This window comes from Sandarakinorhabdus sp., from assembly GCF_051860625.1.
In the GTDB taxonomy this organism is placed as follows: domain Bacteria; phylum Pseudomonadota; class Alphaproteobacteria; order Sphingomonadales; family Sphingomonadaceae; genus Sandarakinorhabdus.
Map to the genome: position 1 here is coordinate 55,026 of NZ_JBHYDQ010000014.1, position 46,571 is coordinate 101,596.

The following is a 46,571-nucleotide window of genomic DNA, read 5'->3' on the forward strand; positions in this document are numbered from 1 at the left end:
ATGGCGCCCCTGGTCGTACCGATCGCCATTACCATCCTGATCGCGCTGTTCCTGTTCCAGCGCCGCGGCACCGCCCGCGTCGGCGCCATTTTCGGGCCGATCGTGCTGGTCTATTTCACCACGCTGGCCGTGCTCGGATTGGTCAATATCGTCGATTATCCCGGCATCGTCGCGGCGCTCAGCCCGCTCTATGCCGCCAGCTTCATCGCCGATTCGCCGCTTGCCGCATTCCTTGCCTTGGGCAGCGTCGTGCTGGTCGTGACCGGCGCCGAGGCGCTTTATGCCGACATGGGGCATTTCGGCCGCAAGCCGATCCGCCTCGCCTGGTATGGACTGGTGCTGCCGTCGCTGATGCTCAACTATCTCGGCCAGGGCGCGCTGCTGATGGTCACACCCGAAGCCGTGGCCAATCCCTTCTTCCTGATGGCGCCGGAATGGGCACGGCTGCCGCTGGTGGTGCTGGCCACCTTTGCCACCATCATCGCCAGCCAGGCGGTGATTTCCGGGGCCTTTTCGGTCACGCAGCAGGCGATCCAGCTCGGTTTCCTGCCACGCATGAAGATCGTGCACACTTCGGCTTCGGCCTTCGGGCAGATCTATATTCCGGCGGTGAACTGGACACTGCTGGTGCTGGTGGTGTTCCTGGTGCTCGGCTTCCAGTCCTCGTCCAACCTGGCGGCGGCCTATGGTATTGCCGTTACCGGCACGATGTTCATCGACACGATGCTGCTGGCTGTGCTGGTGCTGACCATCTGGCGCTGGCCGATATGGTGGGCGGCGCCGCTGCTGGCGATCTTTGCGCTGGTCGATTTCGCTTATTTTGCCTCCAACCTCACCAAGGTGCCGGATGGCGGCTGGTTCCCGCTGGTGATCGGCCTCATCGGTTTCACCGGGCTGACCACCTGGTCGCGCGGCCGGGCGCTGATGCAGGATCGGATGCGCGATTCGGCGATGCCGATCGAGGTGTTCATCAAATCCGCCGCTGCCGCTGCCACCCGCGTGCCGGGCACGGCCGTGTTCATGACGACATCGCCGGTCGGTGTGCCGCAGGCGCTGCTGCACAACCTCAAACACAACAAGATCCTGCATGATCGCATCATGATCCTGACCGTGGTGATCGATGAAGTGCCGTATGTGTCCGATGAAGATCGCATCGGCGTGCGCGAGCTTGGCGGCGGCTTTTATCGCATCCTGATCCGCTATGGCTTCATGCAGGAAATCGACATTCCCGCCGTGCTGCGCACCGTCGAAAATTGCGGCCCGCGGCTGAAGATGATGGAAACCAGCTTCTTCCTGTCCCGCCAGACCCTGCTGGCCAGCGACAAGCCCGGCATGGCGATCTGGCGTGAGCATCTGTTCAGCTGGATGATGCGCAACGCCGAAAGCGCGATGGACTTCTTCAAGCTGCCGACGAACCGCGTGGTGGAATTGGGCAGCCAGGTGGAAATTTGAGAGGGCACGCTTGGCCCGTTTGCGCCTAAGCTGGGGTGTAAAGCAGGAGAACCAAGCCATGCCTCGTGAAATCCGCCTCGCCGCCCGTCCGGTCGGCGTGCCCGCCGCCACCGATTTCGAACTGGCTGACAGCAATCTCGCCGCCCCCGGCGACGGCGACGTGCTGGTCCACAACAAGTTCATGTCCGTCGATCCCTACATGCGCGGCCGCCTGTATGATCGGCCAAGCTATGTGCCGCCCTTCGCCATCGGCGAGGCGTTGCAGGGCGGCGCCGTCGGTGTGGTGATGGAGAGCAAGTCCGACAAATTGAAAGCCGGCGACATCGTGCTGTCGATGTTCGGCTGGCGCGAGGCGTTCGTGGCGCCGGCTGCCGCGCTGGAAAAGCTCGACGTGCCCGGCGGCATCCCGATGGAGGCATTTTTGGGCGTGCTCGGCATGCCGGGCCTCACCGCCTGGGCCGGGCTCACCCAGATCGGCAAGCCCAAGCCGGGCGATGTGGTGTTCGTGTCCGGCGCGGCCGGCGCGGTGGGCAGCATCGTGGCGCAGGTGGCCAAGCTGAAGGGGTGCACTGTCATCGCCAGTGCCGGCAGCGATGAAAAATGCGACTGGCTGAAAGGCCTCGGCATCGATCATGTCATCAACTATCGCACCTGCGGCAATCTGCTGGCCGCCGTGCAGGCCGCCGCGCCCAAGGGCATCGACATTTATTTCGACAATGTCGGCGGCGAACATCTGGAAGTCGCCATCGAGGTCGCCCGGCCCTTCGCGCGCCTGATCGAATGCGGCATGATCTCCGCCTATAACGACACCGATCCCACCCCCGGCCCCCGCAACATGATCCAGATCGTCGGCAAATCGCTGATGATCCGCGGCTTCATCGTGATGGAATTCGCCGGGCTGCGCGGTGATTTCCTCGCCGAGGTTGGTCCGTGGATCCGCCAGGGCAAGCTGAAGTGGCAGGAAACCGTGCTGGACGGCATTGCCGAAGCGCCGAACGCGTTCATCGGCCTGTTCGAAGGCAAGAATACCGGCAAGATGCTGGTGAAACTATAGTCCCACCCCCAAGCCCCTCCCGCAAGCGGGAGGGGAGCCGATGGTGACAAGCGCGAAACGCTCCCCTCCCGCTTGCGGGAGGGGCTTGGGGTGGGCTTAGCCCCTACCCTACCGGCCGCCGCGCATTCATCGCCAGCGCCAACGTGCCTTCATCCAGATAATCCAGTTCCCCGCCCATCGGCAGGCCCTGTGCGAGCTGAGACACCTTCACCCCCGTCCCGGCCAGTGCCTCGGCGACATAATGCATTGTCGCCTGCCCCTCCATGGTGGCAGACAGCGCCAGCACCACTTCCCGCACCTCCCCATCGCCAGCCCGCGCAATCAGCGACGCGATGGCCAGATCGTCTGGCCCCACCCCATCCAGTGCCGACAGGCGCCCGCCCAGCACATGATAACGCCCCGAAAACAGATGCCGCCCATCCAGCGCCCATAGATCCGCCACATCGGCGACCACGCACAGCAGCGCCGGATCGCGGCGCGGATCGCGGCATATGCTGCATGGATCGCGGGTTTCGACATTGCCGCACACCCCGCACACCACCAGATTGGCCGCCACGCTGCGCAACGCATCAAGCAGCGGCACCAGCGCCACTTCCCGCCGCTTGATGAGATGCAGCACCGCACGCCGCGCCGATCGCGGCCCCAGGCCGGGCAGCCGGGCCAGGGCATTGGTCAGCGCATCAATCTCGGGAGAGGCCATGGCCCCTTATCGGTGTGATTTTTCACCCGCGCAACCTGTGCGGGCTTTGACACGAATGTTGGGCAGCGCATGTGTTCATGGGCTTTGCGCGGTGCAGCAACTCCGCTAGACCGATGCGGCATATTGTCAAAAAATCACCCATAGGAGAAGGCGCCATGACCGCCATCGGGCTCGACAGCCTCCACACCCGCCGCACGCTGAACGTCGCTGGCCAGGATTACGCCTATTACAGTCTGGAGGCCGCCGCCGCGCAGCTCGGTGACGTGTCCCGCCTGCCCTATTCGATGAAGGTGCTGCTCGAAAATCTGCTGCGCTTCGAAGACGGCAGCACCGTGAAGGTGGCGGACGTGCAGGCCATCGTCGATTGGCAGGGACCACGCACGTCCAACCATGAAATCAACTATCGCCCGGCCAGGGTGCTGATGCAGGATTTCACCGGCGTGCCCTGCGTGGTCGATCTGGCCGCGATGCGCGATGCCATCACCAAGCTTGGCGGCGATCCGGTGAAGATCAACCCGCTGGTGCCCGTCGATCTGGTCATCGATCACAGCGTGATGGTCGATGAGTTCGGCAATCCGCAGGCCTTCGAAGACAATATGGCGCTGGAATATGCCCGTAACCTCGAACGTTATGAATTCCTGCGCTGGGGCAGCAGTGCCCTCAAGAATTTCCGCGTCGTGCCGCCGGGTACCGGCATCTGCCACCAGGTGAACCTGGAATATCTGGCGCAGACCGTTTGGTCGTCCGAAGACCCGTCCGGCGTCAAGATCGCCTATCCTGACACGTGCGTGGGCACGGACAGCCACACGACGATGATCAACGGCCTCGGCGTGCTCGGTTGGGGTGTCGGCGGGATCGAGGCTGAGGCCGCGATGCTCGGCCAGCCAGTGTCGATGCTGATCCCCGAAGTGGTGGGCTTCAAGCTGGTCGGCAATCTGGCCGAAGGCGTCACTGCCACCGATCTGGTGCTCACCGCGACGCAGATGCTGCGCAAGAAGGGCGTGGTCGGGCGGTTCGTGGAATATTATGGCCCCGGCCTCGATGCGCTCACCCTGGCGGACCGGGCGACGCTAGCCAATATGGCGCCGGAATATGGTGCCACCTGCGGCTTCTTCCCGGTCGATACCAAGACGATCGATTATCTGGTGCTGTCGGGCCGCACCCCGGAAAATGTCGCGCTGGTCGAAGCCTACTCCAAGGCGCAGGGCCTGTGGCGCGATGCCGACACCCCCGATCCGGTGTTTACCGACAGCCTGGAGCTGGATCTCTCCAGCGTGATGCCCAGCCTCGCCGGCCCGCGCCGCCCGCAGGACAAGGTGCTGCTGTCGGATGCGCACCCCGCCTTCGAACGCGAACTGGCCGGCAGCTATGGCAAGGCCGACAAGATGGCGCAGCGTGTGCCGGTGGCCGGCGCCAATTATGATATCGGCCACGGCGATGTCGTGCTGGCCGCCATCACCAGCTGCACCAACACCTCCAACCCCAGCGTGCTCGTGGCCGCCGGCCTTGTCGCCCGCAAGGCGCGCGCGCTCGGCCTGAAGAACCAGCCCTGGGTGAAGACCAGCTTCGCCCCCGGTTCCAAGGTGGTCACCGATTATTTCGACAAGTCCGGCCTCAGCGCCGACATGGATGCGCTCGGCTTCAACCTGGTCGGCTATGGCTGCACCACCTGCATCGGCAATTCCGGCCCGCTGCCAGAACCGATTTCGGAAGCCATCAATGCCAATGATCTGGTTGCCTGCTCGGTATTGTCGGGCAATCGCAACTTCGAAGGCCGTGTGTCGCCGGATGTGAAGGCCAATTATCTCGCCTCCCCGCCCTTGGTTGTCGCCTATGCGCTGGCTGGCACCATGCGCCGCGACCTGACCGTCGAACCGATCGGCGAAGGCACCGATGGCCCGGTGTACCTCAAGGATATCTGGCCGACCAACGCCGAAGTCGCCGGCATGGTAATGGCCAATGTGACGCCGGAAATGTTTGCCGCGCGCTATGCCAATGTGTTCGATGGCGATGAACGCTGGCAGGCCGTCCAGGTCGAAGGCGGCGCCACCTATCGCTGGAACCCGTCGTCCACCTATGTGCAGAACCCGCCCTATTTCGACGGCATGACGATGACGCCGGCCCCGGTGGCCGACATCATCGGCGCGCGTGCATTGGCGATGTTCGGCGATTCGATCACCACCGATCACATCAGCCCGGCCGGCAGCATCAAGCAGGCCAGCCCGGCGGGCCGCTATCTGAACGAGCGTCAGGTTGCGACCGCCGAGTTCAACTCCTATGGCGCGCGCCGCGGCAACCATGAAGTGATGATGCGCGGCACCTTCGCCAACATCCGCATCCGCAACGAAATGGTGCCCGGCGTCGAAGGCGGCGTCACCCGCCATGTGCCGACCAATGCCCAACTCGACATCTATGATGCTGCCATGGCCTACAAGGCCGACGGCACGCCGCTGGTGGTGATCGCTGGCAAGGAATATGGCACCGGCTCCAGCCGCGACTGGGCGGCCAAGGGCACCACCCTGCTGGGCGTGCGTGCGGTCATCGCCGAAAGCTTCGAGCGCATCCACCGCTCCAACCTCGTGGGCATGGGCGTGCTGGCACTTGAATTCGCGGCCGGCACGGATCGCAAATCGGTTGGCCTGACCGGCGAGGAGACGTTCGAGCTCACCGGCCTGTCCGATCTGAAACCGCGCCAGATGCTCAACGTGAACTTCACCCGCCCCGATGGCACTGGCGGAGATTTCCAGGTGCTGTGCCGCATCGATACCGAGCAGGAGCTGGAATATTATTATGCCGGCGGCATCCTGCCCTATGTGCTGCGAAAGCTTGCTGCCTGATCGATCTGCAGACGTTCAGCATTGAAACGGCGGGCTGGATCGGGGCGGTCCTGGTGCTGGCGGCCTATGCGCTGACCAGCAGCGGCCGCCTCGATGGCCGCTCGCCACTGTTCCAGTGGCTGAACCTGATCGGCGCCGCCGGTTTCGTGATCAACACCGCCTGGCATGGCGCCATCCCGTCGATGGTGCTCAACATCATCTGGTGCGGCATTGCCGCCTTCACCTTGTGGCGCGGCCGGCGGGTCTGAGCCGCACCGAAAGTCGCGATTGAGCCGCATATTCTAGGCATATTTCCCTCGTTGCAAACTACCGTAGTATTGCTAGATCAATCTTCCGTTAGTCATAATGCGGTAACATTCGGTTGAAGCATGGGGCAGCAACCAACTTTGAGGGGTGAATGTGATGCAGAAGGGTTTTGTACTCGCCGCTGTCGCGGCTGTGGTCGGTGCGGCACCGGCAACCGCCATCGAAGTCTTTGAAGTTGCCGGCCAGCAAGCGAGTTCGTTCAACGCGCCCAGCGCGCCGTCACTCGTCCGCACCCAGAGCGGCAGCAGGGGCGGCCTGAGCTGGATGGCCACCAGCAAGATCATCGGCCAGACGCCGACATCCGATGTGCTGGCGCCCAGCAACACCATCGGCGGCGGTGATCCGATCTACAAGCCGACCAGCAACAAGAGCGGCGTCGTCGCGCTGATCATGGAAACCAACGCTGGCAATTTCATCTGCTCCGGCAGCCTGTTGGCCGGCGGCCGCCACATTGCCACGGCCGCGCACTGCGTTGCAGGCACCGATGGCCTGCTGAATTCAAACCGCACCACCGTTCACTTCTTCAATGGCAATCCCGATCAGCGGACCGTGGCACCGGGTGCCAGCCACACGATGGTTGTGCAGGAACATTTCATCAATTCGGGCTACACCGGCGAGGTCATCGATCAGAACGACATCGCCATTTTGCGCTTGCATGCATCAGCGCCGATGGAATTCGAACGTTATGATCTGCACCTGCCGTCCAGCCTGACCGGTGCCGTGTTCAACGTCGCCGGCTATGGCGCGCGTTCCACGGTCGGTGGCGCCTCCGGCACTACGGCGCCTGCTGGGGCCCGTACCGGCTATCTGCGCGAAGGCGACAATCGGTTCGATTATGCTTTCGGCAACAGCCTGTTCCAAGGCTTCTTCACCGATTTCATTTATGAGGGCGGAACCGAGCATTTCTTCGGAACTGCCGACATCACCCACAGCTATGTCAGCGACTTCGACAATGGCTTGGCCGCTCAGGACAAATCGCGTCGCGTTGCCAACGCGCTTGGCCTCGGCCCGATCGGTACTAACAATTTTGCAGACACCGGGCTTGGTGCCCGCGAAGTCGGCATTGCTGGTGGCGACTCGGGCGGCCCGGGCTTCGTCAATGGTGCTCTGGCGTCGATCAACAGCTATGGCCTGACCTTCGGTACCAACTTTGGTGATGTCGACAATTTTTTGAATACCAGCTGGGGCGAATATTCGGGCTATGTGCCGGTGTATATCCACCAGGATTTCATCGCCGAATCGACCGCCGTGCCGGAACCGGCAAGCTGGGCCATGCTGATCGCTGGCTTCGGTTTGATCGGCGCCACGCTGCGCCGCCGCCGCGCTGTCGCCGCCTGAACGAACATCCTTGCATGAAACGGGGGGAGGAACGCAGGTTCCTCCCCTTTTTCATGCCCGCTCCAGCAAGCTGCCGCGAATCCGCCCCCACACGGCCACCGGCCAGCCACGCGCCACCGCGATCGCTGCCAGCTTGCCGGACGGATTGGCGCACAGCACCCTGCCGCCGCTGGCCAGCGCCAGTTCGAAACACGGCAGATCGCTATGGTGGTCGCTGGTGAAATGCACCACTGCGCCTGCCAATCCTTCGCGCGCCAGCCATGCTGCCAGCCCGTCACGCTTGGCCGGGCCATAATTGTTGTCGCCGTCCAGCCGGGCCAGTACCCATTCGCCATCCCGCGCCGCTCCGGTGGCGATCACGTCCATCACCCCCAAGCGGGCCGCAATGGCGCGGACATAGAAACCATAGCTGGCCGATGCGATCACCACCCGCCGCCCGGCCAGCGCATCTTCGGCAATGGCCATACGCGCCGGTGCCATCGCGTGCACCGCCACGAACTGTTCGGCAAAATCATCCGCCACTGCCGCCAATCGCGCCGCCGACACCCGCGGACCGATCAACCAGCGGTGCGACCAGGCCTTCATCGCGCCGCGTGACAGCCAGCCAGCGGCATAGGTCAGCCCGCCCAGCCCCACCATCGGCAGCAGCAACACACGCCACGGCGCATAGCGGCGCAGCCAGAACCACAGGAACGGCACCCAACTGCCGGTATCGGTCAAGGTCCGATCCAGATCATAGACAGCAACTTCAGTACAAGGACTGTTTGCATGGGGGGGTATCGCGACACTTGGCATTTGCCCCCGCATAGCCCAGTTTGCGCGCGATGGTCATGGATAAGCTTTGGGATGTCATCTGGTCCCCCCCCGACGCGGCAGACGCGCGCGTTGCGCTGTCGGGCCGGCTGACGCTGGATGCCATCGTCGAACTGGATGATGCGCTCACCGCGCGCAAACCCGCCGGCACTGGCCTCGCCGTTGATCTGAACGGCGTGACCGGTATCGATACGGCCGGCGCCTGGGCCATCAACGGCCTGGTCCAGCGCTGGACCGAAGCCGGCGTGCCGGCCCGGCTGGAGGGCGCAGCGCCCGATGTGGCACAATTGGTCGGCGCACTCACCGTGCGGCCACTGCGCGTGCTGCGCCGCGATCACACCAGCCCGTTCATCGCCTGGCTGGACCGGATCGGTCGCGCTGTGGCCGGGCAAGGCGCCAACATCACTTCGTTTGTCGGTTTTCTGGGCCAGGTGCTGGTGGTGCTGGGCCTGACGCTGATCGGCCGGCGCCGGCTGCGGGTGCACGCCGTGATCCACCAGGCCGAAGCCGTCGGGGTGAGCGCGCTGGGCATTGTCGGCCTGTTGCTGTTTCTGGTCGGGCTGGTGGTGGCGCAGCAGGGCGCCGTGCAGTTGCGGCAGTTCGGGGCCGAAATCTTCACGGTGAACCTGATCGGGCGGTCGACCACCCGCGAACTCGGCATCCTGCTCACCGCGATCATGGTGGCCGGGCGTTCGGGATCGGCGTTTGCCGCACAGATCGGATCGATGAAGCTGAACCAGGAAATCGACGCGCTGCGCACCATCGGCCTTGATCCCATCGAAGTGCTGGTAATCCCGCGGGTGATCGCCTGTTCGCTGATGCTGCTTGGTCTTGCCTTTTATGGCGTCATCTGTGCGCTGATTGCCGGCGGGCTGTTCGCCTGGGCAGAACTTGATCTGCCGCCCGGCGCCTATGTGCAGCGCCTGCAAGAGGTGACTTTGATGTCCGATTTCGTCATCGGCATGGTCAAGGCGCCAGTGTTCGGCTTCATCATTGCGCTGATGGGTTGTTTCCACGGTTTCAACGTCACCGGCAATGCCGAGTCCGTGGGCAGCAGCACCACGCAGGCGGTCGTTGAATCGATCTTCGTGGTCATCGTGTTCGATGCGCTGTTCGCATTTTTCTTCAGCTTCCTGGGCTATAATTGATGGCCGATTTGTCCCCCACCTTGCCCGACGATGCCGATGTCGCGCTGCGCATCCGTGGGCTGGTCACGGGTTTTGGTGACAAATTGATCCACGACGGCCTGGATCTGGATGTGGCGCGCGGCGAGATCATGGGCGTGGTCGGCGGTTCGGGCAGCGGCAAATCGGTGCTGATGCGCGCCATCATCGGCCTGCAGCCGTCGCGGGCTGGCACCATTGCGGTGTTCGGGCAGGATGCCCTCGATCCCGATCCCGCCGCCCAACGTGCGCTGCGCCGCAAATGGGGCGTGTTGTTCCAGGAAGGTGCACTGTTTTCCGGGCTGACCGTGGCGGAAAATATCGAAATGCCGATGCGCGAATATCTCGATCTGCCCGATCCGGTGCTGGCCGGACTGGCGGCGGCGCGGCTCCGGCTGGTCGGATTGCTGGCGGACGCCGGGCCGAAATTCCCGTCCGAACTGTCGGGCGGCATGAAGAAGCGGGCCGGCCTCGCCCGCGCGCTGGCGCTTGATCCGCCGTTGCTGTTCCTGGACGAGCCAACGGCCGGGCTTGATCCGATTTCGGCGGCAGGCTTCGATGATCTGATCAAGGTGCTGAAGGAAACACTGGGGCTGACTTTGTTTCTGATCACCCATGATCTCGACACATTGATGGCCATCTGCGATCGGGTGGCAGTGCTCGGCGACGGCCGGGTGCTGGCGTGCGGCACCGTCGAACAATTGCGTGCCTATGATCATCCCTGGGTGCAGGATTATTTCGCCGGCGCTCGCGGCCGTGCTGCCGGTACCGCGCCAATCAAAGCGAGTGCAGCCTGATGGAAAAGCGCAGCAATTATGTGATCGTCGGGGGCATCGCGCTGGCCATGGTGATCGGCATCTTCGTGATGGTGGTGTGGCTGTCGCGCTACACTGGCGGCGACGTGCAGAAATTCGACATTTTCTTCAAGCAGGCGGTCAACGGGCTCGCGGTCGGGTCGCCGGTGGCCTTCAACGGCGTACCGGTCGGCAAGATAACCGAAATCCGCATCCCGCTGGAATCGCCGCAACTGGTGCGGGTGCGCATTGAGGTGGACAAGGAATTGCCGGTGCTGAAGGGCACCACGGCTGCCGTCGAAGGCGTCGGCTTCACCGGTGTGTCGCAAATTCAGTTGCGCGGCGTGATGCAGGGTGGGGAGCGGATCACCGAGATTGGCCGCTATGGAGCCCCGGTGATCCCGGCACGCGGCGGCGGCCTGGGCGAATTGTTGAACACCGCGCCCGAAATCGTCGCCAATGTCGCCAAGTTGACCGACAGCCTGAACGACGTGCTGCGCGATGAAAATCGCGCTGCGCTGAACGGTGTGCTGAAAAATCTGGATGTGACCACGGCAGCGCTGGCGAAGAGCGCGCCTGATCTGGCCGCCGCCCTCACCGAAGCGCGCACCACCATGGCCGCCGCCACCGCCACACTGCAACGCGTCGAAGCGCTGGCAGCATCGGGCCAGAGCCTGGTCGATACCGACATTCGCCCACTCGCCGCCGATCTGCGCAGCGCTGCGGCCAGCACCAAGGCGACGCTGGCGCGCGTCGATGCCATCGCCACCAGTGCGCAACCGGCGATGGACACGCTGTCCAGCCAGACCTTGCCAGAGGTGACACAGCTGATCCGCGAACTGCGCGAAACCAGCAGTCGGCTGGGCGCGGTCGCCGCCAAGCTGGATGAAGACCCGGCCGGCGCCCTGGTGGGCGGCCGCGCCTTGCCCGAATATCAGCCGCCCAAAGGTGACCCGCAATGATCAGACGCCCGAAACCGCCGCTGATTGTACTGCTGGCACTTGGTGTGGCGGCGTGCGGCCCGCTGGTGCAGGTTGGCGGCAACGCACCGGCACCAGCGGCACTGCTGGTGTTGCGCAGCGATGTGCCACCGCCGGAATGGCAGGGCCCCACCGCGCTGGCCGACACGCTGGCGGTTGCTGTCCCCGACGTGCCGGCCGAACTGCAGACGCTGCGCCTGCCGGTACAAATCGACGGCGCCAGCGTGCAATATCTGGCCGGTGCAAGCTGGTCCGAACAGCCGAACCGGCAGTTTCAGCGGCTGCTCAGCGATCGCCTGGCGGCAGCCGGCATCCCTGTGCTTGATTCGCGCGGCGGCAGTGTCGCCCCGGCGCGCGCACTCACCGGGCGCCTGCGCGAATTCGGCCTGGATGTGCGCGGTACCCCGATGGTGCGCGTGCGCTATGATGCGCAGCTCGCCGGCCCGCGCAGCGCCGGCACGGTGGCGCTGAAAAGCTTCGTCGCCGAAGAACCGGTAGCCAGCCAGCAGCCGGCCGCCGTGGCAGCAGCGCTGTCGCGGGCCAGCAACCGACTGGCCGCAGACGTGGCGGCCTGGGTGAAAGGATAGGCGCGAAAGGCCAAGCCCACACAAAATCACCGGTTGCCGGCCGCCCCCACCGCCCTACAACAGGGCATAATCATGAGGGGAGCCCATAACATGCCGTTCGTCCGTCCCGATGTGCAGATGCTGCTCGACATGCTGGCCGCGCAGCCCGGCCCGCAGCTCAGCCAGATTTCGCCGGCCGAAGGCCGCATGATGATGCTGGGCATGACCCAGATGCTGGAACGCCCGCGCGGCGAACTGGCGGTGATCGAACATCTCACCATTCCCGGCGAAGATCCGATCCCGGCGCGGCTGTACCGCCCGGCCACCGGCAACAGCGCCGGGCCGGTGCTGGTCTATTTTCATGGCGGTGGCTGGGTGATCGGCGATCTCGACACCCATGATCCCTTGTGCGCCGAAATCGCCCGGCAGTTGGATATGACCGTGGTGTCGGTCGACTACCGGCTGGCGCCAGAAGCCACCTTCCCGTCCGCCACCGAAGATTGCATCGCCACCGCGCACTGGCTGGACGATTCCCCGCCCGAGATCGGCCATGCCATCACCGGGCTGATCCTGGCCGGTGACAGCGCGGGCGGCAATCTGGCGGCGGCCGTCAGCCGCGAACTGGCCGGCACGCTCGATGTGCCGATCCTGGCGCAATGGCTGATCTACCCGGCCACCGACATGACCGCCACCGAAGGCTCCATGGCGGAATTCGCCGACGGCTATCTGCTCACCGCCGATTCGATGGCCTGGTTCCACGATCATTACATGACCGGCGCCGACGACAAGCGCACGCACCCCTGGGCCAGCCCGCTGCACGCCGAAACACTGGCCGGGCTGCCGCCAACGCTTGTCTTCACCTGCGGCCTCGATCCGCTGCGCGACCAGGGCCGCGCCTATGCCGCCAAATTGATCCAGGCCGGCGTGCGCACGACGTTCCGCGAAGCCGCCGGTCAGATCCATGGCTGCTTCACGCTGCGCCAGGGCATCCCCAGCGCCCATGATGATCTGATCGACTGCATCGCCGATCTGAAAGCCCTGCTCCGCCCATGACCCCATCCGCACTCCCACGCGAACACCCCTCCGGCCTGCCCTATCGGCCATGCGTGGGCGTGCTGCTGGTGAATGCCGACGGCCTGATCTTCACTGGCCAGCGCCTGGATCAGATGGTGGAGGCCTGGCAGATGCCGCAGGGCGGCATCGACCCCGGCGAAGACCCTTATGCCACCGCGCTGCGCGAACTGTGGGAAGAAACCGGCATCGATCCGGCACTGACGATGCTGCTCGGCGAGACGCCGGAGTGGCATTATTACGACCTGCCCGACGAACTGATCGGCAAGATCTGGAAAGGCCAATTCGCCGGCCAGCGCCAGAAATGGTATGCCCTGCGCTTTCTGGGCACGGATGCGGACGTGAACATTGCCACCGCCCACCCCGAATTCCGCGCCTGGCGTTGGAGCGGGGTGGACACGCTGATCGACCTGGCCGCGCCGTTCAAGCGGGAACTTTATGCGGATATCATCGCGGTGTTGCGGCCTTACCTGCCATAGGCACGGAGTCGCGCCCCTGCCCCCCGTCTGTTCAGGCGCCTGTAATGCCACGTTTACGCTCGCAGTTTCAAAGAACAAACATCCTCACCCCAGCCCGACCACATCCGGCAATTCTTGAAACACGCGTCCGCAGTTTTGACAGAATGGACGAATTCGACCGGAATCAGCCTTGTTTTCACTGGCAGTTTCAATTTCCCGCATTCGCGCCGCGCCAGACCGGCGAACAACAGCACGATGACAGGTCTTGCCCATGTAGGACAGGCCGGCATCCGCCTTGCGCGCCGGGACCGCTGGCAAGATGGCCATGTCTGGAATTGGGTGGGAAGCAGTGTTGCGGCTTTCAGGACGCTGATCCGGCGAAGCAGATATTCACACGCAAATGGCGTTCCGCCGGCTTCGCGCCCCAGTTTCAGCCGTTCCACGAGGCGATTTGAGTGCCTGAAAGTAGACAACATGATGCAGGTGTCCAATCGCAGCCTCAGCGTGTCTATCTACCTCAATCAACCAGTGCAGTCGGGGTTCAGCGACGAGGCTGTCCGTTATCGTCTACCTGAGAAGCTCCGCTGGCTCCCTTGGTTGAACAAGCTGACCGTCGAACGCCGCACCATCTTGCAAACTGCATAAGGGTTCGCACTATGGCGGGGATCAATCAGGCGCCCATCGCCGTCGGTTGCGCCCTGAGCGGCCTGGTCCGGACAGACGGCCGCCTCGGCGCCAGGGCAAGCAGATGCTGCCGGCAAGTGGTGCTGCACGCGGCGCGACCAATCGCGTCGATCGGAATGGAGAGGCAGCGCCGCCTGGAGTGAAGGCTTCGAATCCGGGAAGGCGATTGCGGGGCAGTGGACCAACTGCCAAAGCATCCTTGCGGGTTTGCGGTCTGGCCCTGCTGCGGGAGGCGTTGATGGCAAGCGATGATGTGACCACGGCCGGGGTGATCGCGCCGCCCCCGGCGATTTATGCGACAGGCTTGGGGCTGGGGCTTTTGGCTGACTGGCTGTTGAACCTGCCGCGGCCATTTGACCAGACCATGATGACCGGGGCGGCAGCTGCGGGGCTTGCCGGGCTTGGCATCGCCTGCGCGATTGCCGCGATTGGGCGGTTTCGCGCTGCCGACACGCCCGCTGAGCCGTGGAAGCCGACGCGAAGTCTTGCGACTGATGGTATCTATCGCATCACGCGCAACCCCATGTATCTCGGCATGGCGCTGCTGCTGCTGGCGGCAGGCATCGGCCTGCGCAGCCTTGGTATCATCATGCTGTTTCCGCTGGTGATCCTGGTTGTCGATCGGCTGGTGATCGCGCGGGAGGAGCGATATCTGCGCGGCCTGTTCGGCGACGAATACACGGCCTACCGAGCGCGGGTGCGGCGCTGGTTCTAGAACGAATTGCCTGGCAAACTGGCGGCATTCGCCTTCGCAGGTGAGGATCAGCCAATGGACAAGGTGGCCGCTGTGACGGCAGCCACATTGCAACCAGACGACGGGTGCATGCGGCGGCCCATGCGACACTGAGCAAAAGGAACTTTGCAAAGCCAGCGTTATAACAGGTAGTGACTGCTCAGCAGTCATGTTGCGGACGGCTATTTCGCAGGCCCGCAGGCAGGAGATCCAAATGGATCCGCAACTCATCACGGCAGATCAATATCTGCTGATCTACAACGCATTTTCATTCACGTTTGCGGCAATGGCCGCAGCCACCCTGTTTTTCTGGTTCGGCCGATCCCAGGTCGGCCCCGCATACAAGACCGCACTGACCATCACCGGGCTGGTCACGGCCATTGCCGCCTATCATTATTTCCGCATCTTCGAGAGTTGGACGCAGGCCTATTCGGTCACCGATGGTGTGATCGCCGCGACCGGCTTCGCCTTCAACGATGCCTATCGTTATGTCGATTGGCTACTGACCGTGCCGCTGCTGCTGATCGAACTGGTGCTGGTGATGCGGCTGGCCCAGGCCGAAACTGTATCGACCTCGCTCAAGCTGGGCACGGCTGCGGCGCTGATGATCATCCTGGGCTATCCGGGCGAGATCGCGGATGACAACACCACCCGTGCCATTTGGGGAACCCTGTCGGCGATCCCGTTCCTCTACATCGTCTGGGCCCTGTTCAAGGGCCTGGGATCGGCGATCGAGCGCCAACCGGAAAGCGCACGCGGGTTGATCAAGCAGGCGCGCCTGCTGACCTTCGCTTCCTGGGGCTTCTACCCGATCGTCTACATGATCCCCTACACCAGCCTGGCAGGCGGCACTGTCGAGACCGGCGTGCAGATCGGTTACACCATTGCCGATCTGGTGGCCAAGGTGGGCGTGGGCATCCTGGTGTATCTGATCGCCGTGCGCAAATCGGCGGCGGAATATGGCGAGCCGGGCAAGCCAGCAGCCATAGCAGGCTGAAGCCATCATGCCGGCCGGCGGGGCAAGACGTCCCGCCGGCCGGCATGGCCCTTTTCTCGTTTCGGTTTCACCAGATGGCGACATTGATCATCAGCCGGAGAACAGCCCGTGGCGGCGCCTGGCAAAGCACCGCCCTGATCATGATCACGGCGGGTGCGATCCTTCTGCAAATCGCCGGTCTCGACAGCAGGACCCCGCCGGTCATGGCTGCCACGTCGGTCCTGCTGTTGCTGGCCGGTCTGCCGCATGGCAGCTTTGATCTGGCCTTGCTCAGGCAGTCCACGCGTCAAGGCTGCGGTGTCGGGCCGGTTCTGCTTCTGGTGCTGCTGTACCTTGGCTGCGCTGCCGCCATGTATCTGGTCTGGCAAATGGCGCCCGGCCTGGCGCTCGCGGCCTTCCTGCTGATGGCAATCGGGCACTTTGCCGAGGATTGGATGGCCTGCGAGTCCCGCTTCCTTGCCGCTGGCCTGGCGGCTGCCATTGTTGCGGCCCCGGCCATCGCGCACAGCGGCGATCTGCGCGGCTTGTTCATCACCTTGACCGATGATGCCGGCGCGGCGGTTCTGGCCGATCTGCTGCTGATGGTGGCACCCGCCATGCTGCTGGTCGCGCTGGTGGCGATCAGGCTGTTGTGGGCAGCAGGTCGGGCGGATCTGGCCGTGGCTGCCACATGCAGCCTTTGCGCAATGCTGGTTTTGCCCCCGGTTGCCGGTTTTGCGCTGTTCTTCGCGCTGGTTCACTCACCCCTGCAATTTCGTGCCCATGCCGGTGCGCTGGGCCTCCACGGTTTCCGGCAATGGCGAAGCGTGGTGTGGCCAATCAGCCTGGGCGGGTTGGCCGTGGCTGGCGCGATCTATGCGATGCGGGCGGGCATGACCCTGCCGGACCGGGCGTTTGCCGTCAGCTTCATCACGCTGTCAGTGCTGACGGCGCCGCATATGCTGGTGCCGTGGCTGCAGTGCTTGATCGCAAGGCGCGCCGCGCCACAGGTGCCCGGTGCCGAACGAGGTTAGGCCTTGCCGCTGTTCCAGCCGATCAGGCTGTAGAGCGGGCAGGTGCCGAACAGGCCGGTGAACAACGGCACCAGGCCGAACCAGCCAAGCGGAGTCTGCGGCCCGGTGAAGACGAGGGCGAGCAGGCCGAGGCCCAGCGCGATGCGTAAGGTGCGATCCACGCGGCCGACATTGGATCTGAACATCATTGGTCTCCTGGTTGAACTTGTTCAGCCGCCGAGCGCGGCGGCAAGGCGGTAGGCAGTCGTAAGGCGTTCGGCCGACGCCGCCGCCGCGCGGGCGGCCGCCGCGATGGCTTCGCGTTCGGCATCGAGCAGGGCGAGTTGCGGCTTGAGGCCGACGCGCACTTCATGGGCCACGCTGGCGCGGGCCTGTTCGCTGGCGCTGGCCTGTTCGGCCGCGGCGGCAGCGACCAGCCCGGCGGTGCGCAGGCCTTCGAACAGGGTGATCACCTGTTCCTCGACCTGGGCCCGGGCTGCGCGCAGGCGCGCTTCGGCGGCGCGGGTGTCGGCATCGGTTTCGGTGATGCGGCCCGCCACGCGCCCGCCGCTGTAAAGTTGCCAGGCGGCGCGCACGCCCACGGTGGCGGCATTGGCGCGATAATCGGGGAAGAATTGATCGCGCACCCTGCCGGCTTCGGCAAAGGCGCCCACGGTGGGCAGGCGATCGGCGCTGGCGCCGCGCGCGGCGGCACGGGCGGCTTGGAGCGCGGCTTCGGCGCCGGCAATGGCCGGACTGTTGCGCGCTGCCAGGGTGATCGCCTCATCCAAGGTCGCCGGCGCGGCCGGGCCGGGCGGCAGCGGCGCCAGATCGACAGGTTCGGCACCCACCAGGCTGCGATAGCGGGCGCGGGCTGCCGAGACGGCACCTTGCGCCGCCGCCAACCCACCGCGGGCTTCGGCCAGACGCGCGCTGGCCTGGGCAACATCGGTACTCGGCGCCTCGCCGGCCTTGAACCGCGCCTGCGCCTGGCGGGCGATTTCGCTGGTCTGATCGAGCAGGCGCCGCCAACTGCCGACCATCGCGGTGGTGGCCAGCACATGGCCATAGGCTGCGGCCACATTGGCGGCCAGTTCGGCACGGGCGCCGCTGCGGCCGGCCTCGGCGGCGCTCAAACCGGCGCGGGCACCGGCGGTAGCCGCAGCCACGCGGCCGCCGGTGAAGATCGGTTGTTCGATACTGGCCTGCGCGCTGAACGGCGTGACATTGGCGCCGCCCAGGCCGAAAAATCCCTGCGGATCGAGCCGGCCATAGCCCACTGAACCGCGCACGCCGACACTGGGCAAGCCAGCCGCGCGCGCCTGGGTCACCCGGCCGCCGGCAGCATCGCGGGCCGCATCGGCAACGGCAATCGACGGATCATGCGCCAGCGCCAGGGCGATCGCATCGTCCAGCGTGATCGCGCTGGCCGGCGCCGCCAGCAGCGCGGCGAGCAATGCAAGGCCAGTCCGGCGCATCAGAAGGCCGGGCCGGGGGCGATGCCCAGCTTGCGAAACAGGATGGCCGCCGGGCAAAAGCCGGTGAACGCCGATTGGATCATGTTGAACCCGGCAAACGCAGTGAGCGCCAGCCACCACGGGCTGAACAGCAGCGACAGGCCAACGCCGAGCAGCACGACGAAGCCGGCAAAGGCCAGCACGGCACGATCAAGGGTCATTTGCGGACCTCCTTCAACTTGTGGACACCGATCAGTTCGAGCGCGAGGCGTTCGTAGAAGGGCTCGCTTTCGCCCTTGCGGATCTTGCGCAGGAAATATTTTTCAAAGCCGATCTTGGCGAGATGCACCCATTTGCCCTGCGCCGCCCAATTGACATTGCGCGGCGGGATTTGCGGCTGGGCGATGAAGCAGACACCATCATCGCCGAAATCAGCGAGGCAGATGGCGTTCCAGCTTGCTTCGGCGGTGGGTTCGCGCCCGGCGATGATCGCATCCAGGTTCATGGTGATGGCCGTGGCCATGCTTTCGATCATGAAACCGGTTTTCGGCACGCCGACCGGCACGGGGGTCGGGCCGGTGGGCGGAATGGCGACACACACGCCCAGCGCAAAGACATCCGGGAAGGTCGGGTTGCGCTGATGCTTGTCCACAATCACGAAGCCGCGCGGATTGGTCAGCCCTTCGATCCCGTAGATGGCCGGCACGCCGCGGAAGGCCGGCAGCAGCATGGCATAGTTGAACGGCAGATCGTGGGACCTGGTGACCGCACCACCTTCGGCGATTTCATCGACATGCATCAGGCCGGCCTCCACACTGGTGACGCGGGCGCTGGTGATCCATTTGATATGACGATTGCGCATCTCGCTTTCGAGAATGCCCTTGGTATCGCCCACGCCATCAAGGCCGAGATGGCCGACATAGGGCTCGGCGGTGACGAAGGTCATCGGCACGCGATCACGGATCTTGCGGCGGCGCAATTCCGTGTCGAGGATCATCGCGAATTCATAGGCCGGGCCATAGCAGGAGGCGCCCTGCGCCGCGCCGATGATGATCGGGCCGGGGTTGAGCACGAAGGCATCGAACTTGTCGGCTGCGGCCGCTGCGTGGTGAGTCTGGCAGACGGACACGGTATGGCCATCGGGGCCGAAGCCGGGGATTTCGTCATAGGCATGGTCGGGACCGGTCGCGATTACAAGATAATCATAATTGATGCTGTTGCCGTCATTGAGGTCGATGCGCTTTTCGGACGGGTGGACCCGCTTGGCACCCACCGCGGAAAAGCCGATGCCGTGATCGGCGAAGATCGGCGGCAAGTGAACGCGGATGGCTTCGGGTTCGCGCCAGCGCACGGCGACCCAGGGGTTTGACGGCACGAACCAATAGTCTTCCGACTCCGCCAATACCATGATTTCAGCACGTTTTTTCAACTTTGCCCGCAATTCGTAGGCAGCGATGGTGCCGCCCAGTCCGGCGCCCAGCACGATGATCTTCGGCACGGCCATCTCATGTCCTTCCAAAAGCATCGGCAGCTCCTGATTGCCGATATGACGCTTGACGAATATAAGCTTTACACGATATACGCAAGCAAGAAATCTACATCGACAATCGCAACCAGGAGGTGACCATGTTCGGATTTGGCAAGAAGGCAGGGCATAGCGAAGTGACCCCGCAAGAGCTGCAGGCCATGCTGGCGGCCGGCACCGTCACGCTGGTGGACGTGCGCGAACCCAATGAATTTGCCGCCGAGCATATCGCCGGCGCTGTCAATGTGCCGCTGTCCAGCTTTGATGCGGCGGCGCTGCCGCACGCGCCTGGCCGCGTGACCGTGCTGCAATGCGCGGGCGGCAAGCGTTCGGGCATGGCGCTCGATCGCTGTGCAGCAGTCGAAGCTTCGGCAGATACCCATCTGGCCGGCGGCCTGGGTGCCTGGAAGGCCGCCGGCCTGCCGACCACCCGCTGAACGAAGGCATGACGATGCGCGTTGCACGATCGCCAATCTGGCTGCTGGGCACGGCCCTGCTGGCGCTGGCCGGCTGCGAAGCCGAAAAGCCGGTTGCACCGACAGCGGCCGCGGCCTTGCCGGCCGGTGAGCAACTGAAGCTGGCGCCGGTCAGCATCGCAGACGGCAAGACAGTATCGGCCGAGGTGACCAGCCGCGACCAGGCCGAGGCGCGGGCCCGCATCCCCGGCACCTTGACCGCCTTGTCGGTGCGCGCAGGCGACATGGTCCGCCGCGGCCAGCGCATCGGCACGGTCAGCGATGCGCGCCTGGGCTTTGAAACCAGCGCCGCCAGTGCCCAGGTGGCCGCAGCCGAGGCCGAAGCCGCGCGTGCCCGCGCCGAACTGGCGCGCATCGAGGATCTGTTCCGCAGCAAGGTCTATGCGCAGGCCCGGCTGGATGCGGCCATTGCCACCGCGCGCGCCGCCGATGCCGCTGCTGCTGCCGCACGCGCCCAGCGCGGCGCCAGCGCCAGCGTGGCCGCACAAGGCGCCGTGCTGGCCCCCGCCAGCGGCCGCGTGCTGCGCGCCGATGTGCCGGCCGGATCGGTGGTGGCGCCGGGCCAGTCCATCGCCACCATCACCGCCGGGCCCACCGTGCTGCGCTTGATGCTGCCCGAATCACTGGCCGGCAGCCTGCGCGTCGGGGCGGCCGTGACCCTGGCCGAGCCGATTGCCGGCGCCAGTGCCGGGCGGATCACCCAGATTTATCCGGCGATCACCGCCGGCCAGGTGATGGCCGATGCCAGCATCCCCGGCCTGCCGGAGCGCTTCATCGGGCGGCGCGTGGGCGCCAGCATCGAAACCGGGCGCCGCACCGCCATCGTGGTGCCGCGCCGTTTCGTGGTGACGCGCTTTGGCGTCGATCAGGTCGATATCATCTCCGGCCAGAACGTGAGTGCCGTGCCGGTGCAGACAGCGCCGGTATCGGGCACCGACATGGTCGAGATATTGTCCGGCGTTGCGGCCGGCGACACCCTTTTCCGGGCGCGCACGCCATGACGCCGGAACCCGTCAACCTTGGTCTGTCGGGGCGCCTGACCCGCGCCACCATCGCCTCGCCGCTCACGCCCCTGCTGCTGCTGGCCGCAATCGTGATGGGCCTGCTGGCGCTGCTGGCCATCCCGCGCGAGGAAGAGCCGCAGATCAGCGTGCCGATGGTCGATATCCAGGTGATGGCACCGGGGCTGGCGGCCGCCGACGCGGTCGAACTGGTCGGCATCCCGCTGGAAACCATCGTGAAAAGCGTCGACGGCGTCGAGCATGTCTATACCCAGGCCGAAGATGACGGCGTGATGGTGACGGCGCGCTTCGTGGTCGGCTCCAACCCGGATGCCGCCGCGACCCGCATCGAGGAAAAGCTGCGCGCCAACATGGATCGCATTCCGGTTGGCATCCCCGGCCCGAAAGTGACCGTGCGCGGTATCAACGATGTGCCGATGGTGGTACTTACGTTGGCGCCAAAGCCGGGCGCTGCCGGCCAGTGGAGCGATGCGGCGCTGTATGAACTGGCATCGAAATTGCGCACCGAAATCGCCAAGGTGGACGATGTCGGCCTGACCTTCATCACCGGCGGCCGGCCCGATGAAATCCGCATCGCCCCCAATCCGGCACGGCTGGCGTTGCACCGCGTGCCGCTGAATGCCGTGATCGAGGCGGCCAGCCAGGCCAATCGCGCCGCGCCGGTGGGCAGCATCCGCGATGGCGGTCGGGCGTTGACGGTGACATCCGGGCAGACGCTTGGCTCGGCCCGGGAGATCGGCGGGCTGACAGTGCGCGCCATCGATGGATCGCCCGTCTATCTGCGCGATGTGGCCGATGTGAGCGTGGGCCCGCGCGAGAATCAGGCGCGCGCCTGGCGTTGGTCCAAGGCGGACGAAAAATGGCACAGCGCGCCGGCGGTCAGCCTGGCGGTGGCCAAGCGCGCCGGCGCCAATGCCGTGGTGGTGGCCGAGGCGCTGCTGGCCCGTGTCGAGACGCTGCAGGGCAGCCTGATCCCGGCCGGGGTCGAGGTGGCGGTAACGCGCAACTATGGCGCATCGGCCAATGAAAAGGCCGATGAACTGCTCTATCACCTTGGCCTGGCCACGGTATCGATCATCGTGCTGATCGGCTTTGCCATCGGCTGGCGCGAGGCTGGCGTGACTGCCATCGTCATCCCGACGACGATCCTGCTGACGATGTTTGCGTCCAACCTGATGGGCTACACGATCAACCGCGTCAGCCTGTTCGCGCTGATCTTCTCCATCGGCATTTTGGTGGACGATGCCATCGTCATCATCGAGAATATTGCCCGCCACTGGGCGATGCCGGATGACCGCCCGCGCCTGACCGCGGCCATCGAAGCTGTCGCCGAGGTCGGCAACCCGACCATTGTGGCGACGCTGACAGTGGTGGCGGCGCTGTTGCCGATGCTGTTCGTCTCTGGCCTGATGGGGCCCTATATGGCGCCGATCCCGGTCAATGCCTCGGCGGCGATGGTGTTTTCCTTCTTTGTGGCGGTGATCTTTGCGCCGTGGCTGATGGTGCGCTTTGCGCGGCAGGCGCTGGCGGGGCCGAAGCCTGCCCATGATGAAGGCGGCGGCAAGCTGGGCGCGCTCTATGCCCCGGTGGCGCGGCGCATCATCACCGATCGCAGCACCGCACGCAATTTCCTGATCCTGGTCGGCGTGGCCACGCTGTTTGCCTGCTCGGCCTTCTATTTCAAGGCGGTGACGGTGAAATTGCTGCCATTCGACAACAAGTCGGAACTGCAGGTGGTCGCCGATCTGCCGGAAGGGACCAGCCTGGAGGCCACCGCGCGCACGCTGGATGCCGTGGCGGCCGTGGTGCGCGCCTTGCCCGAAGCCATAGCGATGGAGGCCTATGCCGGCACCTCGGCGCCGTTCAATTTCAACGGGCTGGTCCGCCATTATTTCCTGCGCGACCGCCCGGAAATGGGCGACGTGATGGTGACCTTGCTGCCCAAGGAGGAACGCGACCGCAGCAGCCACATCGTGGCGCTCGATCTGCGGGAGCGACTGAAGGCGGTGCCGCTGCCGGCGGGTGGATCGCTGAAGGTGGTGGAAACCCCGCCCGGCCCGCCGGTGCTGGCGACGCTGCTCGCCGAAATCTATGGCCCGGATGCCGACACGCGCCGCGCCACGGCAGTGCAGGTGGAAAAGCTGTTCAAATCGGTGCCCTATATCGTCGATGTCGATACCAGCCAGGGCCAACAGCGCCCGCGGCTGCGGTTGATCACTGACCGCGACCGGCTGGATTATCACGGCCTGTCACAGCGCGAGGTGCAGGATTCGATTGCCGCGCTGATGGGCAATCACACGCTGGGTTATGCGCCGCGCGGGGGTGGCCGTACGCCGCTGCCGATCACCATGGCGCTGCCACAATCGGCGCGCAGCTGGAGCCAGGCCCTGGCCAGCACGCCGGTGGCGGTCTCGACCAAGACCGGCACGCCGCAACTGATCGAACTGGGCGCGCTGGTCGAGGCGCGTCGCGAGGCCGGCAGCCACATGCTGTTCCGCCGCGATGGCCGCAGCGTTGAAATGGTCACGGCCGAACTGGCCGGCGATTACGAAGCGCCGATTTACGGCATGCTGGCGATCAACCGCGCCATCGACGAATTCGACTGGCAGGCCGCTGGCCTCGCCAAGCCCGATGTGCGCCTGAACGGCCAGCCCGAGGACGAATCGCAGCCCAGCCTGCTCTGGGACGGCGAATGGGAAATCACCTGGGTGACCTTCCGGGACATGGGCGCGGCCTTTGGCGTCGCCCTGATCGGCATCTATGTGCTGGTGGTGGCGCAGTTCAAGAGCTTTCGCCTGCCGCTGGTGATCCTGACGCCGGTGCCGCTGACGCTGATCGGGATCGTCATCGGCCACATGATCTTTGGCGCGCCGTTCACTGCCACCTCGATGATCGGCTTCATCGCCTTGGCCGGGATCATCGTGCGCAATTCGATCCTGCTGGTGGATTTCATCCGCAACAGCGCGGCGCCCGGCAAGCCGCTGCGCGACACGCTGATCGAGGCCGGCACGATCCGCTTCAAGCCGATCGTGCTGACGGCGGCGGCGGCCATGATCGGCGCGGGCGTGATCCTCACCGATCCGATCTTCCAGGGGCTGGCGATCTCGCTGCTGTTCGGGCTGGCATCGTCCACATTGTTGACCGTGCTGGTCATCCCCGCGATTTATGTGGTGCTGCGCGATGATGGTCTTCCCGCCAGCAGGAGCATAGCTGCATGATGGCCGGAACCAGCGTCGAACAACTCGCCAGCCGCGCCGCCGAAGCGGCCGAGACGTTGAAGCTGATCGCCAATCAGCAGCGGTTGCTGCTGCTGTGTCGGTTGAGCCAGGGCGAGGCACCGGTCACCGAGCTTGTTGAGCTGACCGGCCTGTCGCAATCTTCGGTGTCCCAGCATCTGGCGCGGCTGCGCGAGGGCAATATGGTGAAGACCCGGCGCGAAGCGACCACCATCTATTACCGCGTCGCCGATCAGGGCGTCCATGATCTGATCGCCATGCTGTGTGACCGCTTCGGCGGCGCCCGGCCTCATTGAGGATTTGTCATGATGAAACGATTGATCGCCCTGCTGCCCTTGCTGGCACTGGCCGGCGCGGCCCCGGCTCCCACGGAAGTCGGCGCGGCGGACGTGTCGCGGGCGCTGGCGCTGAAATTCCAGCAGGAATTGGGCGGCGCGCTGCAGAGCGCCATAAAGGAACAAGGCACGGCCGGGGCGGTGACGGCCTGCAACAGCATTGCGCCTGCGGTTGCCCAGCGAATTACGGAACAGAGCGGTGCCAGCGTGCGGCGCACGGCGCTGCGCACCCGCAATCCCGGCGCCGCCCCCGATGCCCATGAACGTGCCGCGATGGCCGAACTGGCGGTGGCCCCGGTTGACGCCGCCGGCCAGTTCGCCGAACGCAGCGGCTGGACCGGCAGCGGCCCTGATCGCCGCTATCGTTATGTGCGTGCCATCCCGACCGCGCCGATGTGCCTGTCTTGCCATGGCAGCGCCATCGCACCCGATGTCGCCGCTGCCATTGCTGCGGCTTATCCGGGCGATACCGCCACCGGCTTTGCGCCCGGCCAGATGCGCGGCGCCTTCTCGATCAGCTGGACACCGCAGGCGTTGGCAGCAGCATTGGCCAAAGCCCAATGATTGATCTGGAAACCGTACTCAGCGATGCGCTGGATGATGAATTCAAGGCCGAAGCCACCTATGCTGCGGTAATTGCCCGCTTTGGCGACGTGCGGCCGTTCATCAATATCGTGCAAGCCGAACGCCGCCATGCCGATGCGCTGCTGGGCCAATGCGCGCGGCTGGGCTATGTGCCGCGCGCCAATCGCTGGGCCGGGCAGGTGGCAGCGCCGGCCACGCTGCGCGAAGCCTGTGCGCAAGCGATTGCTGCCGAAGTGGAGAATATTGCGCTCTATGACCGGTTGATACCCGGCGTGACCGACCGCGAAGCGCGCATGGTCCTGGAGCGGCTGCAGGAGGCCTCGCGGGACCGGCATCTGCCGGCTTTCCGGCGCTGTCTCGCCCGCCACGGCGGATAAGGCATCGTGGCAACGGGGCCGGGGATGGGCAACCATCCCCGGCCCCTTGCTCGTGACGCTCAGGCTTCGAGCGGCCGGGTCGAGAAGTACCAGTCGGTGGTGGTATAGCCTTCGTCCTTGCGTGCCTTGGCAGCGGCATAGGTCTTGGGCGGCGGCACGATGGCATCATCGCCGGGGTGCCAGTTTTCCGGCGTGGCAACACCGTTCTTGTCGCTGGCCTGCATGGCCTCCAGCAGGCGGATGAACTCGGCGATGCTGCGGCCGTTGCTCATCGGGTAATAGACCATGGCCCGCAATATGCCTTCGGGGTCGATGAAGAAGGTGGCCCGCACCGCCGAGGTGTCGCTGGCGCCGGGCTGGATCATGCCATAGGCGTTGGCGACCTTCATCGACAGATCCTCGATGATCGGGAACGGGATGGCGACCCCGAAATTCTGCTCGATATTGAGCGCCCAGGCGATATGGGCGTGGCGGCTGTCGATCGACAGGCCGAGCAGTTCGCAGTCCATCGCCTGGAATTGCGGGTACGCCTTGGCAAAGCCGATGAATTCGGTGGTGCACACCGGGGTGAAATCGGCTGGGTGGGAAAACAGCACCAGCCATTTGCCGCGATAATCCGAAAGCTGGCGCGGGCCGAAGGTGGTGTCGGCGGCAAAGTCCGGCGCCGGCTCGTTGATGCGCGGCATGGTCTGGGGTGTGGTGGCTTCAATCACGGCAAACTCCTCGTTGGGGGTCCGATCACCATGGGCGCCAGCAGCCGCCACGTCCAATAGGTTTTCTGACTATCTGTAATCGATTAAATGATATTGTGTCGCAAGGTCTGATCATGACCGGAATGAAACGCCTGCCGCTGGCCCTTCAGCACGGCGAAGCCACCCGCCAGTCCGAGGATCGCAAGAGACCATATGCGGCGTTGCTTCAGGACAATTCGCGGCTGGTGAGGAGGTCGGCAGGGCCGATGCCGCCGAAGATCACCCCAAAGCCCAGCCACGAACATGATATGGCACAGCGCGTTCGGCGCGCGCTGGCGCCGCGCCGGCTGGATTTACAAGAGGCGGGCAAAGCCGGCGGCTGATCCGCCGCCGCGCCGCGCCGCGCCGGGCGCAGGCCGCGCCGGTGCCGTGTCGGTGGCCGTTTCGGCGAGGCTGGCCAGCAGCGCCGCCGTCCGGCCGAGCGCCGCCGGATCGACCCGGTAATAAACCTGCTTGGCGACGCGGCGGGTGATCACCAGTTCCGCCTTGCGCAGGATCGCCAGTTGCTGGGACAGGCCGGGCTGGCCAATGCCCGACGCACTTTCCAGCGCGCTTACGGCATGTTCACCGGCGGCCAGCAGCATCAGCAGCCGCAGCCGTGTCTCGTGGCCGAGCACGCGGAACAGCTCGGCGTTGCGTTCGATTTCGGCGGCGGCAGCACCCCCGGTCATTTTGCCCCGCCGGGCGCGATGCGGTGAAACCAGGTCTCGATACCCGTGCTGGCCAGCATGGCATCCTGATGCACTTCCGGCGGCAACAGTACATCGCCGCCCGGCTGCCAGCCTTCGGGCGTCACCACATCGTCGGCATCCACCCGCTGCAGCGCGGCCACCACGCGCAGCATCTCGTCCACGGCACGGCCAACGGTGGCGGGATAGCAGGTCATGGCGCGGATGATGCCGGCCGGATCGATGAAGAAGGTCGATCGCATGGTGCTGGCATCCCGAGCGCCATCGGCAATCATGCCATAGGCGCGGCCAACAACCATCGAAGGGTCCTCCACGATCGGAAAGCTGACCGTCACGCCAAAGCCGTCGCGGATCGCCCGCACCCAGGCGAGGTGCGAATAGAGACTGTCCACCGACACCGCGAGCAAGGCGCAATCAAGCGCCGCAAACCGCCCGGCCGCGCGGGACAGGGCCACGAATTCGGTGGTGCACACCGGCGTGAAATCGGCCGGGTGCGAGAACAGCACCAGCCAGCGCCCCCGATAATCGGACAGGCTGACCTGGCCCATGGTGGTGCGCGCGGCAAAGTTCGGGGCGGCGTCGCCAATGTGCAGTTGCGGGCGCTGCGTCGTCTGGTCGCTGATCGCGTCGGGCATCAGGTCGGGATCGCTTTCTGCTGGCAATGCGTGTTGAGGGGGTATAATACCAAATGATGATTACATATCAAGCGTAATTGATAAAACGACTGCGCCGAGCATGAAGGACCTGGCCATGACCGACATCGCATTGCAAACCGCTGCCGCGATCACCGCTGGCGCTGCGCCGCAGGTGATCAGCCTGTTCGATGAAGCCACCTTTACCGCCACCCACCTCGTGATCGATCCAGCCACCAAGAGGGCCGCGATCATCGACAGCGTGCTGGATTTCGATGCAGCGTCGGGCCGGACGTCGCATGCATCGGCTGACAAGCTTGTCGCCCTGGTGGCCGAACATGGCCTGACCATCGAGTGGATCCTGGAAACCCATGCCCATGCCGATCACTTGTCGGCAGCGCCTTATCTGCAGGAAAAGCTCGGCGGCAAGATCGCCATCGGCCGCGAGATCCGGCATGTGCAGGGCGTGTTCGGCGCCATCTTCAACGAAGGCGACGATCTGGCACGGGATGGATCACAGTTCGATCATCTGTTCGGTGATGGCGAACGCTTCCGCATTGGATCGCTGGAGGCCATCGCCCTGCATGTGCCCGGCCACACGCCGGCGGACATGGCCTATGTTGTTGGCGACGCGGCCTTTGTGGGCGACACGCTGTTCATGCCGGATTACGGCACGGCGCGGGCGGATTTTCCCGGCGGCGATGCGCGCACATTGTTCCGATCGATCCGCCGCCTGCTCGATCTGCCGCCCGCAGCGCGCGTGTTCCTGTGTCATGACTACAAGGCGCCGGGCCGCGACAGCTATGCCTATGAAACCACCATCGGCGCCGAGCGCACGGCCAATGTTCATGTGCATGACGGCGTGAGCGAAGATGATTTCGTGACCATGCGCGAGGCGCGCGACAAGACGCTGGGCATGCCCAAGCTGATCCTGCCGTCGATCCAGATCAACATCCGCGCCGGGCATCTGCCGGCCCCCGAAGCCAATGGCACGCGCTATCTGAAATTGCCGCTGAACCAGCTGTGAGATGATGCTGCTGGAGCCTCTGCAATATCTGTTCGGTGGCCTGTCGGGCATCCTGGTGGGCTTCACCCTGGGGCTGGTCGGCGGCGGCGGCTCGATCCTGGCGGTGCCGCTGATGGTCTATCTGGTGGGTGTGCCCAATCCCCACATTGCCATCGGCACCAGCGCGCTGGCGGTGGCCGTAAATGCCGCGGCCAATCTGCTGCCGCATGCGCGCAGCGGCACCGTGAAATGGCGCTGTGCCGGGTTGTATGCAGCGGCTGGCATCATCGGCGCGTGGCTCGGCTCCAGCCTCGGCAAGGCGTTTGACGGCGAGAAACTGCTGTTCCTGTTTGCGCTGCTGATGCTGGTGGTGGGTGGCCTGATGCTGAAGGGGCGCGATGCCATCGGCAACCCGGCGGTGCGGCTCAATCGCGAGAATGCGCCGGCCATCGGCGGCTTTGGCGCAGCGACCGGCCTGTTCTCCGGCTTTTTCGGCATCGGCGGCGGCTTTCTGATCGTGCCGGGCCTGATTGCCTCCACGGGGATGCCGATGCTCAACGCCGTGGGATCGTCGCTGGTGGCGGTGGCGGCGTTCGGGCTGACCACTTCGCTGAACTATGCCAGTTCGGGGCTGATCGATTGGCCATTGGCGGCCGTGTTCATCGCCGGCGGCATCCTGGGCGGACTTGGCGGCGCGTTGGGTGCCCGGCGCCTGTCGGCCCGCAAGGGCCTGCTCAACACGCTGTTCGCCGCACTGATCTTTGCCGTGGCGGGCTACATGCTCTGGCAGAGCAGCGCCGCCTTTCGCGGCTGAACTATCGGGGGGAAGCAAAGTCACGATCGATGTGCCCGAGACAGGCCGGACCCACCGACTTTCATGCCTGCCGAACATTTGGAAGGGATCATCATGACCACCCCCGCCGCCATTCTTCCGCAACTGCCGCCAGTCGACGGCAAGCGCCGCGATTTCCTGTATGTCGCAACAGCCAGCGTGGCCGCCGTCGGTGCCGCCGCCACGGTCTGGCCGCTGATCAACCAGATGAACCCGTCCGCCGATGTCATGGCGGCGGCCTCTGTGGATGTCGATCTCGCCGGGATCGAACCAGGGCAGGCCGTTGTCGCCAGCTGGCGCGGCAAGCCGGTCTTCGTGCGCAATCTCACCGCCGCCGAACAGGCAGCCGCCAATGATTATCCCGCTGACAAATTGCGTGATCCCGAAACATTGGCTGATCGCACCAAGCCTGGCCATGCCAACTGGCTGATCTCGATCGGCATCTGCACCCATCTCGGTTGCGTACCGTTGGGCGGCCGCGAAGGCGAAGTGAAGGGCGACCATGGCGGCTATTACTGCCCTTGCCATGGATCGGTGTATGATACGGCCGGCCGCATTCGCAAGGGCCCGGCTCCGCGCAATCTCGATCTGCCGGACCATGTGTTCACGTCGCCCACCCAGGTCAGAATTGGCTGAAGCGGAAAACAGCCCGCAACCAACGGCCTGGCACCAATGATCATCAGCAGGTCGCGGTTGTGGGTTACGCAGGGCAGCGCAGCCACGCGCATGACAATCGGGTGCCCTTGCCCTAGATTGGTCTTCGGGTGACGTTTTTGCGATATCTGTCGATGGCTCAGTTGCGCGCGCTGCTGGCGTTCGCCCTTGTGGCGCTCGCGATGCAGGCAATCGTGCCGGCGGGGCTGATGGTTGCGCCCTCTGCTGCCCATGGGGCGCAGATCATCCTGTGCACGCAAACGCATCTGCTGGCTCGCGCCGCTGCAGCCCAAGCCATTGAAGCAGCCGCCGCTGTTGACGCCATGGCCGCCGTTCACGTTGCCATGGGGCATGCGCCGCAGGGCCATGCTACGATCGATCACGCGGCAATGGGCCACGGACCTGCGCCGGATGATCCTGCTCCGGAACCGTCAACCGCAGCGAACGGGCAGTCCTGCGCCGTTGCCGGAGCAGGCGCGCTCGCAGCTTTGCTGCCGGAACCAGCAGTGGCTTTTGCTGCGCTGCCGATCCTGCTTTCCCGGCCACCCTTGCCGGGGCAACCGCTCGGCCTGATCGAACAGGCGCGGCTGCGTCCGCCGCTGCGCGCACCTCCTGCACTGATCTGATCTTCCAACACATTCCGGTACTGTGCTGGTGACGGCGTTCACGCCGCCGCCGCGCTGCGTGCCGGCAACGCCCTCGATACGGGATAGATCAGCCATGCACCTCTTCACCATCGCCCGGGGCAGCCTGCTTGCCGGATGCACCATGCTTGCCGCCCAGACCGCGTTGGCCGAACAGGCGACCACCGTCGGCCGCGAAGACGCACTGACCGACACGATCATCGTTACCGCCAGGCGCCAGGACAGGATCGCCAGCGACGCGGTTGCTGCCCCGCGCCAGATCGCCCTGCCCGCCGATGCCGCTGCCATCGCCGCGCGCGTGGCCGGCGGTGACATGTTCGGCAATGGTGCGCTGTCGGGTCAGCTATCCTATCGCGGTGTTGCGGCCTTACCTGCCATAGGCACGGGCTCGCGCCCCTGCCCCCCGTCTGTTCAGGCGCCTGTAATGCCGCGTTTACGCTCGCGGATTCAAAGAACAAACATCCTCACCCCAGCCCGACCACATCCGGCAATTCTTGAAACACGCGTCCGCAGTTTTGACAGAATGGACGAATTCGACCGGAATCCGCCTTGTTTTCACTGGCAGTTTCAATTTCCCGCATTCGCGCCGCGGCAGACCGGCGAACAACAGCATGATGACAGGCCTTGCCCATGTAGGACAGGCCTGCATCCGCCTTGCAAACCGGGACCGCTGGCAAGATGGCCATGCATGGAATGGGGTTGGAAGCGGCCAAACAACACATGAATTACCTTGATTGAAAATGCTACCCTTTATTCGCTCTAGGAAATGAGTTAGACGATTTGGGATCCCGCTAACTAAGATACCATTCAGATGATGAGGACTAGGTAAATGTCAGAAAGGACGCGCCGCCTCCCTCAAAATGTAGCAGAAATCTCTCCAATGAGCGAAATTTTGAGGCTAATAGCTTCGAGGTACTTATCTTCAAAACCTTGCGTAGTTATCCGTTATGGTGACACATCTGGCCGTGTTATTGCAAGACCTGAGCAAGGGACAAGTGAATATAATTATCTACGATCTTTCCTTGGTAGTGCTGTAACACCTGAAAACATAGATTATCTGGCATGTTTGATCGAAAAATCAGTCCAGCATAGCGATGTTATCGGGCTGCGTTCCGATCTTTTTGGCCCAAACATCACTAGTGATATAATTGATGCCAGTGATGATGAGATCTTAGCACGACTAGCTGCTGTCTACCCAATCAGGGATTTCGAAGTTAGTCGCTTAGGCCCCGACGATGCGCATAGGCTAGCGCAGACGCGAGCCGCAATGGAGAAGCTTGAAATCCCTGCATCGTCGCTCTTGTCTGATGCTTGGGTCCATGTATCCCTTGCGGAAACTGGATTTTTGACCACCCTGATGCGCGAGGCACCTCGCTTTTCGATAATAACATCAACTGACCGGCGTGCAGTTATACAGAAGTTAGTACAAGCCTTTCCGGGTAAGCTACGCTATTTTGAATGCCCTTCTTACCCTTGGATAGAGCGGACTTGGGGCGCAGACCATAGCTTTATCTGGAGTAGATGGACGAATTTAGTTTATTTTATCGAACCTTCCTACCCAGGCGAGCCCCTCTTTATTTCCAGTGGTATTTGGACAAAGGCTTTGGCGCCCGCGTGGGCAAGTAGAGGCGGTATCGCGATCGATACCGGTTCTATCATGGATTATTTTGATGACGTTGCAAGTCGTCCAGCGGTGCTTGCGACCCGATACGGCAATCCGGGCCTCGTCCCAGAAATTTTATCTCTAGATCGTCAATTAGCCACACCTCTTTCATTACAGGATTTTCTGAAATGAAGGGGCGTGGAGCACTAGCCGTAAATGACCGCTGATGAGGGCAATAGCTGCTAAACACCAACCGTTACCGCCTCAAATCAACCCCGCCAGCGGGCTCGACGGGTCGGCATAGCGGCGTTTGCCCATGCGCCCGGCGCGATAGGCCAGGCGCCCGGCTTCTACCGCTTGGCGCATGGCGCGTGCCATCAGGATCGGGTCCTTGGCCTCGGCAATGGCGGTATTCATCAGCACGCCGGCGCAGCCCAGTTCCATCGCGACGGCGGCATCGGACGCCGTGCCGACGCCGGCATCGATGAGCACCGGCACCTTCGCATTTTCCACGATCAGGCGCAGCGTTACCGGGTTCTGGATGCCCAGGCCGCTGCCGATCAGGCTGCCCAGTGGCATGATCGCGGCGGCGCCAAGCTCTTCCAGTTTCTTCGCGGCGATGGGATCGTCGGCGCAATAGACCATCACTTCGAAGCCGTCCTTCACCAGGATATCGGTGGCGCGCAGGGTTTCGGCCATGTCGGGATAGAGGGTGCGGGCTTCGCCGAGCACTTCCAGCTTCACCAGATTCCAGCCCCCCGCCTCGCGCGCCAGGCGCAGCGTGCGGATGGCGTCATCCGCGGTGAAGCAGCCGGCGGTGTTGGGCAGGTAGGTGAAGCGCTTGGGATCGATATAGTCCGTCAGCATCGGCGCATTGCGGTCGGTCACATTCACCCGCCGCACCGCCACGGTCACGATCTCGGCGCCCGAAGCCTCTACCGCGGCGGCGTTCTGGGCATAATCCTTGTATTTGCCGGTGCCGACGATCAGCCGCGACGTGAAGGTGCGGCCCGCCACTGACCATGTGTCGTCATCCTGGCCGCCACCAACAAAATGCACGATTTCCAGCGCATCGCCGTCGGCCAGCGCCACTTGCGCAAAGGTCGATCGCGGCACGATCGACAGATTGCGCTCCACCGCCACCTTTTCCGGCGGCAGATCGAGTTCGCGCAGCAGATCGGCCACGCTGCACCCAGGCGCCACCGTGCGCGGGTCGCCATTCAATCGGATCGTCATCATATCGTCGCCGCCGCCAATATCGCTGCGCGCAGTTCCGGGATGCCCAGGCCCTTTTCCGCCGAGGTGGCGAACACCTGCGGATAGGCGGCGGGGTGGATGCGGCTGGCGTTCAGCGTCGCTTCGGTCAGCGCGTCGAGCGCGCTCGGCTTGATCTTGTCGGCCTTGGTCAGCACCACCAGAAAGCTCATCGCTGCCTTGTCGAGAATGCCCATGATCTCGCGGTCCACCGGCTTGATGCCGTGGCGGCTGTCGATCAGTACCAGCACACGGCGCAGCACGACCCGGCCGCGCAGATAATCGAACACCAGATGTTTCCATTGCCGAACCACATCCTTGGGCGCCTCGGCAAAGCCATAGCCCGGCATGTCAACCAGTCGGAACTGCACGGGCTCCCCCACTTCGAAGATGTTCAGTTCCTGCGTGCGCCCTGGCGTGACGGACGTGCGCGCCAGCCCGTGCCGGCCGGTGATGGCATTCAGCAGCGATGATTTCCCGACATTGCTGCGCCCGGCAAAGGCGATTTCCGGCACATCTGGGGCGGGCAGAAACTGCAGTTCGGGCGCGGACAGCAGGAAATTCACCGGCCCGGCGAAACGCTTGCGGGCCTGCTCGATCAGATCGTCCTGTTCGTGCTCGCTCACTTCTTGCGCCGCCCACCGGCTGGGCTGCGTGGCTGTGGGGCGCGCGGCGCCGGTTTGGCCATGGAAACCGGTTTCGCATCCACCACCATCTGCGCTGGCGGTGTCGCCGGGGTGGGATATTTGCGGTTCATGTAAAGCTGCTGCCCGATCGAAACCAGGTTGTTCACCGTCCAGTACAACTGCAGCCCGGCCGCAAACGGCGCCATGAAGAACATGAAAATCCACGGCATCAGCGCGAATACCTGCTGCTGTACCGGGTCCATGGTGGCGGGGCTCAATTTCTGCTGCACATACATGGTGACGCCGAGCAGGATCGGCAGCACGCCCAGCGCAATCACAGCCGGCGGCTGCCAGGCGATCAGCCCGAACAGATTGAGCGGGGTAAGCGGGTCCGGCGCCGACAGATCATTCAGCCACAGCACGAACGGCTGGTGGCGCATTTCGATGGAGATCAGCAGCGTTTTATAGAGCGCGTAGAAGATCGGGATCTGCAGCAGGATCGGCAGGCAGCCGGCCAGCGGATTGACCTTCTCCGTCTTGTAGATGGCCATCATTTCCTGCTGGGCCTTCAGCTTGTCGTCCTTGTTGCGCTCCTGGATGGCCTTCATCTTCGGCGCGATCAGGCGCATCTTGGCCATGGATTCATATTGCTTGTTCGCAATCGGGAACATGGCGGCACGCACCACCAGGGTCAGGCCGATGATCGCCACACCGAAGTTGCCGGTGAACTTGAACAGCCAATCGAGCAGATAGAAGATCGGCTTGGCGATCACTTCGAACCAGCCCCAGCTCACCGCCTTGTCGAGGCGCGGGATGCCGGCTTCGGTATAGCGGTCGAGCAGATCGACTTCCTTGGCGCCGGCAAACAGCTTGGCGGTGTTGGTGATGCGGCCGCCAGCCGGCACGGTGATGGCACCGGCCAGCCAATCGGTTTGGTACTGCCCGGCCGCGTGCTGGAACGTCGCGGTGATGCGCGCCTTCTGATCGGGGATGCTGGCGGCGAGCCAATATTTCTCGGTCAGCCCCAGCCAGCCGCCAGTGGAGGGGATGCGCTGCGGGCCATTATCCTTCAGATCTTCAAATTCGATGTCGCTGTCGTTCAACGTGCCATCCAGCACGGCAATCGGCCCGACATGCACATTGATTTCGGCCGCCGGGGCCTCGCCGCGCCGCGACACCAGACCGAACGGCTGCAGGCTGATGGCCTGGGCGGTCGGGTTGTCGATGCTCTGTTCGACAGTGAACATGAAATCGCTGTCGATGCTGATCTTCTGGCGGAAGGTCAGGCCTTGGGCAGTGGTGGTCAGCGTGACCGGTGTCGTCGGAGTTAGCGTTTCGCGATCCGCCGTCCACACGGCATTTGCCGGCGGCGCGACGCCGCCAACCCAGCCGAACTGCGCGAACTGCGCGTCGGCGGTGCCGCTGGGCGAAAACAGCCGAATCGGCGCACTGTCGTCGTCAAGTGTCTGGCGATAATTGGGCAGCACCAGATCATCGAAGCGCGCACCAGCCAGGTTGATCGAACCATTGAGCCGCGGCGTTTCGATGCGCACGCGTGGGCTTGCTGCCAGCGCGGTGGCGCGCGGCACCGTGGCGGTCGCGCCGGGGATCGCCGGAGCGGCACCATTGGCCACGGCCGCGGGGGCCGCCGGCGCAGTTGCGTTCTGGCTGGCCGTCACCGGCACCGGTTCCTGCGGCAGGAAGCGATCGGCAAGGAAGGTCCAGCCGATCAGCACCAGCGATGAAAGCAGCACGGCCAGCACGATATTTCGCGTGTCGGGCGATTGATTGTCCAAGGTCTGTCTCTTTGCTGGAACCGGATTCGATGGGGCAAGCGCAGCCTATAGCCGCTCAGGGCACCGGGTCATAGCCCGATGGCCCCCATGGATGGCAACGGCCGATGCGGCGGATTGCCAGCACGCCGCCCTTGATGGGGCCGTGGCGTTCGATGGCGGTGATCGCATAGGCCGAACAACTGGGGGTGAAACGGCAGGAGGGCGGCAGCACGACCGAAAAGGTGAGCTGCCAAAGCCGGATCGGCCAGATCAGCAGGCGTTTCACGACTTACGTTCGCGGGGTGGCGGCGGCGGCAGATGCGCCTTGCCCAACGCCTTGGCGAGATCGGCCTGCAACACCGCGAAATCCCGGGTCAGGCCGGTGTCCCGTCCGATCAACACATGATCGGCGCCGGCATGGCCGTGATCGGGCAGCACCAGGCGGACGACTTCGCGCAGCCGGCGCTTCAGCCGATTGCGCACCACGCTGTTGCCGATCTTCTTGGTAACCGTGAACCCGGCGCGCATCAGCGCATCACCATCATCCCGCTGCCGCACCAGCAGCACAAAGCCGGCGGTTGGCACCCGCCGGCCCTGATTGGCGGCCAGGAAATCCCGCCGCAGCCGGATCGTGTCCGGCGCTGGCATGAAATCAGGCCGACAGCTTCTTGCGACCACGCGCGCGGCGGGCGTGAATCACCTTGCGGCCGCCAACAGTGGCCATGCGCGCGCGAAAACCGTGGCGGCGGGCGCGGACGAGCTTGGACGGTTGATAGGTGCGCTTCATCGGTGCAGTCCTGAAATAGGGTCAGAGCGGTGACAGACCCCTGCCACCGGAAAGAGCGATGCCGATAGAGCGGGCTTGTCGCAGAGTCAACCGCACAAGCCTCTGGACACCGGCAAAGCGCATGGCAAAGGCGTGTCCCATGACCATCTCCCCGCTCGCCCTGCCCTTCCCTGAACTGGCACCGATCGCCGGCGTGCGCATCGGCACCGCCACCGTGCCCTACAAGGCGTGGACGCGCGATTGCGTAACATTGGTGGAACTCAGCCCCGGCACCGCGGTCGCTGGCGTCACCACCAATAGCAAATGCCCTTCCCCCGAAGTCGAACTGTGCCGCGCCAATCTGCCCGGCGGGCGGGCGCGCGGGTTGATCGTCAATGCCGGCAACAGCAATGCCTTCACCGGCCTGTCGGGCCGCCAGGCCGCCCAGGCCCAGGCGGCGCGCGTTGCCGAGAAACTGGGCTGCGCGCCCACCGAAGTGTTCAGCGCCTCCACTGGCGTCATCGGCGTGCCGCTGCCGGTCGATCTGGCTCTGGCGGGGGTGGACCGCGCCCACGCCGCGCTCGGCCAGGGCGATTTTCTGGCCGCCACCAACAGCATCGGCACCACCGATACCTTCCCCAAGGCCGCCACCGCCGCTGCCATGCTGGGCAGCACCCGCGTGACCATCACCGGCATCGTGAAGGGCAGCGGCATGATCGCGCCGGACATGGCGACGATGCTGGGGTTCATTTTCAGCGATGCCGCCATCGCGCCGGCGCTGTGGCAGGCGATGCTCAGCAACGCGGTGGCGGACACGTTCAACGCCATCACCGTGGACAGCGACACCAGCACCTCCGACACCGTGCTGGCGTTTGCTACGGGTGCGGCCGGCAATCCCGAATTGACCAGCATCGACGATGCCGGCGCCGATGCCCTCGCCGCTGCGCTCACCGACGTGTGCCGGCAACTGGCCATATTGGTCGTGCGCGACGGCGAGGGCGCCAGCAAGTTGATCGCGGTCAATGTCACCGGCGCTGTCGACGATGCCTCGGCGAAACGCGTCGCGCTGAGCATCGCCAACTCGCCGCTGGTGAAAACCGCGATTGCCGGCGGCGATGCCAATTGGGGCCGGGTGGTGATGGCCGTCGGCAAGGCCGGCGAACCTGCCGAGCGCGACCTGCTCTCCATCCGCTTCGGCGACACGCTGGTGGCGGATCACGGCGCGGTCGTGCCCGGCTATGACGAAGCCCCCGTGGCGGCGCATCTGGCCGGCAGCGAGATCCGCCTCAGCGCCGATCTCGGCCTAGGCCCGGGCCGGGCCCGGGTGTGGACCTGCGATCTCACCCACGGCTACATCAGCATCAATGCCGACTACCGGAGCTGAAGCCCATGCTGCCCATCCTCTACCATTATGAAGCCTCCCCCTTCGCCGAGCTGGTGCGCGCCGCCTTCGGCGTGAAGCGCCTCGCCTGGGGCAGCGTGCTGGTGCCCAATATCCTGCCCAAGCCCGACCAGACCCGGCTGACCGGCAGCTATGCCCGCACGCCGATGGTGCAGATCGGTGCGGACATTTATTGCGACACGGGCGCGATCCTGCCGGCGCTAGAAGCGCTGCCTGGCCCCAGCCTCTACCCGGCGCCGCTTGGCCCGCTGCACCGGATGATTGCCAGTTGGGCCAATGGCCCGCAATTCTTCGCCCATGTCGGTGCCGCGATGGGCGCAATGCCGGCCGATGCGATGGGCGAGGGGTTCATCAAGGATCGCCAGGCGCGCTTCGGCATGGATCTGGCCGCGCTCGGCAAATCGGCACCGCATCTGACGGCGCAGGCAATGGTGGCGAGTGCCTGGCTGTCCGACACACTCGCCGATGGCCGCGCCTTCATCGGCGGCGACGCGCCGGGGGCCGGCGACCTCGCGCTCTACAGCAATATCTGGTTCGTGCGCGCGGTGCCGTTTGCGGCTGCCACCGCTGCCGCCATGCTGGGCCAGCCGCATGTGGCGGACTGGTATGCGCGGATGGCCGGATTCGGCCATGGCGAGCGCCGCGAAATGACCGGGGATGAAGCGCTGGCCCTTGCGGCAGCCGATCCGCTGCCGGTGTCAGGCTCGGTGGATGCGCCCTTCACGGCCGGCATGCTGGCGGGGGTCAGCCAGGAAGGCACCCGCGATGCGCCATCCGTCGGCCGCCTGCTGCGCTGCGACTCGGTAAGCATCGTGATCGCGCGCGACGTGGAGGGGGCGGGCACCGTCCACGTGCATTTTCCGCGGTTGGGGCAAGTGGTGGCCTCGGCTTGACACCCCTCACCCCGCTCGCGCTATCGCGCGGGTCGCCCTCTCCCCACATGGGAGAGGGAAAACATCAGCCCAACTGCCCGACCAGCCACGCCTTCAGATCGCCCTTGGGCTTGGCGCCCACAGTGGTGGCCACCGGCTGACCACCCTTGAACAGGATCATCGTCGGGATGGACATCACGCCGTAACGGCCCGGCGCGTCGGGATTGTCGTCGATATTGATCTTCACGATATCGACGCCGTCCAGTTCGGCATCCAGTTCTTCCAGCGCCGGGCCGATCATGCGGCAGGGGCCGCACCATTCGGCCCAGAAATCCACCAGCACCGGCTTTTCGGCGCTGATCACATCGGCATGGAAACTCGCATCGGTCACGGCCTTGGTCATGTTGGTCACTCCAATTTCTGTCTACTCGGGGAAGATAGGCATTGGCCCGCCGCCCGGCAATGCGGCATCTGCCATTTGATGGCCCAGATTTTCTTGGCCCAGATTTTCCTTCCACACCGATAGTACATCGCCACTCAGTTCGATCAGCCGCGGCCCGGCCGTATAGAGCAGCGCCGCCCGCACCACCCGCCCCGGAAACACGCAGGCCAGCGCAGCGGCATAGGCGCCCAATTGCGCCACATGTGCCGCCGGCACCGCGCTGGCATCGGCCGGCACGCGGCTGCCGGTTTTGAATTCCACCGCCAATATTTCAGTATCGCGCACCAGCAGCCGATCGATGCTGCCGGCAATCACCTGTCCGCCCGCGACCGCCGCTACCGGCGCTTCGGTCAGCGCATCATCGCCAAACACCTCGGCAAAGGCGGGATCATCCAGCACGCGCAGCACGGTGCCGACCAGATCATCGGCATCCAGATCGGGCACATTCAAGGACACCCAGGCTCGCGCCACCGCCTCGCGCCGGTCAGCCGGCAAATCGGGAAGCGTTTCGAACAATTTGTGCAGCGCCGTCCCGCGCCGTGCCGCTGCCCGGCGATCGGGGGACGGCGGCGGATCGGCGACGGGATCGGGGCCGAGCGAGGATGGGCTGAGCGGTCGCGGTGGCCGGGCTTCCTGCCGAACCTGTTCCCGCCACCAGTTGCCCAGCGGCAGCATGCCGGCCGCCGGCGCAATCTCGGTCGCCACCAGCGCCACCGGGGTGCCGCCGCGCAGATGGCGCACGGGCTCTGACCAAGCGGGATGATCCTGCACCGCGAAATCAGCGCCTGCCAGCGCATCCTCCACCGCTGCATACCAACTCTGCGGATGCACCTCCCACTCCTTCGTCGGCTTGCTCGCGCCGCCGATGCACAATATTTCCTCGGCCCGCGTCAGGGCGACATACATCAAACGGCGATCCTCGGCCGCAGCATCCGCCTTGCGCCGCTCCAGCGCCTCGGCAATCCGCGTCGGCGGCGCCACCAGCCCCGGCGGCAGCCAAAGCGGTAAATTGCTCCCATGCCCGTCCAGCGGCAGCGCCACCACACCGTTCCTGGCCTGCGGCGGCGCGCAGGCATCGGCCAGGATCACGATCGGCGCCTGCAGGCCCTTGGCGCCATGCACGGTCATCAGGCGCACCGCATCCAGTGCGGCTTCCGGATCGCGCTTCACCTCCAGATCATCAGCCGCCATCCAGGCCAGAAACGCCTGAAGACTGGCCGCGCCCGCCGCTTCGCAGGCCAGCGCCTGATCGAGCACCGTGTCGATGGCGTCGCGCGCTTCCTCGCCCAGCCGCGCCAGCAGCCGCGCCCGGCCCTGCGATGGCCCCGACAACACCGATTCCAGAAAACGATAGGGCGACACTTCGGCCCCCAGCCGCAAGACCCGCGCCAGCCAATCCCGCGCCGCCACCACATCGGCTGCATCGCTGGCCTGCACCGCCGCCCACAGGCTGCCGGTGCGCCCCGCCGCCAATATGGTCAGCCGATCATGGGTCAGCCCGACCAGCGGCGACACCAGCAGCGCCGCCAGCGTCAGATCATCGCCGGGCTGACAGACGAACTGCACCAGCGCCACCAGATCGGCGACCGCCAACGGCTCGGACAGGTTCAGCCGGTCGGCGCCGGCCACCGCCACGCCCTGTTCGTGCAGCGCGCCGACCAGCGCATTCATCAACCGCCCGCGCCGCCGCACCAAAATCATCACATCCTGCGGCGCCGCGCGTCGGCCAATGCCCGGCAGGATCAGCGGTTGTGGCCCGCTCAACCAGCCAGCAATCGTGGCCGCAATGCGCCGCGCCAGATCAATCTCGCTGGCCAGGCCGGCGGTGCCCGGCTCGCCCTCGTCCGCCTCTTCACCCGCATCGGGCAACAGCGGCGGCCACAGCGTCACCACGCCGGCCTTGGCCTTGAAGGCCGTATGCGCCGGCACCGCTTCGCCACCGAACGGCGTTGCGCCGACATGGGTGATCACCCGGTCCACCACGTCCAGGATCACATCGGCGGAGCGGAAATTGCGTGCCAGCGGCACTTCCATCCAGCGCTCCGGCTCGGCCTCGCACTGTTGAAAGAAAATCTCGCGGCGGTCGGCATAGACCATCGGGTCGGCGCCCTGGAAACTGAAGATCGACTGTTTGAAATCGCCGACCACGAACAGGCTGCGGAACTGATCTCGCTGGCCAAACCCGGCGAAAAACTCCTCGACCAGCGCAGCGATCACCTCCCACTGTGCCAGATTGGTATCCTGCGCCTCATCGACCAGCACATGATCGATGCGGCTGTCGAGCTTGAAGCGCACCCACTGCGCCGCGCCGGGGAGCCCAAGCAACCGCACGGCCGCCGCGATCATGTCGGCATAATCGATCACCCCGGCGCGGGCCTTGGCGGCCTGCCAATCCTGCGCCAGCGTGATCGCCAGCCGCAGATGCCGCCCGGCGATGGCCAGGATTTCCCAACGCTCCTGCTCTGCGCGGATGGTCAGCAACTGGTCCTGCATGTCGGCGCAGAACGGCTTCCAGTCTGGATTGGCGGTGTCGAGCGCCTTGGGGATCATGCTCAGCGCGCGCGGCGCATTGGCGGTGGTGAAGAAACACCCCCAATATTCCGTCCAACGCTTCTGTGCATCGGCCATGGTCAGCGCCGCCGCCAGTTTTTCGGCCAGCTTGATCGCATTGACCCCGCTCTGTTGCCCCAGCGCCATGCCCAGCGACGTCAGCCGCGCCAGCGGCAGCGTGGCCAGCGCAGCCTCCAGCGCCGCTTCCGCACTGCCGCCATCCGCCGGCAGGCCCAGAAACCGCCGCAGCAAAGGGTCCACCCCCTCGATGCGCAGCGGTGCCAGCGCTTCCTCATGCGTGGCGGCTGCGCTCATCAACTCCTGCAGCCGGCCCTCGCCGCCATCCAGCGCCACTTCGGCCAGATCGGCGCGCAGCAGCGGATGCGTGGCCATCGCGCCGGTCAGCGCATCATTCAGCACCCGCCCGCGCAGCAAGATGCCAGCACGGTCATCCAGCGTCTGAAAGCCAGGGCTGATCGCGGCCTCCACCGGAAACGCCGCGATCAGGCCTTGCGCAAAGCTGTGGATCGTCTGGATTGCGAGGCCGGCAGGCGTTTCCAGCACGGCGGCAAACAGTCCGCGCGCGCGGGACATGGTGTCGGTATCAGCCGCGCCGCCAATCGCCGCGATATCGCTGGCCAGCGCCGCATCGCTGCACCCGGCCCAATGCGCCAGCCGCGCCATCACCCGGTTCTGCATTTCGGCGGCGGCCAATTTGGTGAAGGTCAGGCACAGGATCGCTTCGGCGCGCGCGCCGGCCAGCAGCAGGCGCAGCACGCGCGCAGTGAGCACCTGCGTCTTGCCCGTCCCCGCCGACGCCGCCACCCAGGCATGCACATCCGGATCGGCGGCCTGCGCCTGTTCGCGCAGCAGCGCCGCCAGCGGTTTGACTGCGCCGCTCATGCCTTGGCTCTCGGCCGATTGATCCACTCCGGCACCCGCGCCAGATGATCATAATCGCCCCACGCCCATTCCGGCCGCAGCTTGGGCTCGAACGGATGTTCGGCCAGCAGATAATGCGCCGCCAGTTCGCCGGCGTGCGCCACGGCGGCGGCAACATGCTCGGCGGCTGGAATCGGATCGCGGCCTTCCAGCGGCGCATGGATGGTGCCCGCCGCCTTGCGAGCGCCCTGCAACTGCCAATATTCGATCGTCAGCGGCAGGCCGGTCGCTACTGGCCGGCCATTCTTGGCCAGCACCCCGGCCACTGCCATCGCCAGGCCCAGCGCCAATTGATTGGCCTGCAAATCGCGCACCCGGCCCTTGGCCGGCGGCTTTCCGGTCTTGTAATCGACCACGATCAGTTCATCCGCCTCGCTGCGGTCGATGCGATCGACCTTGCCGCTCAGCACGATGCCGCCGGGCAGGTCCAGCCGGCCGCTGGCTTCGGCAACGAAACTTGTGCCCAGTTTTTCCCGCTTCAGTATTTCTTCGCCGGCCCAGTGCAGCGCCACCCGCATGCGCGGCACCCAGGCGGCGGCGAGCAGCGGGAAATGCCTGGCCTCGCTTTCCAGTTCCGCCGCAATGATCTGATCGAGCCGCGCCAGGCTGAAGCTGTTGTCGTCGATCCAGCGTTCCAGCACATCATGCACCAGCGTGCCGCGCATCGCCGCGGTCGGGTCCTGATCGAGCGGATCGAGCGGCCGCAGCCGCAGGATATGCTTGGCATGAAAGGCGAAGGGATCGGCGATCAGCGTGTCGATTTCGGTGATCGACAGCTTGCGCGGGCGCAGCTTCAGCGGCGGATTGGGGCGCGGGGCTTGCTGCGGGTGCGGCTGGGCGGCGCCATCCAGCGCGCGGGCCAGCGCCACCAGATCATCGCGGCGTCTGAGCGTTTGCCCATCGCGCCCAGAATCCCTTTGTGCATGTGCCAACAAGCGCAGCCACAGCCGTGACGGCAAGCGCGGCCCACCGGCATCGCGGCGCGCGCGGGTGATCAGGACCTTTGGCGCCGATGCCGCCCGCAGGAAATCCTGCGCCGCCAGCCCCTGCGCCCGCGCCGTGCCCGGCAGGCCGAGCCGCGCGCGGATGGCCGGCGCCAACCACGGGTCGGGCGCCGGCTGGCCGGGCCAGGTGCCTTCGTTCAGCCCGGCCAGGATCACCACATCGGCGCGGGTAAGCTGCGCCTCCACCGGGCCGAGAATGCTCAGGCGCGGATGGCCCTGCCCCGGCACCCGCACATTGCTGCCCGTCATCAGCGCGCTCAGCAGCGCTGGCGCCTCGTCCGGCTTGAAGCTGCCGAACAGCGCACCATCCGCCTCCACCGCCGCCACCAGCGCCGCCAATTGCCGGCCATCCGGCCCCGACCAGCCGTCATCGCCGGTCAACGCCGTGATGGCATGGCGCAGCGCAGCCATCACGCCGGAGAGATCGGCTGCGCCGGCCTCGCGCAGTGCCTCCAGTGGCGCCAATGCAGCAGCGACATCATCCCACCACGCCGCCATCGCGGCATGGTCGTGGCGCTGCTCATCGATAAACCGCAAGATCGCCTCGCCCGCCGCGTCCAGCCCCGGCGGCGGCCGCACGCCGCGCAGGGCTAGATCAGCCAGCAGTACTGCCGCCGCAAACCCACCATCACCGCGCCGCACCAAGCCGTGTTTCAGCATCGCCAGCAGCCGCGTCGGCGCAAACGCCTCGGCCATCGCCGCGACCAGATCCAGCGCCAGTGCGCCCGGTGGCATCAGGCTCAAGGGCGTGCCGGCCGAGCTGTCGATGGCGATGCCCCAACGCTGGCAATGCGCCGCCACCCGCCGCGCCAGATCGGGATCGGGCGTGATCAGCGCAGCGCGAATGCCGGGTTGCTCGACCGCTTCGCGTAGCGCGAGCGCCACCACCTGCGCTTCTTCCGCCGCCGTCGCGCATTCAGCCAGCGCCAGATCGGCGAACGCGCCCGGCTCGGGCACCGGCTGCGCATGGGCGGCCACGGCGGGCGCCAATGCGGCCACCAACGCCTCCGCACGCGCGTCCGGGCCATCCAGTTGCCCCCCGGTTTGCGCCCAGATCTGCATATCATCGCGGCTGAGACCCAGCCCGGCCAGCAACGCCTTCATCGCCCATTGCGGATGCCCCGAACTCTCGCGCTCGCCGCGCTGGCCTGCCACAGGATCAGCCAGCCTGATCCCATCCCACCGCGCCTGCCCGGCCTCGCTGCAATCGCCATCCAGCCCCGGCAACACCACCAGCCCCTGCGGCAGCCGCAACACCGCGCCCAGCAGGCGCTGAACCGCCGGCGTCGGGTTGGCAATGCCGGCAGCCACCACCAGCCCGGCCGGCGGCGCCATCGCCCAACGCGCGATCAGCGCATCGATCAGCGCCGTCAGCCGTGTCGCGCCCTCGATGCCGCCATGGCCTTCGCGCGCCTGCGGCCATACCGCGATCACCAGTTCCAGAAACGCCAGCGTCTTCTGCCAATGATCCGCCAGATCCTGTCCATCGGCGGCACCGCGCAGCGCCTCCGGGTCAATCTCCTCGGCGAGCAGCGCATCGAGCACTTCGCCCAGCGCATCGCCCAACCGCAAGCGCTCCACGGCGGCGCGCGCGTCACCGGGCAGTTTCGCCGCCAACCGCGCCAGTTCGAACCGGCGCAGCAGCGGCGCCACCGCCGGCAGGATCGGCGCATCGCCCGCCGCCAGCCGATCGAAGCCGGCATCATCGAGATCACCCACCGGCACCAGCCGCGGCAGCAGCAGGCCGCCCCCACCTGACGGAAGATCGCCCAATTGCCGCACAAACGCCTCGGTCACCGCGGTCACCGCGCGCCGATTGGGCAACAGCACCAGCGACCGCGCCAAATGCACCGGGTTTGCCGCCGTTCGCGCCAGCAGCCCCGCCGCCAGGGCATCGGCAAAGGCCACCTGCAGCGGGATGTTGAACAATGGCAGCATTCGGGGCGGCGGGCGGGACAGCAGATCAGTCACGCCGGCCAGCATAGCCATGCCCGGCGGTGGCACCAGCCCCGGCGGTTGTGAATATTCCGCGACTAGAGCGCTTTTCGACCAAGTTGGGTCATCGGCACGGCAGCGTATCTGGTTCAGGGCAAGGAGCGAGGAGGGCGCGATGCGCTTTGCATCGTAACCGACGAGCGACGCTGCCCTGGGCCAAAGGCGCGCCGCCCCGCAGGG

The 46,571-nt window shown here is 65.3% G+C and carries 47 protein-coding genes and 2 pseudogenes (1 of these 49 only partly in view); 30 read left to right on the forward strand and 19 right to left on the reverse strand.

What is annotated here, in order from left to right; translation table 11 throughout:
- Together ACTIEZ_RS13055 and ACTIEZ_RS13060 are read left to right on the forward strand one after the other, a co-directional pair.
- On the forward strand, positions 1–1,452 hold the 3' portion of the coding sequence (locus ACTIEZ_RS13055; RefSeq protein WP_439547122.1) for a potassium transporter Kup. The gene continues 453 nt to the left of window position 1, outside the view; only the last 1,452 of its 1,905 coding nucleotides appear in the window; its start codon lies off the left edge, out of view; its stop codon occupies positions 1,450–1,452.
- A gap of 58 nt (positions 1,453–1,510) precedes the next feature.
- Positions 1,511–2,506, forward strand: a complete 996-nt coding sequence (locus ACTIEZ_RS13060; protein ID WP_439547123.1) for an NADP-dependent oxidoreductase — start codon at positions 1,511–1,513, stop codon at positions 2,504–2,506.
- Between the two features lie 103 nt (positions 2,507–2,609).
- On the opposite strand, the gene recR is transcribed toward ACTIEZ_RS13060, so the two are convergent.
- The gene (gene recR / locus ACTIEZ_RS13065) at positions 2,610–3,206 is read right to left on the reverse strand and encodes a recombination mediator RecR (protein ID WP_439547124.1); all 597 of its coding nucleotides are present in this window, start codon (positions 3,204–3,206) and stop codon (positions 2,610–2,612) included.
- Positions 3,207–3,361: 155 nt separating this feature from the next.
- Between recR and acnA the strand changes: the two genes are divergently transcribed.
- From acnA to ACTIEZ_RS13085, 4 genes and pseudogenes are all read left to right on the forward strand, one after another.
- Positions 3,362–6,043, forward strand: coding sequence for an aconitate hydratase AcnA (acnA, locus tag ACTIEZ_RS13070; protein WP_439547125.1), 2,682 nt, complete (start codon positions 3,362–3,364; stop codon positions 6,041–6,043).
- A gap of 20 nt (positions 6,044–6,063) precedes the next feature.
- Positions 6,064–6,291: a CBU_0592 family membrane protein gene (locus tag ACTIEZ_RS13075; protein ID WP_439547165.1), complete on the forward strand. Its 228-nt coding sequence runs from the start codon at positions 6,064–6,066 to the stop codon at positions 6,289–6,291.
- Between the two features lie 322 nt (positions 6,292–6,613).
- Positions 6,614–7,099 (forward strand): annotated as a pseudogene (locus ACTIEZ_RS13080) (trypsin-like serine peptidase); the annotation flags it as partial.
- 495 nt (positions 7,100–7,594) lie between these two features.
- Positions 7,595–7,687 (forward strand): annotated as a pseudogene (locus tag ACTIEZ_RS13085) (PEPxxWA-CTERM sorting domain-containing protein); the annotation flags it as partial.
- A 51-nt stretch (positions 7,688–7,738) separates the two neighbouring features.
- Here ACTIEZ_RS13085 and ACTIEZ_RS13090 read toward each other — a convergent pair.
- Entirely contained in the window at positions 7,739–8,494 is a 756-nt protein-coding gene (locus ACTIEZ_RS13090) for an HAD family hydrolase (RefSeq protein WP_439547126.1), read from the reverse strand.
- A 23-nt stretch (positions 8,495–8,517) separates the two neighbouring features.
- On the opposite strand from ACTIEZ_RS13090, the gene ACTIEZ_RS13095 reads away from it, so the two are divergent.
- From ACTIEZ_RS13095 to ACTIEZ_RS13120, 6 genes are all read left to right on the forward strand, one after another.
- Positions 8,518–9,648: an ABC transporter permease gene (locus ACTIEZ_RS13095; RefSeq protein ID WP_439547127.1), complete on the forward strand. Its 1,131-nt coding sequence runs from the start codon at positions 8,518–8,520 to the stop codon at positions 9,646–9,648.
- Positions 9,648–10,460 (forward strand): ABC transporter ATP-binding protein, encoded by an 813-nt coding sequence (locus ACTIEZ_RS13100; protein ID WP_439547128.1) that lies wholly within the window; start codon positions 9,648–9,650, stop codon positions 10,458–10,460. The genes ACTIEZ_RS13095 and ACTIEZ_RS13100 overlap by 1 nt, the downstream gene beginning before the upstream one ends.
- Positions 10,460–11,419 carry an MlaD family protein gene (locus ACTIEZ_RS13105; RefSeq protein WP_439547129.1) on the forward strand — a complete coding sequence of 320 codons (960 nt, stop codon included), beginning with the start codon at positions 10,460–10,462 and terminating at the stop codon, positions 11,417–11,419. The genes ACTIEZ_RS13100 and ACTIEZ_RS13105 overlap by 1 nt, the downstream gene beginning before the upstream one ends.
- Entirely contained in the window at positions 11,416–12,024 is a 609-nt protein-coding gene (locus ACTIEZ_RS13110) for an ABC-type transport auxiliary lipoprotein family protein (protein WP_439547130.1), read from the forward strand. Before ACTIEZ_RS13105 ends, ACTIEZ_RS13110 begins: the two co-directional genes overlap by 4 nt.
- Positions 12,025–12,114: 90 nt before the next feature.
- Positions 12,115–13,056 carry an alpha/beta hydrolase gene (locus ACTIEZ_RS13115; RefSeq protein ID WP_439547131.1) on the forward strand — a complete coding sequence of 314 codons (942 nt, stop codon included), beginning with the start codon at positions 12,115–12,117 and terminating at the stop codon, positions 13,054–13,056.
- Complete coding sequence (locus ACTIEZ_RS13120) at positions 13,053–13,553, forward strand: RNA pyrophosphohydrolase (RefSeq protein WP_439547132.1); 501 nt, start codon at positions 13,053–13,055, stop codon at positions 13,551–13,553. The genes ACTIEZ_RS13115 and ACTIEZ_RS13120 overlap by 4 nt, the downstream gene beginning before the upstream one ends.
- An 84-nt stretch (positions 13,554–13,637) precedes the next feature.
- Here the strand turns inward: ACTIEZ_RS13120 and ACTIEZ_RS13125 are convergent, their stop codons facing one another.
- Positions 13,638–13,859: a hypothetical protein gene (locus ACTIEZ_RS13125; RefSeq protein ID WP_439547133.1), complete on the reverse strand. Its 222-nt coding sequence runs from the start codon at positions 13,857–13,859 to the stop codon at positions 13,638–13,640.
- A 595-nt stretch (positions 13,860–14,454) separates the two neighbouring features.
- Between ACTIEZ_RS13125 and ACTIEZ_RS13130 the strand changes: the two genes are divergently transcribed.
- The 3 genes from ACTIEZ_RS13130 to ACTIEZ_RS13140 all read left to right on the forward strand — a co-directional run bounded on the left by ACTIEZ_RS13130 (position 14,455) and on the right by ACTIEZ_RS13140 (position 16,959).
- Positions 14,455–14,931, forward strand: coding sequence for a methyltransferase family protein (locus tag ACTIEZ_RS13130; RefSeq protein WP_439547134.1), 477 nt, complete (start codon positions 14,455–14,457; stop codon positions 14,929–14,931).
- 232 nt (positions 14,932–15,163) lie between these two features.
- The gene (locus ACTIEZ_RS13135; protein ID WP_439547135.1) at positions 15,164–15,946 is read left to right on the forward strand and encodes a bacteriorhodopsin-like; all 783 of its coding nucleotides are present in this window, start codon (positions 15,164–15,166) and stop codon (positions 15,944–15,946) included.
- A gap of 44 nt (positions 15,947–15,990) precedes the next feature.
- On the forward strand, positions 15,991–16,959 hold the full coding sequence (locus tag ACTIEZ_RS13140; protein WP_439547136.1) for a beta-carotene 15,15'-dioxygenase, Brp/Blh family: 969 nt from the start codon (positions 15,991–15,993) through the stop codon (positions 16,957–16,959).
- Here ACTIEZ_RS13140 and ACTIEZ_RS13145 read toward each other — a convergent pair.
- Genes ACTIEZ_RS13145 through ACTIEZ_RS13160 form a run of 4 tightly spaced genes read right to left on the reverse strand, consistent with a single transcriptional unit; the run spans position 16,956 to position 19,920 of the window.
- Positions 16,956–17,147 (reverse strand): YgaP family membrane protein, encoded by a 192-nt coding sequence (locus ACTIEZ_RS13145; RefSeq protein ID WP_439547137.1) that lies wholly within the window; start codon positions 17,145–17,147, stop codon positions 16,956–16,958. The two genes, ACTIEZ_RS13140 and ACTIEZ_RS13145, sit on opposite strands and share 4 nt — an antisense overlap.
- 21 nt (positions 17,148–17,168) lie before the next feature.
- Positions 17,169–18,416: a TolC family protein gene (locus ACTIEZ_RS13150; RefSeq protein ID WP_439547138.1), complete on the reverse strand. Its 1,248-nt coding sequence runs from the start codon at positions 18,414–18,416 to the stop codon at positions 17,169–17,171.
- Positions 18,416–18,616 (reverse strand): YgaP family membrane protein, encoded by a 201-nt coding sequence (locus tag ACTIEZ_RS13155; RefSeq protein ID WP_439547139.1) that lies wholly within the window; start codon positions 18,614–18,616, stop codon positions 18,416–18,418. The genes ACTIEZ_RS13150 and ACTIEZ_RS13155 overlap by 1 nt, the downstream gene beginning before the upstream one ends.
- Entirely contained in the window at positions 18,613–19,920 is a 1,308-nt protein-coding gene (locus ACTIEZ_RS13160; RefSeq protein ID WP_439547140.1) for an NAD(P)/FAD-dependent oxidoreductase, read from the reverse strand. The genes ACTIEZ_RS13155 and ACTIEZ_RS13160 overlap by 4 nt, the downstream gene beginning before the upstream one ends.
- Before the next feature lie 101 nt (positions 19,921–20,021).
- Here ACTIEZ_RS13160 and ACTIEZ_RS13165 point away from each other — a divergent pair, with 101 nt between their 5' ends.
- The 6 genes from ACTIEZ_RS13165 to ACTIEZ_RS13190 are packed head-to-tail and all read left to right on the forward strand — an operon-like array spanning position 20,022 to position 25,951.
- The gene (locus ACTIEZ_RS13165; RefSeq protein WP_439547141.1) at positions 20,022–20,357 is read left to right on the forward strand and encodes a rhodanese-like domain-containing protein; all 336 of its coding nucleotides are present in this window, start codon (positions 20,022–20,024) and stop codon (positions 20,355–20,357) included.
- An 8-nt stretch (positions 20,358–20,365) separates the two neighbouring features.
- A complete protein-coding gene (locus ACTIEZ_RS13170; protein ID WP_439547142.1) occupies positions 20,366–21,397 on the forward strand; it encodes an efflux RND transporter periplasmic adaptor subunit in 1,032 nt (343 codons plus the stop codon).
- A complete protein-coding gene (locus ACTIEZ_RS13175) occupies positions 21,394–24,636 on the forward strand; it encodes an efflux RND transporter permease subunit (RefSeq protein ID WP_439547143.1) in 3,243 nt (1,080 codons plus the stop codon). Before ACTIEZ_RS13170 ends, ACTIEZ_RS13175 begins: the two co-directional genes overlap by 4 nt.
- Positions 24,633–24,950, forward strand: a complete 318-nt coding sequence (locus ACTIEZ_RS13180) for an ArsR/SmtB family transcription factor (protein WP_439547144.1) — start codon at positions 24,633–24,635, stop codon at positions 24,948–24,950. Before ACTIEZ_RS13175 ends, ACTIEZ_RS13180 begins: the two co-directional genes overlap by 4 nt.
- A 9-nt stretch (positions 24,951–24,959) precedes the next feature.
- Entirely contained in the window at positions 24,960–25,553 is a 594-nt protein-coding gene (locus ACTIEZ_RS13185; protein WP_439547145.1) for a Tll0287-like domain-containing protein, read from the forward strand.
- The gene (locus tag ACTIEZ_RS13190) at positions 25,550–25,951 is read left to right on the forward strand and encodes a ferritin-like domain-containing protein (RefSeq protein WP_439547146.1); all 402 of its coding nucleotides are present in this window, start codon (positions 25,550–25,552) and stop codon (positions 25,949–25,951) included. The genes ACTIEZ_RS13185 and ACTIEZ_RS13190 overlap by 4 nt, the downstream gene beginning before the upstream one ends.
- Positions 25,952–26,010: 59 nt before the next feature.
- Here ACTIEZ_RS13190 and ACTIEZ_RS13195 read toward each other — a convergent pair whose 3' ends face one another.
- Entirely contained in the window at positions 26,011–26,637 is a 627-nt protein-coding gene (locus tag ACTIEZ_RS13195; RefSeq protein ID WP_439547166.1) for a peroxiredoxin, read from the reverse strand.
- Between the two features lie 140 nt (positions 26,638–26,777).
- Between ACTIEZ_RS13195 and ACTIEZ_RS13200 the strand changes: the two genes are divergently transcribed.
- A complete protein-coding gene (locus ACTIEZ_RS13200; protein WP_439547147.1) occupies positions 26,778–27,026 on the forward strand; it encodes a hypothetical protein in 249 nt (82 codons plus the stop codon).
- Here ACTIEZ_RS13200 and ACTIEZ_RS13205 read toward each other — a convergent pair.
- Both ACTIEZ_RS13205 and ACTIEZ_RS13210 read right to left on the reverse strand, forming a co-directional pair.
- Positions 26,997–27,374 (reverse strand): ArsR/SmtB family transcription factor, encoded by a 378-nt coding sequence (locus tag ACTIEZ_RS13205; RefSeq protein WP_439547148.1) that lies wholly within the window; start codon positions 27,372–27,374, stop codon positions 26,997–26,999. The genes ACTIEZ_RS13200 and ACTIEZ_RS13205 overlap by 30 nt on opposite strands.
- Positions 27,371–28,027 carry a peroxiredoxin gene (locus ACTIEZ_RS13210; protein ID WP_439547149.1) on the reverse strand — a complete coding sequence of 219 codons (657 nt, stop codon included), beginning with the start codon at positions 28,025–28,027 and terminating at the stop codon, positions 27,371–27,373. The genes ACTIEZ_RS13205 and ACTIEZ_RS13210 overlap by 4 nt, the downstream gene beginning before the upstream one ends.
- Before the next feature lie 115 nt (positions 28,028–28,142).
- Here ACTIEZ_RS13210 and ACTIEZ_RS13215 point away from each other — a divergent pair, with 115 nt between their 5' ends.
- The 6 genes from ACTIEZ_RS13215 (at position 28,143) to ACTIEZ_RS13240 (ending at position 32,955) form a co-directional block, all read left to right on the forward strand.
- The gene (locus tag ACTIEZ_RS13215; protein ID WP_439547150.1) at positions 28,143–29,051 is read left to right on the forward strand and encodes an MBL fold metallo-hydrolase; all 909 of its coding nucleotides are present in this window, start codon (positions 28,143–28,145) and stop codon (positions 29,049–29,051) included.
- A gap of 4 nt (positions 29,052–29,055) precedes the next feature.
- The gene (locus ACTIEZ_RS13220; protein WP_439547167.1) at positions 29,056–29,844 is read left to right on the forward strand and encodes a sulfite exporter TauE/SafE family protein; all 789 of its coding nucleotides are present in this window, start codon (positions 29,056–29,058) and stop codon (positions 29,842–29,844) included.
- A 93-nt stretch (positions 29,845–29,937) separates the two neighbouring features.
- Positions 29,938–30,498, forward strand: coding sequence for a ubiquinol-cytochrome c reductase iron-sulfur subunit (gene petA / locus ACTIEZ_RS13225; RefSeq protein ID WP_439547151.1), 561 nt, complete (start codon positions 29,938–29,940; stop codon positions 30,496–30,498).
- Positions 30,499–30,650: 152 nt separating this feature from the next.
- Positions 30,651–31,142: a hypothetical protein gene (locus ACTIEZ_RS13230; protein WP_439547152.1), complete on the forward strand. Its 492-nt coding sequence runs from the start codon at positions 30,651–30,653 to the stop codon at positions 31,140–31,142.
- Positions 31,143–31,236: 94 nt separating this feature from the next.
- Positions 31,237–31,884 (forward strand): hypothetical protein, encoded by a 648-nt coding sequence (locus ACTIEZ_RS13235; protein WP_439547153.1) that lies wholly within the window; start codon positions 31,237–31,239, stop codon positions 31,882–31,884.
- A gap of 156 nt (positions 31,885–32,040) precedes the next feature.
- On the forward strand, positions 32,041–32,955 hold the full coding sequence (locus tag ACTIEZ_RS13240) for a hypothetical protein (RefSeq protein ID WP_439547154.1): 915 nt from the start codon (positions 32,041–32,043) through the stop codon (positions 32,953–32,955).
- Between the two features lie 72 nt (positions 32,956–33,027).
- Here the strand turns inward: ACTIEZ_RS13240 and thiS are convergent, their stop codons facing one another.
- Genes thiS through rpmH form a run of 6 tightly spaced genes read right to left on the reverse strand, consistent with a single transcriptional unit; the run spans position 33,028 to position 37,205 of the window.
- On the reverse strand, positions 33,028–33,999 hold the full coding sequence (gene thiS / locus ACTIEZ_RS13245) for a sulfur carrier protein ThiS (protein ID WP_439547155.1): 972 nt from the start codon (positions 33,997–33,999) through the stop codon (positions 33,028–33,030).
- Entirely contained in the window at positions 33,999–34,643 is a 645-nt protein-coding gene (gene yihA / locus ACTIEZ_RS13250) for a ribosome biogenesis GTP-binding protein YihA/YsxC (protein WP_439547156.1), read from the reverse strand. Before yihA ends, thiS begins: the two co-directional genes overlap by 1 nt.
- Positions 34,640–36,439, reverse strand: coding sequence for a membrane protein insertase YidC (gene yidC, locus ACTIEZ_RS13255; protein ID WP_439547157.1), 1,800 nt, complete (start codon positions 36,437–36,439; stop codon positions 34,640–34,642). The genes yihA and yidC overlap by 4 nt, the downstream gene beginning before the upstream one ends.
- 55 nt (positions 36,440–36,494) lie before the next feature.
- The gene (yidD, locus tag ACTIEZ_RS13260) at positions 36,495–36,704 is read right to left on the reverse strand and encodes a membrane protein insertion efficiency factor YidD (RefSeq protein WP_439547158.1); all 210 of its coding nucleotides are present in this window, start codon (positions 36,702–36,704) and stop codon (positions 36,495–36,497) included.
- Positions 36,701–37,066, reverse strand: coding sequence for a ribonuclease P protein component (gene rnpA / locus ACTIEZ_RS13265; protein ID WP_439547159.1), 366 nt, complete (start codon positions 37,064–37,066; stop codon positions 36,701–36,703). The genes yidD and rnpA overlap by 4 nt, the downstream gene beginning before the upstream one ends.
- 4 nt (positions 37,067–37,070) lie before the next feature.
- Positions 37,071–37,205, reverse strand: coding sequence for a 50S ribosomal protein L34 (gene rpmH / locus ACTIEZ_RS13270; RefSeq protein WP_310475467.1), 135 nt, complete (start codon positions 37,203–37,205; stop codon positions 37,071–37,073).
- 139 nt (positions 37,206–37,344) lie between these two features.
- Between rpmH and argJ the strand changes: the two genes are divergently transcribed.
- Both argJ and ACTIEZ_RS13280 read left to right on the forward strand, forming a co-directional pair.
- On the forward strand, positions 37,345–38,568 hold the full coding sequence (argJ, locus tag ACTIEZ_RS13275; protein WP_439547160.1) for a bifunctional glutamate N-acetyltransferase/amino-acid acetyltransferase ArgJ: 1,224 nt from the start codon (positions 37,345–37,347) through the stop codon (positions 38,566–38,568).
- Between the two features lie 5 nt (positions 38,569–38,573).
- Positions 38,574–39,479 carry a glutathione S-transferase family protein gene (locus ACTIEZ_RS13280; RefSeq protein WP_439547161.1) on the forward strand — a complete coding sequence of 302 codons (906 nt, stop codon included), beginning with the start codon at positions 38,574–38,576 and terminating at the stop codon, positions 39,477–39,479.
- A 64-nt stretch (positions 39,480–39,543) separates the two neighbouring features.
- On the opposite strand, the gene trxA is transcribed toward ACTIEZ_RS13280, so the two are convergent.
- From trxA to addB, 3 genes are read right to left on the reverse strand one after another with little or no spacing between them, the layout of a single operon-like run.
- The gene (gene trxA, locus ACTIEZ_RS13285) at positions 39,544–39,861 is read right to left on the reverse strand and encodes a thioredoxin (RefSeq protein ID WP_439547162.1); all 318 of its coding nucleotides are present in this window, start codon (positions 39,859–39,861) and stop codon (positions 39,544–39,546) included.
- 21 nt (positions 39,862–39,882) lie between these two features.
- On the reverse strand, positions 39,883–43,353 hold the full coding sequence (addA, locus tag ACTIEZ_RS13290; protein ID WP_439547163.1) for a double-strand break repair helicase AddA: 3,471 nt from the start codon (positions 43,351–43,353) through the stop codon (positions 39,883–39,885).
- Positions 43,350–46,385: a double-strand break repair protein AddB gene (gene addB / locus ACTIEZ_RS13295; protein ID WP_439547164.1), complete on the reverse strand. Its 3,036-nt coding sequence runs from the start codon at positions 46,383–46,385 to the stop codon at positions 43,350–43,352. The genes addA and addB overlap by 4 nt, the downstream gene beginning before the upstream one ends.
- Positions 46,386–46,571 lie beyond the last annotated feature (186 nt).

Bases quoted from the DNA above. Each gene is read 5' to 3' on its own strand.
- ACTIEZ_RS13060 (WP_439547123.1), top strand. From the start codon at position 1,511: ATGCCTCGTGAAATCCGCCTCGCCGCCCGTCCGGTCGGCGTGCCCGCC.
- recR (WP_439547124.1), bottom strand. From the start codon at position 3,206: ATGGCCTCTCCCGAGATTGATGCGCTGACCAATGCCCTGGCCCGGCTG.
- acnA (WP_439547125.1), top strand. From the start codon at position 3,362: ATGACCGCCATCGGGCTCGACAGCCTCCACACCCGCCGCACGCTGAAC.
- ACTIEZ_RS13090 (WP_439547126.1), bottom strand. From the start codon at position 8,494: ATGCGGGGGCAAATGCCAAGTGTCGCGATACCCCCCCATGCAAACAGT.
- ACTIEZ_RS13095 (WP_439547127.1), top strand. From the start codon at position 8,518: ATGGATAAGCTTTGGGATGTCATCTGGTCCCCCCCCGACGCGGCAGAC.
- ACTIEZ_RS13100 (WP_439547128.1), top strand. From the start codon at position 9,648: ATGGCCGATTTGTCCCCCACCTTGCCCGACGATGCCGATGTCGCGCTG.
- ACTIEZ_RS13105 (WP_439547129.1), top strand. From the start codon at position 10,460: ATGGAAAAGCGCAGCAATTATGTGATCGTCGGGGGCATCGCGCTGGCC.
- ACTIEZ_RS13110 (WP_439547130.1), top strand. From the start codon at position 11,416: ATGATCAGACGCCCGAAACCGCCGCTGATTGTACTGCTGGCACTTGGT.
- ACTIEZ_RS13115 (WP_439547131.1), top strand. From the start codon at position 12,115: ATGCCGTTCGTCCGTCCCGATGTGCAGATGCTGCTCGACATGCTGGCC.
- ACTIEZ_RS13120 (WP_439547132.1), top strand. From the start codon at position 13,053: ATGACCCCATCCGCACTCCCACGCGAACACCCCTCCGGCCTGCCCTAT.
- ACTIEZ_RS13125 (WP_439547133.1), bottom strand. From the start codon at position 13,859: ATGGCCATCTTGCCAGCGGTCCCGGCGCGCAAGGCGGATGCCGGCCTG.
- ACTIEZ_RS13130 (WP_439547134.1), top strand. From the start codon at position 14,455: ATGGCAAGCGATGATGTGACCACGGCCGGGGTGATCGCGCCGCCCCCG.
- ACTIEZ_RS13135 (WP_439547135.1), top strand. From the start codon at position 15,164: ATGGATCCGCAACTCATCACGGCAGATCAATATCTGCTGATCTACAAC.
- ACTIEZ_RS13140 (WP_439547136.1), top strand. From the start codon at position 15,991: ATGGCCCTTTTCTCGTTTCGGTTTCACCAGATGGCGACATTGATCATC.
- ACTIEZ_RS13145 (WP_439547137.1), bottom strand. From the start codon at position 17,147: ATGATGTTCAGATCCAATGTCGGCCGCGTGGATCGCACCTTACGCATC.
- ACTIEZ_RS13150 (WP_439547138.1), bottom strand. From the start codon at position 18,416: ATGCGCCGGACTGGCCTTGCATTGCTCGCCGCGCTGCTGGCGGCGCCG.
- ACTIEZ_RS13155 (WP_439547139.1), bottom strand. From the start codon at position 18,616: ATGACCCTTGATCGTGCCGTGCTGGCCTTTGCCGGCTTCGTCGTGCTG.
- ACTIEZ_RS13160 (WP_439547140.1), bottom strand. From the start codon at position 19,920: ATGCTTTTGGAAGGACATGAGATGGCCGTGCCGAAGATCATCGTGCTG.
- ACTIEZ_RS13165 (WP_439547141.1), top strand. From the start codon at position 20,022: ATGTTCGGATTTGGCAAGAAGGCAGGGCATAGCGAAGTGACCCCGCAA.
- ACTIEZ_RS13170 (WP_439547142.1), top strand. From the start codon at position 20,366: ATGACGATGCGCGTTGCACGATCGCCAATCTGGCTGCTGGGCACGGCC.
- ACTIEZ_RS13175 (WP_439547143.1), top strand. From the start codon at position 21,394: ATGACGCCGGAACCCGTCAACCTTGGTCTGTCGGGGCGCCTGACCCGC.
- ACTIEZ_RS13180 (WP_439547144.1), top strand. From the start codon at position 24,633: ATGATGGCCGGAACCAGCGTCGAACAACTCGCCAGCCGCGCCGCCGAA.
- ACTIEZ_RS13185 (WP_439547145.1), top strand. From the start codon at position 24,960: ATGATGAAACGATTGATCGCCCTGCTGCCCTTGCTGGCACTGGCCGGC.
- ACTIEZ_RS13190 (WP_439547146.1), top strand. From the start codon at position 25,550: ATGATTGATCTGGAAACCGTACTCAGCGATGCGCTGGATGATGAATTC.
- ACTIEZ_RS13195 (WP_439547166.1), bottom strand. From the start codon at position 26,637: ATGCCGCGCATCAACGAGCCGGCGCCGGACTTTGCCGCCGACACCACC.
- ACTIEZ_RS13200 (WP_439547147.1), top strand. From the start codon at position 26,778: ATGACCGGAATGAAACGCCTGCCGCTGGCCCTTCAGCACGGCGAAGCC.
- ACTIEZ_RS13205 (WP_439547148.1), bottom strand. From the start codon at position 27,374: ATGACCGGGGGTGCTGCCGCCGCCGAAATCGAACGCAACGCCGAGCTG.
- ACTIEZ_RS13210 (WP_439547149.1), bottom strand. From the start codon at position 28,027: ATGCCCGACGCGATCAGCGACCAGACGACGCAGCGCCCGCAACTGCAC.
- ACTIEZ_RS13215 (WP_439547150.1), top strand. From the start codon at position 28,143: ATGACCGACATCGCATTGCAAACCGCTGCCGCGATCACCGCTGGCGCT.
- ACTIEZ_RS13220 (WP_439547167.1), top strand. From the start codon at position 29,056: ATGCTGCTGGAGCCTCTGCAATATCTGTTCGGTGGCCTGTCGGGCATC.
- petA (WP_439547151.1), top strand. From the start codon at position 29,938: ATGACCACCCCCGCCGCCATTCTTCCGCAACTGCCGCCAGTCGACGGC.
- ACTIEZ_RS13230 (WP_439547152.1), top strand. From the start codon at position 30,651: ATGGCTCAGTTGCGCGCGCTGCTGGCGTTCGCCCTTGTGGCGCTCGCG.
- ACTIEZ_RS13235 (WP_439547153.1), top strand. From the start codon at position 31,237: ATGCACCTCTTCACCATCGCCCGGGGCAGCCTGCTTGCCGGATGCACC.
- ACTIEZ_RS13240 (WP_439547154.1), top strand. From the start codon at position 32,041: ATGAGCGAAATTTTGAGGCTAATAGCTTCGAGGTACTTATCTTCAAAA.
- thiS (WP_439547155.1), bottom strand. From the start codon at position 33,999: ATGACGATCCGATTGAATGGCGACCCGCGCACGGTGGCGCCTGGGTGC.
- rnpA (WP_439547159.1), bottom strand. From the start codon at position 37,066: ATGCCAGCGCCGGACACGATCCGGCTGCGGCGGGATTTCCTGGCCGCC.
- rpmH (WP_310475467.1), bottom strand. From the start codon at position 37,205: ATGAAGCGCACCTATCAACCGTCCAAGCTCGTCCGCGCCCGCCGCCAC.
- argJ (WP_439547160.1), top strand. From the start codon at position 37,345: ATGACCATCTCCCCGCTCGCCCTGCCCTTCCCTGAACTGGCACCGATC.
- ACTIEZ_RS13280 (WP_439547161.1), top strand. From the start codon at position 38,574: ATGCTGCCCATCCTCTACCATTATGAAGCCTCCCCCTTCGCCGAGCTG.
- trxA (WP_439547162.1), bottom strand. From the start codon at position 39,861: ATGACCAAGGCCGTGACCGATGCGAGTTTCCATGCCGATGTGATCAGC.
- addA (WP_439547163.1), bottom strand. From the start codon at position 43,353: ATGAGCGGCGCAGTCAAACCGCTGGCGGCGCTGCTGCGCGAACAGGCG.
- addB (WP_439547164.1), bottom strand. From the start codon at position 46,385: ATGGCTATGCTGGCCGGCGTGACTGATCTGCTGTCCCGCCCGCCGCCC.